The sequence below is a fragment of the Shewanella mangrovisoli genome, from assembly GCF_019457635.1.
GTDB classification, from domain to species: Bacteria; Pseudomonadota; Gammaproteobacteria; order Enterobacterales; family Shewanellaceae; genus Shewanella; species Shewanella mangrovisoli.
This window is the reverse complement of the sequence record NZ_CP080412.1, coordinates 1-57,671: the sequence shown is the minus strand read 5'-3', so window position 1 is coordinate 57,671 and position 57,671 is coordinate 1. Positions and strand designations below refer to the sequence as shown.

Here is a 57,671-nt window from a genome sequence, read left to right as displayed (position 1 = left end):
GCTTTGTTCGGGTAAGGATTTAACTATGTCTAACAGCTTCTTAGCTGGAACTGTAGTACGACCTTCTTCGATATCACCATGAATGACCGCCTGGCCCACTAACTCAACTTCGAGGTCGGTACCTGTCATTTTGAGTGAGTGCCCACTAACTTCTACAAGGAGATTTGCCAAAATAGGCAAGTTATGGCGTCTTTCTACCGCACCACAAACCAATTGAAGCGGCTTTAATAGGGCGTCCCTATCAATTGAAAATTTCATAGTGTCCAAATTCCTTGATTTTAAGAAGATAAGGTTCTAATCAAGTTAGCATAATCTTCTTTAATGTCGTGACTCTCTTCCCGTAGCTGAGCAATCTTACGACAGGCATGTAACACTGTGGTGTGATCTCGACCACCAAAGGCATCACCAATTTCCGGCAAGCTCTGGTTAGTTAATTCTTTGGATAACGCCATGGCCACTTGTCTAGGGCGCGCAACACTGCGCGAACGACGCTTAGACAACATATCAGCCATCTTGATTTTGTAGTATTCAGCTACGGTTTTCTGAATGTTGTCTATAGTGACTAATTTTTCCTGCAGTGCCAAGAGGTCACGCAGGGCTTCACGCACAAAATCAATCGTAATTGGGCGGCCAGTAAAGTTAGCGTTGGCGATAACGCGGTTTAACGCGCCTTCTAACTCGCGAACGTTTGAACGTAAGCGCTTAGCAATAAAGAAGGCGACTTCGTCGGGAAGATTGATGCCGCTCTCCTGGGCTTTACGCATCAAAATCGCCACACGGGTTTCAAGCTCAGGCGGTTCAATCGCAACCGTTAAGCCCCAACCAAAGCGAGATTTTAATCTGTCCTCGACCCCGTCGATCTCTTTGGGATAACGATCCGATGTCAGAATGATCTGATGATTACCTTCAAGCAGCGCGTTAAAGGTATGGAAAAATTCTTCCTGCGATCTGTCTTTATTGGCGAAGAATTGAATATCGTCGATAAACAGGGCATCGACACTGCGGTAGTAACGTTTGAATTCTTCGATCGCATTGTTTTGCAGCGCTTTAACCATGTCTTGCACAAAACGCTCGGAGTGCATGTACACGACTTTCGCATCGGGATTATTTTTGATGATGCCATTACCCACTGCATGTAATAAGTGGGTCTTACCTAAACCCGTACCACCATAAAGGAACAGTGGGTTATAGGCACCACCCGGATTTTCAGCAACCTGGAGTGCGGCGGCTTTACCGAGTTGGTTAGACTTACCCTCAACGAAGTTGTCGAATTGGTAAGTGGGATTGATATTGCTGCGATGATTAGCGTTAGCAACAGGCTCAGTGGTATTAAATGAAGTCCCTACTGAGGCTTTGGTTTGGGGATTAGGCACACGCACAGCCGCAACTGGGGCTGGCTCGGGCTTTTTCGCTGACGGACGGCTACCGATATCGAAGCGTAACTTAGGTGCATCATTACCCATTTGCTCAGTAAAAAACTGATTAATGATATTGATGTACTTATCCCTAACCCAATCGAGCACGAAGCGGTTAGGCGCATAAAGCACCAAAGTATCTCCATCCATTTCGGCTTGTAACGGTCTGATCCACATACTGAACTGCTGAGCAGAAAGCTCGTCTTGCAGTCTTCCGATACATTGTTGCCAAAGTGAAACCGCCACTAAGTTATCCCCAAAAGATCATCAAAAAGAGGTGTATTCTATAGCGAGATCTCAATGATCGCTATCCTTAAAAAATAATTATCCCCAACAAGATCATTCTATGGAGATATCCCAGATCATCAAAGATCAAATTCGATCCTTTTATTCAACAAATAGGGCAAATCCCGCTTTATTAAGCGATCCACATTGATCTATAATGGCGCCCCTTTGATCTCTTGATAGATCCCCTTCACTACTACATGTAGTGCCAATACACAGAGTTATCCACATCTTCTGGTGTGTGCGGGAAATTGATCAAAGGATACACGGGCAGAAATAAGCCACTTGCTGACTTTCGTTGTTGACGGGGACAGGTAAAGTGATTACAATTCGGCCTCTTTTTTACCCTTACCTCTGTCACCAGAGATAAGGATATGTTCACTTATAACAAAGACGGATTGCCATCATGAGTAAACGTACTTTTCAACCTAGCAACCTGAAGCGCAAGCGTTCTCACGGCTTCCGCGCTCGTATGGCTACTGCAGGCGGCCGTAAGGTGCTTGCACGTCGTCGTGCGAAAGGTCGCGCTCGTTTATCTGCTTAATAAGTTAAGTAGGTAACTAGTTGACTAGCTATACCTTTACGCGGGAGTTACGCTTGCTAACTCCCGCGCAATTTAAATCTGTATTCTCCAATCCCATCAAAGCTTCTTCTGCTGAAATCACTCTGCTTGCCATTCCTAATTCGGAACAACATCCGCGTTTGGGTCTTACTGTAGCTAAACGCTATGTAAAACGCGCCAATCAGCGTAATCGCATTAAGCGAGTTATCAGAGATAGTTTTCGCCTCAATCAACACGACATCCCTCACCTTGATATTGTTGTGCTGGTCAGAAACGGGGTGATGGAAATGGAAAATGCAGAGATCAACAAGTTGATAGAAAAGCTATGGCGCAAACTCAGTCGCCGCTACAATGGCTAGCAACCACGTTCATTCGTGGCTATCAAATCTTCATCAGCCCCCTCTTAGGGCCTCGATGTCGTTTCAATCCCACATGCTCGCATTACGCCATTGAGGCAATAAAAGTGCACGGAACCGCGAAAGGTTGTTGGTTTGCATTGAAACGCATATTAAAATGTCACCCTTTGCATCCCGGCGGTAGTGATCCCGTCCCCCCTAAAAATGACAGGTGTAATAAATAGGCTATGGAATCTCAACGCAATATATTGCTAATAGGACTACTGTTTGTCAGCTTTTTGCTGTGGCAACAGTGGCAAGCAGACAAAGCTCCAAAACCCGTTGCAACCGAATCGTCTGTAGTGGCGAATGCAACCACAAATCACAGTGCTGATGTTCCAGAAGCAGACACAGGTGTCCCAGCAGCCTTAACGGCAACGCAAAATCTGATCACAGTTAAAACCGATCAGCTCGATGTACAAATCAACCCTGTGGGTGGTGACATCGTTTTTGCAGCTCTGGTTTCACACAAACTGGAACAGGGTAAAGACCAGCCATTTGTTTTGCTTGAGCAAACCAAAGATTTCACCTATATCGCTCAGAGTGGCCTGATTGGCCGCGATGGTATCGATAGCAGTGCTAAAGGTCGCGCCGCATTTGCCGCCAGCAAAACTGAATTTACCTTAGCCGATGGCCAAGACACCTTAGAAGTACCACTGACCTATGTGGCTGATAACGGTGTGACTTACACCAAAGTGTTTGTTTTCCATCGTGGCAAGTTTAACGTTGATATCGATTACAAAATCAACAACACCTCAGCTGCTCCATTACAAGTTCAGATGTACGGTCAGATTAAACAGACCATCAAGCCATCTGAAAGCAGCATGATGATGCCAACTTACCGTGGCGCCGCGTTCTCGACTCAAGATGTACGTTACGAAAAGTACAAGTTTGAAGATATGAGCAAGAGCAACCTCAATCAACCGACTCTCGGTGGTTGGGCGGCGATGCTGCAACATTACTTCGTATCAGCTTGGATCCCACCAGCAACCGATAGCAACACTATTTTCTCGAGTGTCAGTGCTGGCGGTTTAGCTAACATTGGTTTCCGTGGCGCGGTATACGATATTGCACCTGGTGCGACTCAAGAAATTAGCTCACAGTTTTATGTAGGTCCTAAGGATCAAAAAGCGCTATCTGCGTTATCTGATACCTTAAACCTAGTTGTTGATTACGGTTTCCTTTGGTGGTTAGCCGTACCAATCCACTGGTTATTGATGTTCTATCAATCCTTTGTGGGTAACTGGGGTGTGGCAATTATCCTGATCACCTTAACCGTTCGTGGTTTACTGTTCCCGCTGACTAAAGCGCAGTACACCTCAATGGCGAAAATGCGTAATCTACAGCCAAAACTGCAGGATTTGAAAGAACGCTTCGGCGATGACCGTCAAAAGATGGGTCAAGCCATGATGGAACTGTACAAGAAGGAAAAAGTGAACCCTATGGGTGGCTGTTTACCTATCCTGTTACAGATGCCAATCTTCATTGCCTTGTACTGGGTATTGTTAGAAAGCTTCGAGCTGCGTCACGCGCCATTTATGTTATGGATCCATGACTTATCGGTACAAGATCCATACTACATTCTGCCGCTGCTGATGGGTGCGTCTATGTTTGTGATGCAAAAAATGCAACCCATCGCACCGACCATGGACCCAATGCAAGTGAAGATGATGCAATGGATGCCAATGATCTTTACCGTATTCTTCCTGTGGTTCCCATCGGGCCTAGTACTGTACTGGTTAGTGGGTAACATTGTTGCCATCATCCAGCAGAAGATTATTTATGCAGGTCTAGAGAAAAAAGGCTTAAAATAAGCCCAAGCGCTAGATAAGAGCTAACGGCTCAGCATATGCAAAAAGGCGGCTTAATGAGCCGCCTTTTCCTTTAGATGATTTGATCGATATTAATGGGTATTTCCGTGACAACTGACACTATCGTGGCACAGGCCACCGCGCCCGGACGGGGCGGCGTGGGTATCATTCGTATCTCTGGTGATAAGGCAACTGATGTGGCCATGGCCGTATTGGGTCATTTACCTAAACCCCGTTACGCCGATTACTGCGACTTTAAAAATGCCTCAGGCCAAGTGATAGACCAAGGTATCGCCCTGTTTTTTAAAGGCCCTAATTCCTTCACCGGTGAAGATGTATTAGAGCTGCAGGGCCACGGTGGTCAAATCGTCCTCGATATGCTGATCAAGCGCGTATTAGAAGTCGAAGGTATTCGCATCGCCAAACCAGGCGAGTTTAGCGAACAGGCCTTTATGAACGACAAGCTGGACTTAACCCAGGCCGAAGCCATTGCCGACCTTATCGATGCCACCAGTGAGCAAGCCGCCAAAAGCGCGCTGCAATCACTGCAAGGTGAGTTTTCGAAGGAAGTCCATGAGCTGGTGGATCAAGTCACCCATCTGCGTTTATACGTCGAAGCCGCGATTGATTTCCCCGATGAAGAAGTCGACTTTTTAAGTGACGGCAAAATTGCCAACGCGCTCTACAAAATCATCGACAAACTCAGCGCCGTCCAAGCCAGTGCCAAGCAAGGCTCGATTATCCGAGAAGGGATGAAAGTCGTGATTGCTGGTCGCCCCAATGCCGGAAAATCCAGTCTGCTAAATGCGCTCGCCGGTAAAGAGTCAGCGATTGTGACCGAAATAGCCGGCACCACCCGTGACGTATTACGCGAGCATATCCATTTAGATGGTATGCCACTGCATATTATCGACACCGCAGGCCTGCGCGACACCACAGATACGGTCGAGCAAATCGGTATCGAACGCGCGTGGAACGAAATCAATAGCGCCGATCGCGTGTTATTTATGGTCGATGGCACCACTACGGATGCGGTCGATCCCCATGATATTTGGCCCGATTTTATCAATCGCCTGCCCGCCAATTTAGGCGTGACCGTTGTCCGCAATAAGGCCGATCTCACTGGAGAGAACCTCGCGATGACCGAAGAAAAAGGTTACAGCGTGTATCGGATCTCAGCCAAAACCGGTCTAGGCGTCGAGGAATTAAAGCAACACCTTAAATCTTTGATGGGTTATCAGAGTAATCTAGAAGGTGGCTTTATCGCCCGTCGTCGTCACCTCGAAGCATTAGATGTTGCCGCAAGCCATCTGCAACTCGGTAAAGAACAATTAGAGATTTACCTCGCAGGTGAATTGTTAGCGGAAGAACTGAGAATGGCGCAATTAGCCCTGTCCGAAATCACTGGCCGCTTCACCTCAGACGATCTACTGGGCAAAATTTTCAGCTCATTCTGTATCGGTAAATAATTTCGCTTTAGCGGTTAGTTAAACACGCCATAAAAAAATCAGCCCACTAAGTTCGCTTAGGGGCTGATTTTTTTATTTAAAAGCGCTTTGTCTTAAATGGTTTATCTAGACTTGGCGATAATGGTCCTGCATTTGATAGGACCTAGCATAGAGCGCGAAGATGACCGCCGCCAAGATCGCAAATCCCGCGAAGAAGAACATTTGGAATGCCGTCACACTCATCCCGGTTTGGACGATTTGTTCCGTCACCGCAGGGCTTTTTACACTCACATTGGCGAGTAATACCCAAAGGTTACCGACGGTAACCGATAAGGTCCAAAAACTCATAATCGTGCCTTTCATAGCCTTAGGTGCTTGGCTGTAGGCAAATTCTAAACCCGTCGCCGAAACTAATACTTCACCAAAAGTCAGTAAGGCATAGGGTAAGATCTGCCAGAAGATAGACAGCGCCGAGCCACCGTCCATCATCAACTGAATCGTCCCAACCACAATCCAGCTCAAGCCAGTTATCGCGATCCCCGCCCCCATTTTACGCAGCGCCGTTAATTTCACGCCCATACGCTCAATAGCAGGATATAAAACGAAGTTATTGAATGGGATCAACAGCATCACTAACAGCGGGTTTAATGCCTGCATCATCGCAGGTTCAAACCACGAAGGTTTGACCATATCGTTAGCCTGCAAAATCCAGGTCGACGCCTTTTGATCGAATAAGGACCAAAATGGCGTCACTAAGGCGAACAACACCAAAATACGTAGCACTGAACGCACACCATCCACGGCCACATCAGGATGAATCCCTCGCGCGCGCTCAAGCTGTAATGACGCCCCAAGGCCAACAAATCCCATCAGCAGCACCATAGCGCTACACAAACCGGCCACAATCCCGAGCGTCTGAATATTCACCAGCGCATAAGCGGCTGAAACACCACCAATTAAGGCTAACACTAAACCTATATTGGCCTTGCCTTCGACCTTAGTGAGCAAAGCGCTACGGATCACGGGTAAAAATCCATGGGGATCCTTAGGCTCTGGCGGCATATGCACATAACGTTTGCGGCCTAACCAGAAAAATACCGTGGCGATAAACATCAACACACCAGGGATCCCGAAAGCCACTGCCGCGCCAAAGTTTTTGAGTAACAATGGCATAGATAAGGATGCGAAGAAGGAACCAAAGTTGATCGTAAAATAGAACATATCGAAGGCTTTTTGCGCCAAAGACTTGTTGCTCTGATCAAACTGATCGCCCATAAACGAAGAAACTAAAGGCTTAATCCCGCCCGAACCTAAGGCAATTAAAAATAAGCCGGTGTAAAAGCCTTGCACACTGTGCTCAAAAATAGCCAAGAACGCATGGCCCACACAGTAAAGTAAGCTTAACCACAGAATAGTGTTGTACTTACCAAAGAATCTATCTGCAATCCAACCACCGAGTAAGGGGAAAAAATACACCCCAATCACGAACGAGTGGAACACATCCTTGGCCACAGCTCCACGAAGATCTTCGGGAATAGAGAGCAAAAGTGCCGTCATCAAGAATGGTGTTAGAATGTTGCGCATGCCATAAAAACTGAAACGCTCACACGCTTCACTGGCAATAATATAGGGTATTTGGCGTGGCCACTTTGGCGCATCAGCAGGAGTAGTCATCAGTTATCCTATTATAATTGTTATAAAAACCTTACGGCCTATGTATAAAACTAGGATTGCAGCCAAGGATACTAGCAGACTGCAAATCAATAGTGAGTAAATTTATATAGCAAAACACTGTAAGTAGATGTAAGCCCCAAAAATGATAGAAATTAACGACCACAGAGAGCAGTAACAATGACCAAGATCGCGATATTAGTCGGAACCACCCTCGGCAGCAGTGAATATATAGCGGATGAAATGCAGGCCCAGCTCACTCCATTAGGCCATGAAGTCGATACCTTTTTGAGCCCAACTTTGGATGAATTGCAATCATATCCCCTTTGGATCATCGTTTCGTCGACCCATGGTGCCGGCGATCTGCCCGACAATTTACAACCATTTTGTAAAGAACTGCTGCTAAACACACCGGATCTGACCCAAGTTCAGTTCGCCTTGTGCGCGATTGGCGATTCGAGTTATGACACCTTTTGCCAAGGCCCTGAAAAGTTAGTTGAAGCGCTGGAATATAGCGGTGCAAAAGTTATTGTGGATAAGATCCAGATCGATGTTCAACAGGATCCAGTGCCAGAAGACCCAGCTTTAGCGTGGTTGGCACAATGGCAAGATCAAATTTAAGATCTTCTCTTGGAAAACATACCAAACCACCCACAGTTTAGATCTTATTTATCCACAAAAAACTACTTTAATGTATATTTTTGTGGATAAACTATTATTTAGATCTGATCAACCTCTGTGCTATTCACAACCTGATCTGCTTAAAGATCCCCCTTGTGGATAAATAGCCGATCTATCCCCACCTTTTCTGGCAGTAGATCTCGGCTAGATCACAAGAATAAAAGCTCGTTACTATTTGATATAAATAAGAAAATGAGCTTACCCACAGGAAAGTGCGATCCTAATAGTAAACATAATAAGAAGATCTATATAAAGATCTTAAGATCTATTAGTCCCGATCCTATGGATCCATTTTCTAAAAATGATCATTCACCTCATTCAAAGCAAATGCTAAAATGATCGGCTCACGTTGGGTCTCTTAAGTTACTAAAGGTAGGGTCATGCATTTTCATGAACGGTTTGATGTTATTGTTGTAGGTGGTGGTCATGCCGGAACTGAAGCCGCATTGGCTGCAGCAAGAATGGGCTCTAAGACATTATTGCTGACGCATAATCTTGATACTTTAGGCCAAATGTCATGTAACCCTGCGATCGGCGGTATTGGCAAAGGTCATCTGGTAAAAGAAATCGATGCCTTAGGCGGTGCAATGGCGATCGCAACCGACTATGCAGGGATCCAATTTAGAACCCTAAACTCGAGCAAAGGTCCAGCAGTAAGAGCGACTCGTGCTCAGGCTGATCGCGCTTTATATCGTCAGAAGATCCAAAATATTCTGCAAAACCAAGCCAACTTACGTATTTTCCAACAAGCCGTTGATGATCTGGTTGTTGAGAACGATCGCGTAGTCGGCGTAGTGACCCAAATGGGCTTAGCCTTCGAAGCACCAGCAGTGGTCTTAACCGCGGGTACTTTCCTCAGTGGTAAGATTCACATTGGTTTAGAAAACTACAGTGGCGGTCGTGCTGGCGATCCACCATCAATCGCACTCGCCCACCGTTTACGCGAGTTGCCAATCCGTGTTGGCCGTTTAAAAACCGGTACGCCACCGCGTATCGATGCCAACACCATCGATTTTAGCCAAATGACAGAGCAGAAAGGCGACACGCCATTACCTGTAATGTCGTTTATGGGCGATGTGAGCCATCACCCGAAACAAATTTCTTGTTGGATCACCCATACCAATGAAAAGACACACGATATTATTCGTGGTGGCTTAGATCGCAGCCCTATGTATTCAGGCGTGATCGAAGGGATTGGTCCACGTTACTGCCCTTCTATCGAAGATAAGATCCATCGTTTTTCAGATAAATCATCACACCAGATCTTTATCGAACCCGAAGGCTTAAACACCAACGAGATCTACCCTAACGGTATTTCCACCAGCTTGCCTTTCGATGTGCAGTTAAATCTGGTTCGTTCGATCCAAGGGATGGAAAATGCTGAGATTGTTCGCCCAGGTTATGCGATTGAATACGATTACTTCGATCCAAGGGATCTTAAAAACTCGTTAGAAACCAAAACCATCAATGGTTTGTTCTTCGCGGGCCAAATCAACGGTACCACGGGTTATGAAGAAGCTGGTGCCCAAGGTTTACTCGCGGGTATGAATGCTGCATTGCAGGTTCAGGGCAAAGAAGCTTGGTGTCCTCGCCGTGATGAAGCCTACATAGGTGTATTGGTTGACGATTTATCAACCTTAGGGACTAAAGAACCCTACCGCATGTTTACCAGCCGCGCCGAATACCGCCTATTACTGCGTGAAGACAACGCCGATCTGCGTTTAACCGCAAAAGGTCGTGAACTGGGGTTAGTGGATGATGCGCGTTGGGCCTCTTTCAGTGAAAAAATGGAATCGATCGAGTTAGAACTGCAACGTCTACGTAGCCAATGGATCCATCCAAACTCACCATTGGTACCAGTGTTAAATCCACATTTAAACACGCCGATCTCCCGTGAAGCGTCGTTTGAAGAGTTGCTGCGTCGTCCAGAAATGGATTACAGCAAGTTGATGCAGATTGAAGGCTTTGGGCCTGGACTTGCCGATCCACTCGCTGCCGAGCAAGTACAGATCCAAGTGAAGTACTCTGGCTATATCCAACGTCAGCAGGAAGAGATCAACAAAGCGGTACGCAATGAGAACACAGGTTTGCCATTGAATCTTGATTACAAAGAGGTTCCAGGGCTTTCAAATGAGGTGATTGCTAAGTTAAACAGCCATAAGCCTGAAACCATTGGCCAAGCATCGCGTATCTCAGGTATTACGCCAGCAGCGATTTCAATTCTGCTGGTGCATCTGAAAAAACGCGGTTTATTACGCAAGAGCGCGTAAAAGCTAGCTTAATCGCCAGTTTGGTCGCAGAAGGGAAGCATTCAGGCTTCCCTTCGACGTTTCAGGGCTTCATAATAGCCAGCGAGTTTATAATCGTATCTTTATTGAGGTTGTTCAGTGTTATCTGCCCAGTTAGAGGCCTATTTAGCCGAAATTAATCTGCCCGCCACGGCTGAGCAGAAAAAACAACTGCTTGATTTTGTTGGCATGCTCAACAAATGGAATAAAGCTTATAACTTAACCTCGGTCAGAGATCCTGAGGCGATGCTTGTCCGTCATATCATGGACAGCTTAGTGGTGTCGCCCCATTTGCAGGGCGAGCGCTTTATCGATGTAGGTACTGGCCCTGGGCTGCCCGGCATTCCCTTAGCGATTATGAATCCAGATAAAACCTTTGTGCTGCTCGATAGCTTAGGCAAGCGCATCCGTTTTCAAAAGCAAGTGGCCTTTGAACTCGGGATCCACAATATTAGTTCGATAGAGAGCCGAGTTGAGGCCTATCAACCCGAGCAAAAGTTCGATGGAGTGCTCAGCCGCGCCTTTGCCTCAATCCATGATATGTTGACATGGTGCCATCACTTGCCTGCCGAGCATGGGCAATTTTATGCGCTCAAGGGACAACTGAGTGATGAAGAGATGCAACAAATCCCCGCTGGATTTGTGGTGACCGAAACCATCGAACTCCAAGTGCCTAGACTCGATGAGCAAAGACATTTACTCAAAATAATCAAAGAATAACAGGCTTAAAGCTCCTCATTTCATATGGATTTTTAAGTAGGCAATAAACCAGAATTTACATACAGGGTGACATTGTGGGTAAAGTAATTGCCGTGGCCAACCAGAAAGGTGGCGTAGGGAAAACAACAACTTGTGTCAACTTAGCCGCCTCTTTAGCCGCGACTAAGCGTAAAGTGCTGCTGATCGATCTCGATCCTCAGGGCAATGCCACCATGGGCAGCGGTGTCGATAAATACGAAGTCGAAAACACGGCTTACGAATTGCTGGTTGAAGAAAAGCCCTTCGATGAGATCGTGGTCAAAGACACCTCGGGGAAATACGATCTAATTGCCAGTAATGGCGATGTGACCGCGGCAGAAATTAAACTCATGGAGTTTTTTGCCCGTGAAGTGCGGTTACGTAATGCGCTCGCACCGATAAAAGATCAATACGATTATATCTTTATCGATTGCCCGCCTTCGCTCAACATGTTGACTGTGAATGCCATGTCGGCAGCGGATTCCGTACTGGTGCCAATGCAGTGTGAGTACTTTGCATTGGAAGGCTTAACCGCCTTGATTGATACCATCACTAAATTAGCGGCGGTGGTGAATCCTGGTTTGGGGATTGAAGGGATTTTGCGAACCATGTATGACCCGCGTAATCGCCTGTCTAATGATGTGTCCGATCAGCTAAAACAGCATTTTGGTGATAAGGTTTATCGCACAGTGATCCCACGTAATGTGCGTTTGGCCGAGGCGCCGAGCTTTGGTGCACCCGCCATGTACTACGACAAATCGAGTGCGGGGGCTAAGGCATATTTAGCGTTAGCGGGCGAGATGATCCGCCGTTCCGAACAGAAAACTCAGGCTAAGCGAGCGTAAAGGATAACCATGACGTTAAAGAAAAGAGGGTTAGGCAAAGGCTTAGATGCTTTACTGAGTAACAGCCACGCCGCGAGTAAAAAACACACGGAAGAAGTGGTTGTTGTCGATAAAAAAGAAGAACTTATTCATCTGGATCTCGACCTATTACAACCGGGTAAATACCAACCTCGTAAGGACATGTCTCCCGAGGCGTTAGAAGAACTCGCCCATTCCATCCGCAATCAAGGCATTATTCAGCCGATTGTGGTGCGTCCTGTCAGCGATAGCCAATATGAAATCATCGCCGGTGAGCGCCGTTGGCGCGCTTCCCAATTGGCGGGTGTCGAAAAAATCCCTTGTATCGTTAAACCGGTTCCCGATGAAGCGGCGGTTGCCATTGCGTTGATTGAAAACATTCAACGTGAAGACTTAAATGCCATGGAAGAAGCCATTGCATTACAACGTTTGATGCAAGAATTTGAGCTGACTCACCAACAGGTTGCCGATGTTGTGGGAAAATCTCGCGCGAGTGTATCTAACTTGTTACGGTTAAACGGTTTAAATGAACCGGTTAAGCGTTTACTCGAGTATGGCGACATTGATATGGGCCATGCACGCGCTTTGCTCGCAATTGAGGGTGAAGAACAAACAAATCTGGCGAGATTAGTGGCTGCCAAGGAATTAACCGTTCGGGAAACTGAACGATTGATTAATCAAACCTTAAATCCGCCCAAACCCGTCGAAACTACGACTAAAGATCAAGATGTTTGTCGTTTAGAGCAGCAGTTAATTGAAAGATTAGGTGCCAAGGTTTCGATTGCTCATAGCAGTAAGGGTAAGGGTAAAATTGTAATTAACTATCAGAATCTGGCTGAATTAGACGGAATTCTTAGCAAAATTCGTTAATGTCTGTAGATTAACAGTTTTTAATGTAAATTTGTGACATATGTTAATTTTGGATTTTGACTGTTTTGGCGCTATATCACGTTAAAAGTGCTGTTTTTCCTTATCTCAAAGTTGCAATGAAGGCGTGAAAAGGTATACTTTCGCAAGCTTTTTGTGCATCGACAAAAATACGGATATTTGTCATCCGGTCATCGAAACAAAAAGTATGAATGCGGAGAGGATGAGTTGAGTAAGGTTTTAGCGCGTCGTGGCCGGTGGTCAGCCTATAAATTGGTGATGATGCAGGCGGCGGTGGCTGGGGGTGCTTCAATTCTCTTTTTCGTCGTGTGGGGAGTTCAGTTTGGCTATTCTGCGTTAGCAGGTGGTTCAATTGCTGTGCTCCCTAATTTTGTATTCGCGACCCTCGCTTTCTCTCATACGGGAGCAAGTTCAGCAGCAAAAGTGATTAAAACTTTTTACTGGGGGGAAGCGGTAAAGTTGCTGTTAACCATCGCAATGTTTTCATTGGTGTTTAGCAAGCTTGAGGTGGCATTTTTGCCGCTTTTTGTTTGTTATGTGCTGACGTTAATAGTGCATTGGACAGCTCCTTTATACTTCAAGCAAAGTTAAGTGGGATGAATCATGGCTGCACCTGGTGAAGCGTTAACACCGCAGGGCTATATCCAGCATCACCTTACCAACTTACATGTTGGTGAAGGTTTCTGGACATGGCACATTGATTCGTTGTTCTTTTCGGTTGGTCTTGGTGTTCTGTTCCTGTGGATTTTCCGTAGTGTTGGTAAAAAAGCGACTTCAGGGGTTCCCGGTAAGCTGCAATGCTTTATCGAGATGATCGTTGAGTTCGTTGATAACAGCGTGAAAGAAAGTTTTCATGGCCGCAATGCCCTGATCGCGCCTTTAGCTCTGACCATTTTTGTATGGGTATTCATGATGAACTTCATGGATATGCTTCCTGTGGACTGGTTGCCTACGGCAGCTAAACTCATGGGAATTGAGTACTTTAAAGTGGTTCCGACAACTGACGTAAACATCACCTTCAGCTTAGCTATTGGTGTGTTTGTGCTGATTATTTACTACAGCATTAAGGTCAAAGGCGTGTCTGGTTTTGTTAAAGAACTGACGCTACAGCCCTTTAACCATAAGGCAATGATACCCGTCAACCTCCTATTAGAGACTGTTACTTTAGTTGCTAAGCCAATCTCATTGGCATTGCGTCTATTCGGTAACTTGTACGCAGGTGAGTTGATCTTCATCCTTATTGCGCTGATGTATGGTACCAACTTGTTATTATCTTCCCTGGGTGTGACTCTGCAACTAGGTTGGTTAATTTTCCACATTTTGGTTATCACGCTGCAGGCGTTTATCTTCATGATGTTGACCATTGTTTACTTAAGCATGGCGCATGAAGATCATTAAGGATTGCTGAAGAAATTTTAAACTAAATCATCAACTAATTAGATTTAGATTTTAGATACTGGAGATACAGATGGAAACGATTTTAGGCATGACAGCTATCGCTGTTGCTCTGCTGATTGGTATGGGTGCTCTTGGTACTGCAATCGGTTTCGGCTTATTAGGTGGCAAGTTCCTGGAAGGCGCTGCGCGTCAACCAGAAATGGCTCCTATGCTGCAAGTTAAAATGTTCATCGTAGCGGGTCTGTTAGACGCCGTAACAATGATCGGTGTTGGTATCGCATTATTCATGCTGTTCACCAACCCACTGGGTGCAATGCTGTAAGAAAACGCTTCTGTCTTAACTCTAAATAGGAGGCTGTTGTGAATTTCAACGCTACCCTAATCGGTCAGACGGTCGCCTTTATCATCTTCGTGTGGTTCTGCATGAAGTTTGTATGGCCCCCTTTGATGAATGCCATCGAAGCGCGCCAAAAAAGGATTGCTGACGGTCTAGCTGATGCTGATCGTGCGGTAAAAGACCTAGAGTTGGCTCAAGCGAAAGCGACTGACCAACTAAAAGAAGCCAAGGTGACTGCTAACGAAATTATTGAGCAAGCTAACAAGCGTAAAGCTCAAATAGTTGAAGAAGCTAAAGCCGAAGCAGACGCTGAGCGTGCAAAAATCATCGCTCAGGGTAAAGCAGAAATTGAAGCTGAACGTAATCGCGTGAAAGAGGATCTGCGTAAGCAGGTTGCTACTCTTGCCATCATGGGTGCTGAGAAGATCCTTGAGCGTTCTATTGATCCAGCCGCCCACAGTGACATAGTTAATAAACTAGTCGCTGAAATTTGATAAGGGAGTTTGAGTTATGGCTGAATTAACCACCATCGCTCGCCCTTACGCAAAGGCAGCTTTTGACGTTGCTGTTGAACACAATGCAGTGGATACCTGGGCAGAAATGCTTACGTTCGCCGCACTGGTTAGTGAAAACGAAACCATGCAGCCACTGCTAACTGGTTCTTTAGCCAGTACTAAACTTGCTGCACTCTTTATTAGTGTGTGTGGTGAGCAAATCAATGAGCAAGGTCAGAACTTGATAAAGGTAATGGCTGAAAACGGTCGCTTAAAGGTACTACCTGCTGTATCTGAGCTTTTTGCTCAATACCGTAATGAGTGGGCAAAAGAAGTGGAAGCCGATGTGGTTTCTGCAGCTGAGCTCAGCTCTGAACAACAGCAGCAGATCAGTAATTCTTTAGAGAAACGTCTCGCACGCAAAGTTAAGCTGAATTGCAGCACTGACGCCGCGCTCATCGCCGGTGTAATTATTAAGGCAGGTGACTTAGTCATTGATGGCTCTGTCCGCGGTAAGTTATCGCGTCTGTCTGAAAAGCTGCAGTCGTAATTGGGAGTTTGAGCATGCAACTGAATTCCACTGAAATCAGCGATCTGATTAAGCAGCGGATCGAGCAGTTCGAAGTCGTTAGCGAATCTCGTAACGAAGGTACTATCGTTGCGGTAAGTGACGGCATTATCCGCATCCACGGCCTGGCCGATGTGATGCAAGGTGAAATGATCGAACTGCCTGGTAGCCGTTTTGCAATCGCGTTGAACCTTGAACGTGATTCTGTCGGTGCCGTAGTAATGGGTCCTTATGCTGATTTAGCAGAGGGCGTAAAAGTTAAAACTACTGGCCGTATTCTGGAAGTTCCAGTCGGTCGCGGCCTGTTAGGCCGTGTAGTTAACACTCTGGGTGAGCCAATTGACGGAAAAGGCGCTATCGATAACGATGGTTTCTCTCCTGTTGAAGTGATCGCACCAGGTGTTATCGAGCGTAAGTCAGTAGATCAACCAGTTCAAACTGGTTATAAAGCCGTTGACGCTATGATCCCAATCGGTCGTGGCCAACGTGAATTGATCATTGGCGACCGTCAAACTGGTAAAACAGCGATGGCGATCGACGCAATCATCAACCAGCGCGATTCTGGCATCAAATGTGTGTACGTAGCAGTAGGCCAAAAGGCTTCTACTATCGCTAACGTAGTACGCAAGCTAGAAGAGCACGGTGCATTAGCTAACACTATCGTTGTAGTAGCAACAGCTTCTGAAGCTGCAGCACTGCAATACTTAGCACCATACTCTGGTTGTGCTATGGGTGAATACTTCCGCGACCGCGGTGAAGATGCTCTGATCGTATACGATGACCTGTCTAAGCAAGCTGTTGCTTACCGTCAGATCTCGTTACTGCTGAAGCGTCCACCAGGCCGTGAAGCTTATCCTGGTGACGTATTCTATCTACACTCTCGTTTATTAGAGCGTGCTTCACGCGTAAACGAAGAATATGTAGAGAAGTTCACTAAGGGTGCTGTAACAGGTCAAACCGGTTCTTTAACCGCGCTGCCTATTATTGAAACTCAGGCGGGTGACGTATCTGCATTCGTACCGACTAACGTAATTTCTATTACTGACGGTCAGATCTTCCTTGAGACCGATCTGTTTAACTCTGGCTTACGTCCAGCGGTTAACCCAGGTATTTCTGTTTCTCGTGTTGGTGGTGCGGCTCAGACTAAGATCATCAAGAAACTGTCTGGTGGTATTCGTACCGCTCTTGCACAGTATCGTGAACTTGCTGCGTTCTCACAGTTTGCATCTGACTTAGACGATGCAACTCGTGCTCAACTTGAGCATGGTGTGCGTGTTACCGAACTGATGAAGCAAAAACAATATGCTCCTATGAGCGTAGCCGCTCAAGCTGTGTCAATTTTCGCAGCTGAAAAAGGTTACCTGAAGGGCGTTGAGCTGAAAAAAGTTGGTGATTTCGAAGCCGCTCTGCTCTCGTACATGAACAGCGAGCATGCTGCTTTAATCAAGCTTATCAACGAGACTGGCGATTATAACGCCGATATCGAAGCTGAATTAAAAGCTGGCCTCGACAAGTTCGTAGCAACCCAAACCTGGTAACAATGATAGAGGTGTCTTAAGGCACCTCAGGTCCAGATTGGAGAGTAGAGATGGCCGGCGCTAAAGAGATTAAAACCAAGATCGCGAGTGTGAAAAACACTCAGAAGATCACGTCCGCCATGGAAATGGTGGCAGCCAGCAAAATGCGCAGAGCGCAGGAACGCATGGCTGCAAGCCGTCCATACGCGGAAAGCATGCGTAAGGTGATCGGTCACGTAGCGCAAGGTTCTCTCGAGTATAAACACCCCTACTTAGAGGTGAGAGAGGCCAAGCGGGTTGGTTACATTGTTGTAGCAACCGACCGTGGCCTTTGTGGTGGTTTGAACGTCAACCTCTTTAAAAAGGTTGTTTCAGACGTGAAAAGCTGGAAAGAGCAAGGTGCAGAATTTGAATTCTGCCCAATCGGTGCTCGTAGTGTTCAGTTTTTCAAAAGCTTTGGCGGTCAAGTATCTGCCCATGCTTCAGGTTTAGGCGATGCGCCAAAGCTCGCTGACCTGATCGGGACAGTACGTGTAATGCTAGATGCTTACAACGAAGGCAAACTGGATCGTCTGTACGTAGTGTTCAACAAGTTTGTAAACACTATGACGCAGACTCCTGTGATCGAGCAGCTGCTACCTTTGCCTAAATCGGAAGATGATGAGGTTGCTCATCGTTGGGACTACATCTACGAGCCAGATCCAAAAGCCCTTTTGGATACCTTATTGGTTCGTTATGTAGAATCTCAGGTTTACCAAGGTGTTGTTGAAAACATTGCTTCTGAACAGGCTGCCCGTATGGTGGCGATGAAGGCGGCAACAGACAACGCGGGTACACTGATTGACGATTTGCAATTGGTCTATAACAAGGCTCGTCAGGCTGCGATTACGCAGGAACTGTCGGAAATTGTTTCTGGTGCCTCTGCGGTTTAGGTTAGGTAACGAATACAAGTTTTAGAGGATTAATCATGAGCACAGGTACTGTTGTCCAAGTGATTGGCGCGGTTGTGGACGTAGAGTTTCCACAAGATGCCGTACCTCAGGTATATGACGCTCTGACGATCACAGGTGAAGGCTCCTGTAATGGTTTGGTGCTGGAAGTTCAGCAACAACTAGGTGGTGGTGTAGTTCGTACCATCGCTATGGGTACTTCTGATGGTCTGCGTCGTGGTCTTGAGGTAGTAAACTCAGGTTCACCTATTTCTGTTCCTGTTGGTACTGCCACTCTTGGCCGTATCATGAACGTATTAGGCGACCCTATTGATGAAGCTGGCGCAATTGGCGAAGAAGAACGTTATGTGATTCACCGCAGCGCTCCTTCATACGAAGAGCAATCAAACACGACTGAACTGTTAGAGACTGGTATCAAGGTTATCGACCTTGTATGTCCATTCGCTAAGGGTGGTAAAGTAGGTCTGTTCGGTGGTGCGGGTGTTGGTAAGACAGTTAATATGATGGAACTGATTAACAACATCGCTAAAGCTCACTCAGGTCTTTCTGTATTCGCCGGTGTAGGTGAGCGTACTCGTGAGGGTAACGACTTCTACTACGAGATGAAGGATTCTGGCGTTCTCGACAAAGTAGCCATGGTTTATGGTCAAATGAACGAGCCACCAGGAAACCGTCTGCGTGTAGCACTGACCGGTCTGACTATGGCTGAGAAATTCCGTGACGAAGGTCGTGACGTTCTGTTGTTCGTTGACAACATCTACCGTTACACCCTAGCCGGTACTGAAGTATCAGCACTGTTAGGTCGTATGCCTTCTGCAGTAGGTTACCAACCCACTCTGGCTGAAGAAATGGGCGTTCTGCAAGAGCGTATTACTTCAACTAAGACTGGTTCTATTACCTCTGTTCAAGCGGTATACGTTCCTGCGGACGACTTGACTGACCCGTCACCAGCAACAACCTTCGCTCACTTAGATGCGACTGTTGTATTGTCACGTCAAATCGCTTCTCTGGGTATCTACCCAGCGGTTGACCCACTGGATTCGACTTCTCGTCAATTAGATCCATTAGTGGTTGGTCAAGAGCACTATGACGTAGCTAACGGTGTACAAACTGTTCTGCAACGCTACAAAGAGCTGAAAGACATCATTGCGATTCTCGGTATGGACGAACTGTCAGACGAAGATAAGATGACCGTTTCCCGTGCACGTAAGATTGAGCGTTTCTTGTCTCAGCCTTTCCACGTAGCAGAAGTCTTTACTGGTTCTCCTGGTAAGTACGTATCTCTGAAAGACACTATCCGTGGCTTCAAGGGAATTCTGAGTGGCGAGTTCGACCACATTCCAGAACAAGCGTTCTACATGGTTGGTTCTATCGACGAAGCTGTCGAGAAAGCTAACAAAAAGAAATAACTAAGTAGTCATACTTAGTTTTTTAAGGAGAACGGGATGGCAGCCATGACAGTACAGCTTGATATAGTAAGCGCAGAGAGCAGCATCTTCTCAGGTCGCGTAGCTAGCCTACAAGTGACCGGTTCTGAAGGTGAGTTGGGCATCATGCATGGCCACGCTCCACTGTTAAGCTATATCAAACCTGGCATGGCGCGCATCGTCAAACAAGACGGCAGCGAAGAAGTGTTTTATCTTTCTGGTGGTTTACTGGAAGTACAACCTTCTTCTGTTTCTGTGTTGGCTGATGTGGTTATGCGTGCCAAAGATATTGATGAGCAGGCAGCATTAGAAGCCAAGCGTCGTGCAGAAGCCCATATGGCGACTGCGGGTGCGGACTTCAATTATGACGCCGCTATGGTTGAGTTAGCGAAAGCAATGGCTCAATTACGTGTTGTTGAAACCATCAAGAAAAACATTGCCAGATAAAGGTTATTGTTTGTGATAAAAGGCGGTTATCGAAAGATACCCGCCTTTTTTGTTGGTTTTTCGCTGCGTTTTGATATCAGCCTTTCGCTTTGCTATGCCTTTCCGTTAAAATTGCGCCATTAAATCGAGCTCAGTTTATCCCTTTGGGATGTTAATCAAGGATATGGCAATGGCATTAAATGTAGTGATCTTAGCGGCAGGAAAAGGAACTCGCATGCGCTCGGATCTTCCCAAGGTATTACATCCTATCGCCCACAAGAGCATGGTGCAGCATGTTATCGATACCGCCCACAGTATCGGCAGCAATGCCATTCAATTGGTGTACGGCTATGGCGCCGACAAACTAAAATCGGCTTTGGGTGAGCAGCAACTCAATTGGATGTTGCAAGCCGAGCAGTTAGGCACTGGCCATGCGGTCGCTCAGGCGATTCCCAATATTGATGATAATGACACTGTGCTGATCCTTTACGGTGATGTTCCCTTGATCCAAGCCTCTACGCTTGAAGCTTTGCTTGCTGCGCGTCCCGATAATGGCGTGGCAATTTTAACCGTCAATCTAACCAATCCAACTGGCTATGGCCGCATCGTGCGTGAGCACGGCAAGGTTGTCGGCATCGTCGAGCAAAAGGATGCCAATGCTGAGCAGTTAGCCATCAATGAAATCAACACTGGCATTATGGCGGTGCCGGGCAAGGCGTTAAAAACCTGGCTTGGTCGCTTATCGAATAACAATGCTCAGGGGGAATACTACCTGACCGATATTATCGCCATGGCCCACGCCGACGGGGTTGAGATTAATACCGCTCAGCCACAGTCTGCTATTGAAGTGGAAGGTGCTAATAACCGCGTGCAGCTTGCACAACTTGAGCGCGCCTATCAGGCCCGCGAAGCCGAAAAGCTGATGATTGCTGGCGCAAACCTACGTGACCCAAGCCGTATCGATATCCGTGGTGAAGTGACGGTCGGTATGGATGTGATGGTCGATGTGAACGTGATTTTCGAAGGCAAAGTGGTGATTGGCAATAACGTTAGCATCGGCGCTGGCGCAATTCTTATCGATTGTGAAATTGCCGATAATGCCGAGATCAAACCTTACTCTATTATCGAAGGCGCTAAGCTGGGCGTTGCGGCCAGTGCGGGGCCTTTTGCCCGTTTACGCACAGGTGCTGAGCTAATGCAAGATGCCCATATCGGCAACTTTGTTGAGATGAAAAAAGCCGTTTTAGGTGTGGGTTCTAAGGCGGGCCATTTAGCCTATTTAGGCGATGCGCAAATTGGTGCGGGCGTGAATATTGGTGCGGGTACTATTACCTGTAATTACGATGGTGCCAATAAACACTTAACCGTAATCGAAGACAATGTGTTTGTGGGAAGTGATACTCAGCTGGTGGCGCCAGTGACCATTGGTAAAGGCGCGACGCTCGGTGCAGGGTCAACAATTACCCGTGATGTGGGGGAGGATGAGCTGGTGATCACCCGTGTTAAGCAAAAACATCTGACTGGCTGGCAACGTCCGGTAAAGATTAAGAAATAACGGCACTGTACTCAGTCAATATAAAGCGGCTTATTGCCGCTTTATGTTTTTTGTCAAAGCTAAAAATCCTCACTAAACAAAAATTAGCTAAATTAATGTTGAATTAAGACTGTGGTGTTATGGCTAATTTGTTGTTTTTATTGAAAGTTGATCTAAGTCACGCTGAATTGTAAATTCGTGTAAAGATGATTAAATAAAAACAATTCTTATTTATATTGCCTGCGATTCTAAGACGAAAGGTCTACTTGAGGTGTTGGCAATGGTATTTAAATATTCAGTGGTTGGTTTGGCCGTAGGGTCTGCATTAATGGCGATGCCTGTTATGGCCGAAGCGCCAAATGATGAAAATATTGAGCGCATTAATGTAACTGGCCGTACGTTTAACGACTATAAAGTCGGCAGTGCATCTGGTGCTATGCGTGGTGATATCGATTTAATGGATACACCACAATCTGTGAATGTTATCCCCGACTTTGTTACCGATGAGCAATTAGCGACTAACCTTGCGGAAGTCTTAGTAAACGATTCAAGTGTGACAGCGGGAACTACCCGTTGGAACCGCCAAGTCTTCAGTATTCGTGGTTTTGAATTAGATTCAGGCAACGGTTATCTGATCAACGGCCACCAGCAATGGTCCCATTACGTCCAACCTATTGAAACCCTGCAGCAAGTCGAAGTGCTGAAAGGTCCTTCGAGTATGTTGTATGGCCAATCTGGCCCCGGCGGTTTGGTGAATATGGTCACCAAGAAGCCCACCTATGATTCTATGCTCAACTTAGGGTTTGATACCGACGGTTACGGCTCTACCCGCGCACAGTTAGACGCTGGTGGCAGCTTAAACGAGGCTCAAAGCATTCGTTACCGCGGTGTGTTAGTCAAACAAGACACTAAATACTGGCGTGAATATTCAACGACCGATGAAAACCAAGAGCGTGATCGTTGGTTAGGTTATTTGAACCTAGAATTCGATATCAGTGATGATCTGTTATTGTCGTTGAAATACGACCATACCCAAGATAAAACCGGTATCGATGCTGGCGGTTGGTTAGATAAACAAGGCAATGTTGTTGGTCAACGTAAAACCATCTGGGATGCGCCTTGGGCCTTTACCGATAACACGGTTTCAAATTTAGGTGCCGATTTAACTTGGCATATGAGTGACGATTGGAAAGTTAAACTGGGTTATAACGATCAACAGTTTAATCGCCAGCGTTTCGATTCTGCGCCGCAATATAATGAAGACCCATTCACCTCGGGATACAGCATTAGACCATTCGATCGTTACGATGATTGGCAGCATAAAACCGCCTATGTCGATTTTACAGGCGAGTTTGCATTAGCGGGTATGGAGCATCAGTTGCTGATTGGCGCTAACTATCTCGATTACTTCTACCAGCAACAAATTGCCCGTGGCGCAGCGCAAACCGTTATTCCTGGTCAGCCAGTGATTCAACCGGATCTTGATTACCATACAGGTAAGAAAGGCACTCCAAATGAATACAAATACTACGGTTTCTATCTGCAAGATTTAATGACCATCAACGAACAATGGAAATTGCTCGCTGGGGTACGTTATGACGAGCAGAAAAAAGATGGATTTGGTGAAAATAGCTATGCCGTATCGCCTAAATTTGGGGTGATCTATTCACCAATGACCAATGGCAGCATATACGTTAACTACTCTAAGAGCTTTACACCGCAAGGTGGTATTACCGACCCTCTAAATGTTAATCATGACACTAACCTCAAACCTGAATATGGCATTCAATATGAAGTGGGGACTAAGTGGGAACTGTTTGACGATAGCTTGTTATTAACGGCTGCGGTATTTGATGTCACGCTTGAGAATATCTCTATCAATGAGGTGCTGACAGCAAGTGACCCACGAAGTGAAGATGGAAAATACACTTCAATCACCACCCAAGGTGGTGAGCAAAAACACCGCGGCTTTGAAGTCGGTGCCCAAGGTAAGCTAGGCGATAGCTGGTTTGTTACTTCATCTATGATGTACCTCGATGCTGAGTATCAAACGGGTGATGAGCGCGAAGGTAAAACGCCTATCGATGCCCCTGAATGGTCGGCCAATATCTGGACTCGTTATGAAGTGACCGATAACTTTGCAATGAACTTCGGTGCTATCTACGTAGGTGAGCGTTTTGCCGATGTGAATAACACTATCAGTAAAGACGGTTATGTCCGTTTCGATATCGGTGCTGCCTACACTATGGATATTATGGGTAAAGATGTAAGCATCCGCGCGAACGTGAGAAACCTGTTTGATACCGATTATATCGATGGCGGCCAATACAATATGGTGACCCTAGGCCAAGATCGTAACTTCAGTGTGGCACTTGAAGCTAAGTTCTAACTTCACTTTCTATGCTTAAGTTTTAGCTCGCTCAAAGCAGTTCATCGATAGGTGAACTGCTTTTTTATTGCTTTTCATTAGGTTAATTTTAAATGCTCACCTATTACATCACTCTTACGCTAAAAACACCTTTCGAATACTAGCAAAAATGTTTCGTTTCTCTATAATGTAGCTTTCGAATCGAAAGCTAACTGAAAGGTTTTATGAATAAACGAAACACACAACAACGACGTCACAGTATTATCAGCATTCTGAATGAACAGGGTGAAGTGAGTGTCGATGAGTTGTCATTACGTTTCGAAACCTCAGAAGTGACTATTCGTAAAGACTTGGCTGAACTTGAAAAAACCGGACTGTTGTTACGGCGCTACGGTGGTGCTGTGGCTATTCCCGATGAAGTGACGCAACAGTTTTCTGCCAAGATTGCCCCTAACAAGTTATCCATCGCTAAAGCCGCTGCGCAGCTGATTAAAGATCATAATCGCATCATCATCGACAGTGGTACCACTACTTCAGGTTTGATTGCTGAACTTAACCACAAGCGAGGGCTGGTGGTCATGACCAATGCCTTGCATTTGGCTAATGCGATTCATGAGCTTGAAAATGAGCCGACCCTATTGATGACTGGCGGAACCTGGGATCCCCATTCTGAGTCGTTCCAGGGGCAAGTGGCCGAGCAAGTATTACGCTCCTATAACTTCGACCAACTGTTTATCGGTGCCGACGGTATCGATTTAGCGCGCGGCACCACCACCTTTAATGAGCTGACAGGTTTAAGCAAGGTGATGGCTGAGGTTTCGCGCGAAGTGATCGTTATGGTGGATTCGGACAAAATTGGTAAGCGGATCCCTAATTTAGAACTACCTTGGTCGCAAATCAGTGTGCTAGTCACCGATGCTCGCATCGAAGAGAGCGCCCTTAACCAAATTACCGAGCAAGGCGTGAAAGTCATCTTAGCGCCCTACTCGCCTTAGGCATTTGCCCGTGATAAGCCAAAGCAAATGTCTCAAACAACTTCATTTTTATTTTCATTTTATAGGTAAAAACTATGTGCGGAATCGTTGGCGCCGTGGCGCAAAGGGATGTGGCCGAAATTCTGGTCGAAGGTTTACGTCGTTTAGAATATCGTGGATATGACTCCGCAGGTGTTGCCGTGATCCACAATGGCGAACTTAATCGCACGCGCCGCGTGGGTAAAGTGCAGGAGCTCTCTGCCGCACTCGAAACCGACCCGTTAGCGGGCGGCACTGGGATTGCTCATACTCGTTGGGCGACCCATGGTGAGCCAAGCGAGCGCAATGCTCACCCACATTTATCTGAAGGCGATATTGCCGTGGTGCACAATGGCATTATCGAAAACCATCATAAACTGCGCGAAATGCTTAAAGAGTTGGGTTATCACTTTAGCTCAGATACCGACACCGAAGTGATTTGCCACTTAGTTCACCATGAATTGAAATCTAACGACACTTTACTGGCAGCGGTGCAAGCCACGGTGAAACAACTCGAAGGCGCTTATGGCACTGTGGTGATTGACCGCCGCGATAGCGAGCGCATGGTTGTGGCACGTTCAGGCAGTCCACTGGTGATTGGTTTTGGTTTAGGTGAAAACTTTGTCGCGTCTGATCAACTGGCGCTATTGCCTGTGACCCGTTCTTTCGCGTTTTTAGAAGAAGGTGACGTGGCTGAAGTGACTCGTCGCACCGTGAGCATTTTCGATGTGCATGGCAATAAAGTTGAGCGCGAAGTTAAAGAATCAGAAATCACCCACGATGCCGGTGACAAAGGTGAATATCGCCACTATATGCTCAAAGAGATTTATGAGCAGCCATTGGCGCTGACACGCACTATCGAAGGTCGCATCGCTAACAAGCAAGTGCTCGACACGGCTTTTGGTGATAATGCTGCTGAGTTTTTAAAAGATATCAAGCACGTGCAAATCATTGCCTGTGGTACTAGTTACCATGCGGGTATGGCGGCGCGTTATTGGTTAGAGGATTGGGCCGGCGTTTCTTGTAATGTCGAAATCGCCTCCGAATTCCGCTACCGTAAGTCGCATTTATTCCCGAACAGCCTGTTGGTGACCATTTCTCAATCGGGCGAGACTGCCGATACGCTGGCGGCGATGCGCCTCGCTAAAGAAATGGGTTATAAGGCGACGCTGACTATCTGTAACGCTCCAGGCTCTTCCTTAGTTCGTGAGTCTGACATGGCGTACATGATGAAAGCGGGCGCTGAGATTGGCGTTGCTTCAACTAAAGCCTTTACCGTGCAATTAGCGGGTTTATTAATGCTGACGGCGGTGATCGGTCGCCATAATGGTATGTCGGAGCAAATGCAGGCGGAGATCACTCAAAGCCTACAGTCTATGCCCGCCAAAGTGGAACAAGCCCTAGGTTTAGATGATGCGATTGCTGAATTGGCGGAAGACTTTGCCGACAAACACCATGCCTTATTCCTTGGTCGTGGCGATCAGTACCCGATTGCGATGGAAGGTGCGCTAAAACTTAAAGAAATCTCCTACATCCATGCTGAGGCATATGCCTCTGGCGAGCTGAAACATGGCCCACTGGCGTTGATTGATGCCGACATGCCCGTCATCGTGGTGGCACCAAACAACGAACTGTTAGAAAAGCTGAAATCTAACGTTGAAGAAGTGCGTGCCCGTGGCGGCTTAATGTATGTCTTCGCCGATGTGGATGCTGAGTTTGAATCTGACGAAACCATGAAGGTTATCCCAGTTCCACACTGCGATATCTTTATGGCGCCGCTGATTTACACTATCCCATTACAGTTGCTCTCGTATCACGTTGCTTTAATTAAGGGCACCGATGTGGATCAACCACGTAACCTCGCTAAATCGGTGACGGTGGAATAAATCGGAAGCAATAAAAAACCGCCTGTATGGCGGTTTTTTATTGGGGCTTTATTAGAGTATGTGCTGGTGGCTGAGTGTATTAAGCCGTTATTGCATTAAGTGCGTTCTGCTTTTTTGCCTCGAAACGTTTCCATACTTTATCGTGGAAATAAAACACTACAGTGTTTATCGCTGGCTCAACTAAGGCGACGGCACCACCGACCAAAACACTACCAGTTAATAAATAGGTAACGGTGAAGGCAACGCTGAAATGTAATACGGCAAAAGTTAATGTCTTGGTCATGATCTTATCCTCTAATGTTAGCCCCAATTGGGAATGATTAGATGATAACAATTCTCATTAAAATTTAAACCCGTATTTTGAGATTAGTTTAAACGGTTTTTTCTATCTATAAGCGCTAAAAAATATAAAGCCCTCAAATGAGGGCTTTATATGGCAATCAACTTCGATTAGTAATGCCAAGGAAACGCGGAAAAGTCCTGGTCACGTTTCTCGAGGAAAGCATCGCGCCCTTCTTGAGCTTCTGCGCTGGCATAGGCTAAACGCGTCGCTTCACCCGCAAACAGTTGCTGGCCGACCATACCGTCGTCGGTCATGTTAAAGCCGTACTTCAACATACGCATTGCTGTCGGCGATTTGGAGTTAATCTCTTTGGCCCATCTTAATGCTTCAACTTCGAGTTCGGCATGGGGAACCGATTTATTCACCATTCCCATGGCAAACGCTTCATCGGCACTGTAGTTAAAGCCACAGAAGAAAATTTCTCGCGCACGCTTTTGGCCAATCATCTTGGCAAGATAAGCACTGCCGTAGCCTGAGTCGAAACTCGCGACATCGGGATCGGTTTGTTTGAAGACTGCGTGTTCCTTCGAGGCTAAGGTTAAGTCGCAGACAACGTGTAAACTATGGCCGCCACCCACCGCCCAACCCGGCACGACGGCGATCACCACTTTAGGCATAAAGCGGATCAATCGTTGGACTTCGAGGATATGTAAACGCCCCATTCTGGCTAAATCGGCTTTGCCTTCTTCTGCGCCTTCATATTTATAACCATCTTTGCCGCGAATACGTTGATCGCCACCGGAGGAAAACGAATATTGTCCTTTGGCCGAGGGGCCATTGCCTGTGAGTAACACACAACCTACATCGGACCATTGGCGAGCGTGATCGAGGGCGATATACAACTCGTCGACCGTCTTTGGGCGGAAGGCATTGAGGCAATCTGGACGGTTGATGGCGATACGCACTGTGCCGTGGGCTTTGGCTCTATGGTAAGTGATATCGTCAAAGTTAAATCCGCTGACTTCATCCCACAGTGCGGGATCAAAAATATCTGATACTGGTTTAGTCATGATACAAGGCCTATGTAATTGAAGTTCAAAGGCTAGGCGGAATCATGTCTTTGGTCAATCGCTTAAGCGCCATGCTTAGTGATGGGTTGCAAAATTCCGTTTGCCTGTAAGTTGGATTAGAGGTTATCGCAGATATAAAACAGGTTATCTCGGCTAAAGATTGGGTGCTCGGGCGCCTTAGTGCCGCAGTAGCTGTCTTGAAAATCGGCAATGCCGTCTTCGGTAAGTGGGATTTTATTAAACTCTTCGACTTCAGGAGCCGATAGTCGCTCCAAAATGGCTGTTCGAGCCTTAGTGCGTTTCTGATCGATCTTAATAATTTGGGTGCCCGTCATCGAGCCCATTTTGTTTTCTATCTTCTGAACCATTTCCTCTGTTTTAGCTATAGGTGCATCTAGTTTGTCTGTTTCGGTGTATAAGTAATATAATGCACCACACAGGAGCGCTAATATGATCCAACCTTTCATCTTTTAGTCCAACATAAGTGAATAACCATTAATAATATGGGTATAATAAGCCAGTTTTCGTCCAATATTAAAGCAGTAAAAGGCTGTCACGATGAACGCAGAATCTAATAACAAGGACTATTCGAAAACCAATCGAATTAAGATTCACCAGCCAGATGCAGATAAGGCTGATCGCTTTAACCCCCGCAACCGGATTTATGTCCGGGCCATCGATGGATTATGGAGTAGCGTACGCCGCCGTATGGGCTGGGTCGCAATGCTCTTCTTCCTTATTTTACCTTGGATCCCTTGGGGAGACCGTCAAGCCGTTTGGTTCAATCTGGCTGAGCAGAAGTTCCACGTCTTTGGTTTAACTATTTGGCCACAGGATCTGACCTTGCTTGCCGCTCTCTTTATGATAGCCGCCTTTGCGTTATTTTTCGTGACAACCTACCTCGGCCGAGTCTGGTGTGGTTACACCTGCCCGCAAACCGTATGGACGTTTATGTTCATCTGGTTCGAAGAAAAACTCGAAGGGGCCCGTAATAAACGCATTAAGTTAGATCAAATGCCATGGGGTTTTGACAAAATCTGGCGCAAAACGGCAAAACATACCGCATGGATTGTGCTTTCGCTCATCACGGCCATGACCTTTGTATCCTATTTTGTGCCGAGCCGTGAAGTCTATGTCGATGTATTTACCCTTAATGCATCGGGTGCTATCTACTTCTGGGTTATCTTTTTTACCTTAGCGACCTACGGTAATGCGGGTTGGATGCGTGAAATCATGTGTATCCATATGTGCCCGTACGCGCGTTTCCAATCGGCTATGTTTGATAAAAACACCTATATCGTTGGTTACGATGCCAAACGCGGTGAGACCCGAGGCCCGCGTTCACGTAAAGCCGACCCCAAAGAAATGGGCTTAGGCGACTGTATCGACTGCGACCTCTGTGTCCAAGTTTGTCCAACGGGTATCGATATTCGTAACGGCTTGCAATACGAATGTATTAACTGCGGCGCCTGTATCGACGCTTGTGACCAAACCATGGAGCGCATGGGATATCCTCTTGGGCTGATTAGCTATACCACCGAAAATAAACTCGAAGGTATTAAAGAGAAGGTATTACGTCCTAAGCTGGTGGGCTATGGCGTGGTGTTGGCCGCCATGATCCTGATCTTTATCTACGCGAGCGCGACGATTGCACCCGTGCGTATGGATATCATCCGCGACCGTAACCAACTTTACAGAGAAAACAATCAAGGGCTGATTGAAAACACCTTCACCCTGAAAATTCTCAACAAGACAGAACAAGCCCATGAATACACCATGAGTGTTGAAGGCCTCAACAACTATAAATGGTATGGACCAACCTCAGTGACGATTGCGGGTGGAGAGGTGTTAACTCTACCTATCAGTGTTGGGGTCGATCCGGTCGAACTTTCGCGTTCAGTGACTAACATTGAGATAAAAGTGAAAACCCATATCGATGGCGAAGAAGTCGAAGTCGAGCAAGAATCGCGATTCTTCAGTCCATAGTTACTGTTTCGTTAACCAAATGAATAAAAAAGGGGCTGTTTAGCCCCTTTTTTATTCATGTTGCTGGATATCTAGGCGTCTAGATGATTAATCGTAATTTTCTGACAAAAAGCCCTTGCACAAAAAGTTCTGCTGCCTATAATGCGCATCCACTGACACGGCAGACAGCGAAAGCAACTGCGGTTACAGTGCGAATCGAATGCAAAATGTGCAGTTGATTCGAAAGCGCCAAGAAGTTTGCAAAAACGCCTTGACGCGACTCGGGAAATGCGTAGAATACGCAGCCCTGACCCGCTGAGCGGTAACGTGAAGTGAATGGTCAAATGCTCTTTAACAATCTAAACAAGAAATCTGTGTGGACACTCACAGGTGTTGAGTTAATCGAAATTACTCTGCCGTTTGGCGAGTAATCAAAATTTAAATCAATGAATGAGTGTTCATAGCAATATGTACAACGACTTATTAAGTTAAGTCGATTCAGAATTCATTGAGCCGAACCTTCGGGTTCACAAAACTTTTAATTGAAGAGTTTGATCATGGCTCAGATTGAACGCTGGCGGCAGGCCTAACACATGCAAGTCGAGCGGCAGCACAAGGGAGTTTACTCCTGAGGTGGCGAGCGGCGGACGGGTGAGTAATGCCTAGGGATCTGCCCAGTCGTGGGGGATAACAGTTGGAAACGACTGCTAATACCGCATACGCCCTACGGGGGAAAGGAGGGGACCTTCGGGCCTTCCGCGATTGGATGAACCTAGGTGGGATTAGCTAGTTGGTGAGGTAATGGCTCACCAAGGCGACGATCCCTAGCTGTTCTGAGAGGATGATCAGCCACACTGGGACTGAGACACGGCCCAGACTCCTACGGGAGGCAGCAGTGGGGAATATTGCACAATGGGGGAAACCCTGATGCAGCCATGCCGCGTGTGTGAAGAAGGCCTTCGGGTTGTAAAGCACTTTCAGTAGGGAGGAAAGGTTGTAAGTTAATACCTTGCAGCTGTGACGTTACCTACAGAAGAAGGACCGGCTAACTCCGTGCCAGCAGCCGCGGTAATACGGAGGGTCCAAGCGTTAATCGGAATTACTGGGCGTAAAGCGTGCGCAGGCGGTTTGTTAAGCGAGATGTGAAAGCCCCGGGCTCAACCTGGGAATTGCATTTCGAACTGGCAAACTAGAGTCTTGTAGAGGGGGGTAGAATTCCAGGTGTAGCGGTGAAATGCGTAGAGATCTGGAGGAATACCGGTGGCGAAGGCGGCCCCCTGGACAAAGACTGACGCTCAGGCACGAAAGCGTGGGGAGCAAACAGGATTAGATACCCTGGTAGTCCACGCCGTAAACGATGTCTACTCGGAGTTTGGTGTCTTGAACACTGGGCTCTCAAGCTAACGCATTAAGTAGACCGCCTGGGGAGTACGGCCGCAAGGTTAAAACTCAAATGAATTGACGGGGGCCCGCACAAGCGGTGGAGCATGTGGTTTAATTCGATGCAACGCGAAGAACCTTACCTACTCTTGACATCCAGAGAATTCGCTAGAGATAGCTTAGTGCCTTCGGGAACTCTGAGACAGGTGCTGCATGGCTGTCGTCAGCTCGTGTTGTGAAATGTTGGGTTAAGTCCCGCAACGAGCGCAACCCCTATCCTTATTTGCCAGCGCGTAATGGCGGGAACTCTAGGGAGACTGCCGGTGATAAACCGGAGGAAGGTGGGGACGACGTCAAGTCATCATGGCCCTTACGAGTAGGGCTACACACGTGCTACAATGGCGAGTACAGAGGGTTGCAAAGCCGCGAGGTGGAGCTAATCTCACAAAGCTCGTCGTAGTCCGGATTGGAGTCTGCAACTCGACTCCATGAAGTCGGAATCGCTAGTAATCGTGGATCAGAATGCCACGGTGAATACGTTCCCGGGCCTTGTACACACCGCCCGTCACACCATGGGAGTGGGCTGCAAAAGAAGTGGGTAGCTTAACCTTCGGGAGGGCGCTCACCACTTTGTGGTTCATGACTGGGGTGAAGTCGTAACAAGGTAGCCCTAGGGGAACCTGGGGCTGGATCACCTCCTTACCTATACGACTAACTCGATGTTTGTTGAGTGTTCACACAGATGGCTTGTTGAACTTCTCGAAAGGGAAGGGAGAGCGAAATGCACCGCTTGCCGGTAAGCATTGTTCTTTAACAATTTGGAAAGCTGATAGTAATTAATACAATGATGTCTGTCGTTGTGTTAATACGAAAAATTGAGTTCTTAAAACACTTTTTAAGTGTCTTGAATATTCAAGTCTAAGGCGAGTCCATCTTCTTGGTCGAAGATGAGACAAGTAAAACCAGCTGGTCGCAACGGCTCAAGTGATGTGAAACTCATTTGGGTTGTATGGTTAAGCGACTAAGCGTATACGGTGGATGCCTTGGCAGTCAGAGGCGATGAAGGACGTAGTAACTTGCGAAAAGCGTTGGCGAGCTAGTAACAAGCATTTGAGCTAACGATGTCCGAATGGGGGAACCCGGCCGCATAAGCGGTCATCGTAACGTGAATACATAGCGTTGCGAGGCAAACGAGGGGAACTGAAACATCTAAGTACCCTTAGGAAAAGAAATCAACCGAGATTCCCCTAGTAGCGGCGAGCGAACGGGGATTAGCCCTTAAGTCAGAGGGGTGTTAGTGGAATGGTCTGGAAAGTCCAGCGGCACAGGGTGATAGCCCCGTACACGAAAACTAACCTTTGATGAAAACGAGTAAGGCGGGACACGTGATATCCTGTTTGAATATGGGGGGACCATCCTCCAAGGCTAAATACTCCTGACTGACCGATAGTGAACCAGTACCGTGAGGGAAAGGCGAAAAGAACCCCTGTGAGGGGAGTGAAATAGAACCTGAAACCGTATACGTACAAGCAGTGGGAGCGGTTCTTGAGACCGTGACTGCGTACCTTTTGTATAATGGGTCAGCGACTTACGTTTTGTAGCGAGGTTAAGCGAATAGCGGAGCCGTAGGGAAACCGAGTGTTAACTGCGCGTTTAGTTGCAAGGCGTAGACCCGAAACCCGGTGATCTAGCCATGGGCAGGTTGAAGGTTGAGTAACATCAACTGGAGGACCGAACCGACTAATGTTGAAAAATTAGCGGATGACTTGTGGCTGGGGGTGAAAGGCCAATCAAACCGGGAGATATCTGGTTCTCCTCGAAAGCTATTTAGGTAGCGCCTCGGACGAACACCTTTGGGGGTAGAGCACTGTTAAGGCTAGGGGGTCATCCCGACTTACCAACCCTTTGCAAACTCCGAATACCAAAGAGTGCTATCCGGGAGACAGACGGCGGGTGCTAACGTCCGTCGTCAAAAGGGAAACAACCCAGACCGTCAGCTAAGGTCCCAAAGTGTATGTTAAGTGGGAAACGATGTGGGAAGGCTTAGACAGCTAGGATGTTGGCTTAGAAGCAGCCATCATTTAAAGAAAGCGTAATAGCTCACTAGTCGAGTCGGCCTGCGCGGAAGATGTAACGGGGCTAAACATACCACCGAAGCTACGGGTGCAATCCATTAGGGTTGCGCGGTAGAGGAGCGTTCTGTAAGCCGTTGAAGGTGAAGGGGTAACCCACACTGGAGGTATCAGAAGTGCGAATGCTGACATGAGTAACGATAAAGGGGGTGAAAAACCCCTCGCCGAAAGACCAAGGGTTCCTGTCCAACGTTAATCGGGGCAGGGTGAGTCGACCCCTAAGGCGAGGCCGAAAGGCGTAGTCGATGGGAAACAGATTAATATTTCTGTACTTCCGCTAACTGCGATGGAGAGACGGAGAAGGCTAGGCTAGCGCGGCGTTGGTAGTCCGCGTTTAAGGTGGTAGGTGGGTGACTTAGGCAAATCCGGGTCACTATACACTGAGAGCTGATGACGAGTCCCCAAGGGGATGAAGTAGTTGATGCCATGCTTCCAGGAAAATCTTCTAAGCTTCAGGTTAGCGGGAATCGTACCCCAAACCGACACAGGTGGTCGGGTAGAGAATACCAAGGCGCTTGAGAGAACTCGGCTGAAGGAACTAGGCAAAATGGTACCGTAACTTCGGGAGAAGGTACGCTGCTGTTGGTGATGGGACTTGCTCCCTAAGCTGACGGCAGTCGCAGATACCAGGTGGCTGCAACTGTTTATCAAAAACACAGCACTGTGCAAAATCGCAAGATGACGTATACGGTGTGACGCCTGCCCGGTGCCGGAAGGTTAATTGATTGGGTTATCGCAAGAGAAGCTCATGATCGAAGCCCCGGTAAACGGCGGCCGTAACTATAACGGTCCTAAGGTAGCGAAATTCCTTGTCGGGTAAGTTCCGACCTGCACGAATGGCGTAATGATGGCCACGCTGTCTCCAGCCGAGACTCAGTGAAGTTGAAATTGCGGTGAAGATGCCGTATACCCGCGGCTAGACGGAAAGACCCCGTGAACCTTTACTATAGCTTGGCACTGAACATTGACCCTACATGTGTAGGATAGGTGGGAGACTTTGAAGCGGGAACGCTAGTTCTCGTGGAGTCGTCCTTGAAATACCACCCTTGTAGTGTTGATGTTCTAACTTGGGCCCCTAATCGGGGTTAAGGACAGTGCCTGGTGGGTAGTTTGACTGGGGCGGTCTCCTCCCAAAGAGTAACGGAGGAGCACGAAGGTTGGCTAAGTACGGTCGGACATCGTACGGTTAGTGCAATGGCATAAGCCAGCTTAACTGCGAGACAGACACGTCGAGCAGGTACGAAAGTAGGTCATAGTGATCCGGTGGTTCTGAATGGAAGGGCCATCGCTCAACGGATAAAAGGTACTCCGGGGATAACAGGCTGATACCGCCCAAGAGTTCATATCGACGGCGGTGTTTGGCACCTCGATGTCGGCTCATCACATCCTGGGGCTGAAGTCGGTCCCAAGGGTATGGCTGTTCGCCATTTAAAGTGGTACGCGAGCTGGGTTCAGAACGTCGTGAGACAGTTCGGTCCCTATCTGCCGTGGGCGTTGGATGATTGAGGGGAGTTGCTCCTAGTACGAGAGGACCGGAGTGAACGAACCGCTGGTGTTCGGGTTGTCATGCCAATGGCATTGCCCGGTAGCTATGTTCGGAATCGATAACCGCTGAAAGCATCTAAGCGGGAAGCGAGCCCCAAGATGAGTCATCCCTTGGACTTTAAGTCCACTAAAGAGCCGTTCGAGACTAGGACGTTGATAGGTCAGGTGTGTAAGCGTTGTGAGGCGTTGAGCTAACTGATACTAATGACTCGAGAGGCTTAACCATACAACCCAGATGGGTTTTACAAGTACTTAGATAGAATATGAACACTTAAGAAGTGTAACTCAAAGCAGCTTTCCGAATTTAATTTACTGCCTGCGAAACAATAAGACGGGTAGTAAATAATAAATTTGCTTGGTGACAATAGCATTGTGGTCCCACCTGATCCCATCCCGAACTCAGAAGTGAAACGCAATCGCGCCGATGGTAGTGTGGGGTCTCCCCATGTGAGAGTAGGTCATCGCCAAGCGCCTAATATTCTCGATAAGAGAGCATGAAGCCAGCTTAATGAGCTGGCTTTTTTGTTTTTGTTGTTTTCTGTTTTATTAACTTATTTTCTATTCTTCACTTTATCGTCTCGTTCGCTAGCGGTTCTTTCAATCGATTAGCGTATTTAGTCTAAAATAACTCCACTTATGTTAAGTCTTTTTGCTTAGTAACGGGTTTCCCGTTAGCATACTGGGCGTCCATCTTTTTATTAAAGACATTTGGCTACCCATGCTTCGCAAACTCTCGCTCGCAGTATTGATTCCTGTCTGCATGCTGGCACTTTATTTAGTGTTGGTTACGGCTGAGTATTTCTATGAGAGCGAGCTGGTACGTAATGAACTGGCCGATCGCCAGGTGAGCCAGATAAAGCAGCAACTTTTACGTATGCAAGCGATAGTGCAGTCGGCGCAAGCGTTACAAGATGTTGAACGTATCGAGCAGGAAGTCTCTCTGGCAACCTTAGATATGAATGTCATGGTTTATATCTTGCTGGATGCGAATAGCCGCATTCGCTTTGCGAATCATACTGTTTGGCGTGATAGCAATGCCATTGAAGTGATTGATGGTTACGATGTGGTTCGGCATCATGCCGTGGTGCAATCTGGACAGGCGAGTGTTTCAATTAATCCAGACCGATTATCGATTCAAGCCTATTATCCCGTTGATGCTCAATATCCTGGAGCGACAGAGCTTATCTATCTTGAGTCTGATCTCGCGCCGTTAGTGGCTAAAGCTTCAACCGAATTACAACAACGATTTATGCGCGTATGGGGGCTCGGGGCGCTGCTGTTAATCGGTTTTACCTTCGTTCTATATTACCTCTTGATTCGTCCTTTCAAGATGTTAAGCGAATCGGCGAAGCATGTAGGCACTCCCGAGTTTTCGACTCAAGTGTCTTGGAGTGCCTCCGAGGTCTTGTCTCTACAAACGACACTGCAGCAGGTTCATGAACATTCAGGGCGTGCAGTTAAGCAGCTTAACGATAGTGAGCAACGTTGGTTGTTTGCGGTTGAAGGTTCACGCAATGGGATCTGGGATTGGAATATTCGTTCTGGCGAAGTGTTTTTGTCCGATCGTTGGAAGGAAATGATTGGCTATCAACCCGACGAGCTAGAGGAAGTGTTCCAGACCTGGGAAACGCGTTTGCATCCCGATGATAAGCAAGCCGTGTTGGACTGCCTGCAAGAGTATGTCAGCGGCAAGACTAAAGAATTTGAGAGTGTCCATCGCTTGCAACATAGAGATGGGCATTATGTTTGGGTATTTGACCGTGGCATGTTAGTCGACTGGGATCAACTTGGTAGACCGACTCGAATGATCGGCATTCATGTCGATGTCTCGGAGAGTGAGCGAAACCATGCTGCGATTGCCGAATTAGTGAAGCAATCTGTGGCAGGGCCGAAGATGCTCCCTGAAACCTTTATGGCGCAGTTATCCCAATACCTTAATCAACGAACCAGTGCGGGACATTGGGGGGCTTTGTTATTACTCAATGTCGAAACCCTTGGGGCGAATGACACTCTCACATCCCATGAGCTTGAGCGATTGTTGTCGCAATTAAGTGCAAGGCTATCGAGTTATTTTGCTGAAAATATTGTCGTTGCTCATCTCGAGTTGGGCCGGTTCGCCTTGTTAGCTAAGGAGTTGGCTGCCGATGCGAATATAGCCGGGCGTCGAGCATTGGCGTTGGCTACTGAGCTTAAACAAATCGCCACTCGTCCCTTCCATTATGGTGAACATGATTTTCGTTTAAATGCGAATATTGGGATTTGCTTATTAGATTCTGTGGATACGCTGGCGTCAGAACTCGCCGTGCGACGTGCAGAGCTCGCGATGCAGCATGCTCAGTCTAGTGAACACGCAGGTTGTGCTTTCTATCACCCAGATTTAGAACGCTCGCAGGATCCTGAGTCGTCTTTGTTGAACAGATTAGAGCGTGCAATTGCCGAAAATCAGTTGTCGTTAATGTTCCAGCCAGTGGTGGATATGCAAGGCAAGATAGTGTCGGCCGAGGTTTTATCCCGCTGGCATTTAGCGGATGGTGAAATTGTCCCGGTCGCTAAATTTATTGATTTAGCCGAGCGCCATGGTTTGATTGCATCGCTCGATTTAAATGTGGCTACGCGCGTTTGCCAGTTGATTAAGCAATTTAAACAGCAGGGTATTAACCTGCCACGTTTAACTTTGAATATTAGTACCTTATCTTTCTGCCAAGCTGAATTTGTCGAGCAATTGGTTGCGTTAACCCGTCGCTACGAGCTGGATGACAATCAGCTGGGAATTGAGTTAACCGAGAGTGCATTACTAACATCAGCCTCCTTTATTCAGCCGAGGATCCGTCTGCTCGCAGAAGCTGGGGTGGTAATAACCCTAGATAACTTTGGTGCGGGACAGGGCGCCTTGAGTTGCTTGCGTCACTATCCCTTGAATGAGGTAAAACTCGATTTACATTGTGCCGCCAATTTAACGAATGATGCGAGCTGGAGCCAAGCGCTGATTCAGTCGGTACAATCCTTTAACTTGCCTATCGTGGCCAAAGGTGTCGAATCACCACAGCAACAACAGCTATTTAGCCGCTTAGGCTGTACTCACTTCCAAGGCTACAATATTGCCCGCGCCTTAAGTGTTAATGACTTTAAACAGCTTGTTTGTCCACGTCCCTTGTTGCGTAGCGTTTAAAAAAGTCGAGTGCGTAATTCAGCGCTTGATTACGGTAGCTATCTTTCTCCATAAAAATCTCATGGGCAGCCCCTGCAATCACTTTTAATTGGCAATTTGAGCTTACCGCCAGATTTTGGGCGGCATTGTCGACAATCTTATCCTCACTGGCTTGCAGGATCAGAATGGGCGTACGGATATGTGCCGTGGCCAAGACACAGGCATCGGCCGCATCTAAGGATTCAGTCAACCAGCGGTTAGTCGGTGAGCCTAATTGCAGCTTCGGCGCCGCATCGTACAACTCTCGGTAGGCTTGATAACGACTCTGACAATGGGTGAGATCATTTCCCTTAAAAGGAGCGGCCTTATAGTTTTGCCCGCTGAGCACGTAGTTAGGTTCTCCGCCGTTGAGGCTGGCATCGAGCTTACTCGCAAGCCAACGGACAAATCCTTTGGGCATAGGTAACTTAATGCCATACATGGGAGCTGAAAATGCTGCCGCCGTAAACACATCCGGATGTTGTTTGAGAAACAAGGTGCCGATGGCGCCGCCCATAGAATGCCCGAGCAAGAACAGTGGCGAAGTGGCATGTTTGAGTACAACGGTTTGCATAAACAGGGCAAAGTCGTCGATATAGTCATTGAACCGCCGCACATGGCCTTGATGGGGATTGGCCGTCATGCGGCTCGATAACCCTTGGCCGCGGTGATCGATAGCAAACACCGAATAGCCTTGCTGATACAGGTCAAATACCAATTCTTGATACTTTAAGTAGGACTCAACCCGGCCGCTGCTGATGACTATGCTGGCATGGGCCTTGGGATGCTTGACCATCATATAGGCCAAAGTTAATCCATCGGGCGTTTTGAGTGTGTCTTGGACAACGGTTTGCCAAAAGGCTTGCTGTTCAGAAGTATTTAAATCGTGTTCCGTTGAAAAAGCTACTTTGGAAAACTCTTCCCTTGGAAAGTTTAGGGGCGTTTGGCTCATACTCTGTCGCACATCTCGGGCAAAAAGGTTTGCTAGAGTGTATCAGAGAACTGGGGCGGGCAGGAAAGGGAGCAGGAAAATACCCGCTCCCTTGGGATGAGCTTAAATCGCGGTTTTTTGCGCTTCGATAAAGTCGTTTATCTGCTGCTCCAGCACCGACATAGGTACAGAACCATTCTCTAATACGGCGTCGTGGAAGGCGCGAATATCAAATTTATCGCCTAAGGCTTGCTCGGCTTTAGCGCGTAGGCGTTTAATGGTGAGCTCACCAATCTTGTAGGAGAGCGCTTGCCCTGGCCAGGTAATGTAACGGTCAATTTCAGTCGTCACATTGTGGAGCGATAACGCCGTGTTGCTCGCCATAAACTCGATGGCTTGTTCTCGACTCCAACCTTGGGCGTGCATCCCCGTATCGACAACGAGGCGAGCGGCGCGCCACATCTCATAGGTTAGACGGCCAAAGTTACTGTATGGGTCTTGATAGAATCCCGCTTCTAAGCCTAAGTATTCGCTATACAATCCCCAACCTTCACCAAAGGCCGAAATATAGCTGTAGCGACGAAAATCGGGCAACGAGCTCAGTTCGGAGTTCAGTGAAATCTGCAGATGATGCCCGGGTACGGCTTCGTGCAGCGTCAGCGCTTCGAGTTCATAGAGTGGGCGTTTATCTAAGGCGTAGGTATTGACCCAGTAGTAACCCGGCTCGTCGTCACGATTAGAGCCTGAATAACGGCCTGAGGTGTATTTGGGGGCGATTTCGGCCGGCACTGGTGCGATACCATAGGGTTTGCGTGGCAATTTACCAAAATATTTGGGCAACATGGCATCGGCTTTTTTGGCAATAAATGCCGCTTCTTTCAGGAGCTGATCCGCACTAGTGGTGTAAAACTGGGGGTCGGTTCTCAAGAAATGCAAAAAGTCGGCAAAGCTGCCTTTAAAGCCAACAGACTTAATGACTTGCTCCATTTCCTGGCGGATACGTTTTACTTCCTTTAAACCGAGTTCATGCACTTCGGCCGAGGTCATATTTAAGGTCGTGTAGTAGCGAACGCGGTTCTCATAGAAGGCGTCACCATCGGGTAAGCTGTTGGCGGCAATATTTTCCCGAGTGTTGGGCATATACTCCTGAGTCATAAAATCATAAAAAGCCTGATAGGTCGGGAGCACATTCTGCTCGACCGATGCGCGGCCTTCTTGGGTGAGTTGCGCTTTTTGCGCCTCGGTGAAGTGGCTTGGGTATTGAGTAAAAGGCTTGAAATAACTGCTTTTCTCTACCGGTAAGATGTAAGCACTAATGCTGTTTTCAAATCCCTTGAGCGTGGCTTTAGGCGGTGTAATACCTTCCTTTAGTCCTTGTTTTAACCAATGGGTTTGCTGGGCAAAATAGGTCGGTAGCGCCTTGAGCTTACCTAGGTAGTTTTGGTAATCCTCTAGGGTATTGAACCGCCCTTGCGCAATGGAAGATATATAGGCGTGGAAGCCACTCTCTGCGGTGATCGGCAGGTAGTAATCCTTGTATTTATACAGGTCGACCTCGTTTTGGATCTGATCTTCGAGGATTTGGGCGTTGATTTTATCCTCTTTACTCAGTTTGCTGCGATCCAGTGCTTTCAATTGGGCGAGAATGGCCATTTGTCCCTGATTGAGCTTAGCTAAGGCTTCTGGAGACAGATCTTGCAGTTTACCTGCAGCACTCTTATCCCCCATTCCATAGGCCATTTCAGGGCTGGCACTGAGTTGGAGTTGCCAACTTTGATCCACAATCGCTTGCAGTGCTGGGGCCATAGTCTTGGCCGTGGACTGCGCAACGGCTACCGTTGTTTGTTTGGTGGATTCGATTGGGGGCTGAACCGCACTACAGGCACTCAGGGCGCAAATCAGTAAGCTTGGGGTAAAGAGTTTATGCATGATTTATCTCGGATATTTTCGTTGTTATTGAAGTCATTATGCCTGAGGTTTACCCCAGATTGTTGTACGCATATTAAGCAGAATTGTGACTGAATGTGAATTTAAATCCCGCCCTTAGCTGAGTGCCACCAAAGAATGCGTGTTAAACTTAGGGTCCGCCCTAGACCAAATAACAAAAGCATTGGCTGGGTAGTTCACATAGGGGTTAATTATGATCAATACATCCATTCCATTGGTGGATTTGCATCGTCACTTAGATGGTAACGTGCGAGTGAACACCATTTGGGAACTCGGACACCAACACGGCATTGCTTTGCCTGCCGATTCTTTAGAGACTCTCGCGCCATTTGTACAAATTCAGGGGAAAGAAACCAGCTTAGTCGCCTTCTTGAAGAAGCTTGACTGGATGGTGGCAGTTCTCGCTGATTTAGATGCGGTAAAACGTGTCGCCTATGAAAACGTGGCGGATGCGGCGTTATCTGGCCTCGATTATGCGGAGCTGCGTTTTAGTCCATATTACATGGCGATGAACCATAAGCTACCGATTGAAGGTGTGGTTGAAGCGGTTATCGATGGGGTGAAAGCGGGCCTGAAAGATTACCAAGTTAAAATCAATCTTATCGGGATTATGTCGCGCTCATTCGGCCAAGCTGCTTGTACTCAGGAGCTCGAAGGCTTACTCGCCCATAAACAACATTTAGTCGCGATGGATTTAGCCGGCGATGAGCTTGGCTTCCCTGGCGAATTGTTTAACGAGCACTTTAAGCGAGTGCGAGACGCGGGCTTAGCCATTACCGCCCATGCGGGGGAAGCGGCGGGTTCACAAAGTATGTGGCAAGCGATTCAGGAGCTGGGGGCGACACGTATCGGCCATGGTGTGAATGCGATTCACGATCCTAAGCTGATGGAATATCTCGCTAAACACCGTATCGGTATCGAATCTTGCCCAACCAGCAACCTGCACACATCGACCGTGTCTTCCTATGCGGAACATCCCTTCAGAACCTTTATGGATGCCGGTGTGTTGATAAGCCTTAACACCGATGATCCAGGCGTGAGTGCGATTGATATCAAGCACGAATACCACATTGCTAAGTCTGAACTAGGGCTAAGTGATGCTGAGCTGGCTCAGGTGCAACGCAATGGAGTGGAAATGGCGTTTTTATCCGAGAGTGAGCGCAAGGCGCTGTATGCGGCTAAAGCTTAAGTAAGTAGCTCTGTTTCCCAATAAAAAATCCGACATTTGAGTCGGATTTTTTTATTGGAGAGGCGTCTGTGTTAGATCACACGGGAGAACTGTTGTTGACGCGCTTTTTGACGATAGTAAAGGTCGAAGCACATACAGATATTGCGGATCAGCAGGCGGCCTGTGGGGCTGATGGTGATCTTTCTGTCGGTGACGTCGACTAACTTATCGTCGATAAAGGTTTGCAGCAGTTTTAAGTCTTCGGCGAAGTATTCCTCAAACTTAATACCTAGTTTCTCGTCCATTTTTGCCATATCTAAATCGAAGTGGCAGATCAGTTGTTTGATCACTACGCGGCGGATTTCGTCGTCACGGTTCAGGCTACAGCCTTTCCACAGTGCATGTCCGTCTTTGTCGATGGCTTCGTAGTAAGGACGAATATCCTTCTGGTTTTGCGCATAACAATCGCCTATTTGGCTGATTGAAGACACGCCCAGACCGAGTAGGTCGCATTCTTCTTGGGTGGTATAACCCTGGAAGTTGCGGTGCAGTTTGCCTTCGCGTTGCAGCTTAGCCAACTCATCGTCAGGCTTAGCGAAGTGGTCCATGCCAATGTACTGATAACCCGCGCCGGTTAAGGTCTCGATTGTTTGATGCAACATCTCGAGTTTTTGTTTCGGCGATGGTAAATGTTCATCTTTGATCTTACGCTGCGCGGCAAAACGCGCGGGTAAGTGGGCATAGTTGAACACAGATAGACGATCGGGCGACAGGTCTAACACGCGCTGCATGGTGGCGGCGAATGTTTCGGGTGTCTGATGCGGTAGACCGTAAATTAAATCGATATTGGTTGAGACAAATCCCATGGCCTTGGCTTTGGCCATTAAATCGAAAATAAATTGCTCGTCCTGCTCACGGTTAACCGCGACTTGTACTTCTTTATTGAAGTCCTGCACCCCGATAGAAATGCGGTTAAAGCCCGCTTCTTTTAAGGTATCGAGCATTGAAAGCTCAATCTCACGCGGGTCAACTTCGATAGAGAACTCACCCTCAGCGGCAAAGTTGAAGTTAGCCTTGATTAAGTCGGTTAACTTCAGAATTTGCTCAGGATTTAAGAAGGTTGGCGTGCCGCCGCCCCAGTGCATTTGGGTGACTGTGTAGTGCTTAAACAGCGGAGCGCGCTTAATAATTTCGTGGCTCAAATACTCGATATATTGATCGGCCTTGTGGGCGTGGCGAGTGATAACTTTATTACAGCCACAGTAGTAGCAAAGTTTGGCGCAGAAGGGGATGTGAATATACAGCGACAGTTTGTCACTCTTACTGTTTTCAATCGCCGTTAACAGGTTTTGTTCAGTGAATGAATCATCGAACTCCAGCGCCGTTGGGTAAGAAGTGTAACGGGGACCGCTGTAGTTATATTTTTCGATCATCGACTGATCCCAGCTTATCTGAGTGGGCTGCTTCAAGGCGTGTCCTCCGAGGGTAAATTAGCAACAAGCGAAGTATGCAAGGTTCTTAGCTAAATAACCTTGATCTAGGTTGTAAAAATGATGTCTGTCCTTTTAGAAGTTACGCAATATCTATGAAAAAGGAGCCAATGTCTGTTGTTTTTTGGAGGTTTTGTGCACAGGCTCACGGGAAGCTGTACTCTGTGTGGGAAAAGAAATGCGGGAGCTATTGTGCCTCAAAGCCAAGGCTTTGGCCTTGAGGTTAATGTGGTCAGCTTAATGCGGGGCTTTTAACTGATAACTGGAGAGCTTTTTGGCGTCGGCGGTAATGCCTTCGGCCAGTTCAGCTTCAGATTTCATGCGGACAAAATCGAGCTTCATACGTTCTTGCTTCGGCAGGGCTTGGCGAGCTTCCATAATCGGGTGATCTTTAATCAGCTCAAAGTGTTGGAAGAATGCCGGGAACTCAGGCGCAACCCGCTCGCTTAAGGATAAAATTTCAAATAAACGGCCAATTCTCACCACGCCTTCAGAGATTTCGCAGCGGTCATCAATCATGGCGGTGGCGATATAACGAATATCTTCTAGTACTTGGGCGCGTTTCGCGTTAGCCGCCGCTTCACGCTCGGCAGTGAGCGCCTGTTGGCGTTGTTTCTGTTGCTTGAGTTTGAGGAGTAAGAAGGTGGCGTAGCTACTGAGGGCAACAATGATGATAAAACCAAGCAGGATAAGAGTGGTAGACACGTAAACTCCTTGTTTAGACTGCATAAAAACAAAGGCTGAGCGCTTTGTTTTTATGCATATTCTAAGATTTAAAACTTATCTTGATAATCTTTTAGCAGTTCGGCACCGGATTCAAAGCGATCGAACAGGTCATCATCTGAATCGGCTTTAGATTTCGCTGGCGCTTCATCTTCTAGCTCATCGCTGATACCCAGCTTGATCATCAGGGCTTCAATCTTGTTCAGCTGCTGATCTAACCACTGTTGGTCGTCATTGCTTAGGTTACGGCCTTCTTCCAGCATATCGAGCAACTGGTTCAGTCTTGGATCTTCTTCCAGTTTCAGCAGTTTTTGCTCGTCGGTTAGCTTAGGTTGCTTAACCTTTGGTGTGGCAGGCTTTTCTGTTGCAGTTGGTAAAGCCAATGCCACAGGCTTTTTGCTGCCATGGCGAGGATCTTTGCTCTGCGCAGCCTTTTTCTGTGGTGCTTGAGCATTGATCATTGCTTCATTATGACGACTGCCAGACTTATTGCCCTTTTCGGCGCGCTTGCCAGTGACTTCTGCACGATCCTGCTTTTTCACTCTTGGCTGTAATTTAGGGCTATTCTCGCCGCCCTTGCGTGTTTTCTTGCTACGAGACATGATTTTCTCAATTGTTTACAACGTGTGGCCTAGCCGATACGGGATCGACTCGGTACTAAATTCGGTCGGCTGTTATACCAGATTATGATGTTTTTTGCATCAAAACGAGGTCTTTCGCGGCAAATAATAGTTCAAAATCGCTATTACTCGCTAGGTATTCAAAGGTTTGTCTTTGGTAAAAACTCACGTGAGTGAGATTGTTTTTATAATGCCATTTAGCAAAGCCTTCTAAATCAATTAATAAGGGTGTGCTAATCGCTAACCAGCCACCCGATTTGAGTAAACGGGTCAGTAGACTCCATTCTCTGCTGGGATGCTGAAAATGCTCAAAAACTCGGTAGCAGCAAATAAAATCATACTCTTGCTTAAGCGTTTCGTGGTCTGGCGCGAAGAAAGGATCATACTGCTTGAAAGTGTGTCCCGCCGATTCAATGGTCGCCAGACTGGTTTGATCTAACACGCGGCCAAAATTTAAGCCCGTGAGGCTACCCTTTTGCTGCAATTGTATTTGTGTCAGTAGCGGTAAAATAAATTGCGACAGTTGGCGCTGCTTGGCGGCAATCCGCGAACGGCCATAACGCTGCTTTTCTGCCGCGGGAGGAAGATGGCTATTTGCGTCAGCAAAGGTGAGTCCGCATGTCTGGCAAACATAAAAACACCGTTTCTTGTCCTGAAGGAGCAACAGTGTTTGCGTGCTATGACAAAGGGGACATCTGCGCATTGAGTCAACTAGAAAAGTATTAAGGTCTTGATTGTAACAATTATATTGCGGAAGTGCACTTTCGGAGCTGGATGTATGCCGGTGGATTATCACAAAGAAAAACAAAGAAAAAAGGCGGCAGTTAGACTGCCGCCTTACAAACGGTGCATTTTGCACCCTATTCTGATTCCAAGTATCCTTACTTGCTATGCGACTTTCCCGGTCGGTATCCTTCTTTTTTTTACTGCTTTCCCTGCATCATTTTAGTTATCGGTCTTCCAGACACTTAATTAGTTTCTGTCGCCATCCAGACCACAGTTTCCGTAGATGGTCTCAAGACACATCTTTATTACAGCGTCATCAATGACGTTAAGTTAACCATCCATGTTGCTTGAAGTACCTTCCAGTGATAACAAGCTTCCAGCCAGTGCATCCAAAGCTATTAGCTTCCTTTGCTACAGTTTGAATCATTCAAACTGTGTCCTGATGGGGCAAGTTACCCTGAGTGTAAGGCGATTTGCTTATCGCAAATTGGCGTTATCGGCCATCCCTTACAAAAATGTACTGACCGGGATTTCAAGGCGAAATCACTGCTCTTATTATTATTAGAGAGTGGTCTTAGTTATATTATTGTTATTGAGAGTCTTTATTCTTATATCTTGAATGTTAATTATACCGAAATCTGCAAGTTATTATTAATTTATTTGTACAAACAGATGGGTTTATCTCGGTACGGGGCTTATTAAACCCAAATCTGTGATCTATGTCAAGCACGAATCTTCATCAGTTTACGTTAACGTAAACTTTGTGGTGGTAAAAAAGGGTGACTATGCACCCTTTTTCATCGCTAAAACCTATTTCAGGCTAGCAATATATTTAGATAATGCTTCGATATCACTGTCGCTTAACTTTTTCGCGACATCTTGCATCATGCCGTTGAGATCATTGTGGCGACCCGCATCACGGAACTTAGTCAGTTGGATCTTGATGTAGTTTGCGTGTTGACCGGCTAATGCTGGGAAACCTGCTGACTCAGCACCTTTACCATCTGGACCGTGACATGCCATACAAGCTGTGATGCCGCGTGATACATCGCCACCTTTGTAAAGTTTTGAACCTAGCTCAGGAACATCTTTCGCCTCAGCAACTTGGATTGCTTGGCTAGAGAAATAAGCGCTGATATCAAGAATATCTTGATCGCTTAGAGGCATTGCCATACCACTCATGATAGGATCCATACGACCATCTTTACCGCCAGATTGCGCCGCACTACGGAAATCATGTAGTTGCTTTTGGAGGTATGTGGCGTGTTGGCCCGCAAGCTTAGGGTACATATCGATCATACTGTTACCGTCCATGCCGTGACAGGCAGAACAAACGATAACTTTAGTTTTTCCCGCTTCAGCATTACCTTCAGCAATCGCAGGTGAAGATATGGCGGCAACTACAACAGACAGCGCAAGAGCTAACTTTTTCATGGCGTTCCAACTTCTGGTTAAGATTATTATCCTGAGCTTACTAGGGTGACCCGCAAGCGTGGTAAAATATGTTTAATGTGATCGGGGTAATATTTTACACGAAAACGTGGAAAAGTAAGCAATTCTTCATAAATTATGGTATTGCGCAGTAAATATATTGGAGTAAATAGTGACTGAATCTCATATAGATTTTCGCAGGGCGAAGTTTTTAATCAGTGCACCTGACATTGCACATTTGGATCAATATCTGCCCGGCGACGTTGGTGTTGAGATTGCTTTTGCTGGTCGCTCCAATGCCGGAAAATCAAGTGCACTCAATGCATTAACTGAGCAGAAAAACTTAGCGCGTACCAGTAAAACGCCAGGTCGCACTCAGCTGATCAACGTATTTGAACTCGATGCGCAGCGCCGATTAGTCGATTTACCGGGTTATGGTTTTGCTCAAGTGCCTTTGGCGATGAAATTAAAATGGCAACAATCCCTCGGCGAATATTTGCAGAAGCGTGCATGCTTAAGTGGCGTTGTGGTATTGATGGATATTCGTCATCCGTTGAAAGATCTGGATATGCAGATGATCGAATGGGCGGTTGCGAGTGAAATTCCGGTACTCGCATTACTGACTAAGTCCGATAAATTGGCGCAAAGCGCGAAGATGAAAACCGTAAACGAAGTGCGTAAAGCGTTGGTTGAATTTGGTGATTGGGTACAGGTTGAGCCTTTTTCTGCGCTCAAGGGCACGGGCAAACCTAAAGTGCTGAGTATCTTAAATGAATGGTGCCATCCGCAATGGTTGGCTGATGAGTTAGAAAACCAAGGCGACGCCGAGTAAGTCTTTTGCTTTATGGCCGGATGCCTTGAGTGCATTCGGCCATCTTCCCCTGCGATATCCCGTTATATTCCCTTATAAAACATCGATTTCACCCCACAAGTTTTGTGGCAAAAAAATAGCCGATAACATTAGTCACCGGCCAAAATTTTAGCTCTTTTGGGGAGAAGCTAAATTCAACAAGACTCAAGCACCATCAAATTACCTTCAATGGTTCTCAATGAAGACAGCATACATCGAATTTACCTTTTATTAAAGTAAATACTCTAAAATTTACTCGCCTTTGTTGAAATCATCCCTGGGCCGAAAAAAGAGCAAAAAAAAGCCCCAGCAAACAAGTTGCTGGGGCGCCAGAATTTGGCTCGTCACTATAAGTGAAATAAAGGTCTGAAAGATAGAACATCTTAACCTCTGTACCCTACGCAGAGAATAATACGCTATTTATCTCTAAATGGAAAACAGTTTTTTTGAAAAAGTGATAATTATGTGCGGTAGATCTCAAGTTTTAGGTGAAAAAAACAGCTGTGTTTGATCTAATATTTTCACAAAAAGCATTTAAGCCACTGACATAGCAAAATTTACCGTACTTTTAGTACAGAATTGATCAATTTTTCAGATTTAATGTTTTTACTCTATTTTGGTGATTGTTCTTGGTTGTATCCATCAGCGAACGATTGTTTAGGCTTGCGTGGATTGTCACGCGGATAGAAGGTTGTAGTTATGGCGGCGTTGAAGCATCGAGAATTGAGGTGGAGGATTGCATTTGGTGACTGAGAGCATTGTACGGAGAGTCAAATGCTGTTTCCCGCTCTTGAGGCGGCTTAGCCATTAAGGTTTTCGCCTGCGTAAGCAACTTCTCGTTATGTTGTTCTTTGCAACGTCGAGTTTAGCGGTGCCTAAAAGTCGAACCAAATATAAAGGCTCATCCGATAACGGACGAGCCTTGTTTGGGTAAAACTCAATGTTAGAAGCTAAAGTCTAGAGTTTGAATGCTAGTGGGCTTGATCCCAGTTATCACCAATACCGGCTTCCGCCAGAAGTTCCACGTCCAGATTGGCCGCTTTGGCCATGAGCTCACACACCTTGAGCTTGAGAGTTTCGGCTTTATCGGCATCGACTTCGAACACTAATTCGTCGTGGACTTGCATGATCATGGCGATTTCACCTTGGGTATCGGTTTTAATCCAATTGGCAATGCTGATCATGGCTTTTTTAATGATATCCGCGGCGGTGCCTTGCATTGGGGCGTTAATCGCGGCCCTTTCTGCTGCTTGGCGTCGCATTGCATTACGGTCGCGAATTTCGGGTAAATACAAACGGCGACCAAATAGCGTTGAGACATAGCCTAGCTCTGCTGCACTGGCTCGCGTTTCTTCCATATACCTTAATACGCCTGGATAGCGGGCGAAGTAAGTGTCGATATAGGTTTGCGCTTCATTACGGGGAATGTCGAGCTGACGCGCCAATCCAAAGGCGGACATACCGTAGATAAGGCCAAAGTTAACGGCTTTGGCGCGGCGACGCTGCTCCGAGGTTACGCTGTCAAAGTCGGTGCCAAATACTTCGGCGGCGGTGGCTCTGTGAATGTCTTTACCTTCGGCGAAGGCTTTGAGTAAGCCTGCATCTTGGGATAAATGCGCCATGATCCTTAGTTCAATCTGCGAATAGTCGGCGGCTAAAATCTTACGTCCCTGCGGTGCAATAAAGGCTTGGCGAATACGGCGGCCTTCCTCGGTGCGGATAGGAATATTCTGTAGGTTAGGTTCGCTCGAGGACAAACGCCCTGTTGCGGCGTTGGCCTGATGGTAGCTTGTATGTACCCGGCCGGTTTTCGCGTTCACCATTAAGGGGAGTTTATCGGTGTAAGTACTCTTTAGCTTGGTCAGGCTTCTATGTTCAAGGATTACTTTGGGCAGAGGGAAATCCAGTGCCAACTCGACCAGTACTTCTTCCGCGGTAGACGGTGCGCCCTTAGGGGTTTTTTTGATGACCGGATAACCCAGCTTTTCAAAAAACAGCACTTGCAGTTGCTTTGGTGAACTTAAATTGAATTTTTCACCAGCAATATCATAAGCTTTTGTTTCTAACTCATCGATTTTACGCGCCAGTTCATCACTCTGTTGGCCGAGCAACATACTATCGATAAACACGCCTTGGCGCTCAATATCGGACAGAATTTGGATCAGCGGCAGTTCAATATCGGTAAAGACCGAGGCTAATTCGGTTTCTTTTTCGAGTCTTGCCTACAAATGTTGATGAAGACGCAGGGTAATATCGGCATCTTCCGCCGCATAGGGCGCTGCTGTTTCGAGTGGAATTTGGTTGAAAGTCAGCTGTTTAGCGCCTTTACCTGCGATATCTTCGAAGGCGATATTTTTATGGCCTAGGTATTTAAGCGCCAGCCCATCCATATCATGGCGTGATGCGACCGAGTTAAATACATAGGATTCGAGCATAGTATCGAATACCACGCCTTGGAGTGTGATGCCGGCGTTGGCCAATACGCTGATATCATATTTCAGGTTTTGACCGACTTTTTTGATCTTGGCATCTTCGAGTAGCGGGCGCAGCTTTTCGAGGGCAGTCTGCTTATCTAATTGCGCAGGCGCGCCAACATAATCGTGGGCTAAGGGCAGATAGGCGGCTTTACCGGCTTCAACGGCAAAGGACAGGCCAACCAATTCCGCAACCATATAGTCGAGGCTGGTGGTCTCGGTATCAACGGCCATTAATGGCGCCTGTATGAGTTTGGCAATCCACTCATCGAGTTGAGCTTCGGTCAGAATCGTATCATATTGGGTTTCAATCGTGACGCTGGGCGTTGATTCTTCTTGGGTTTCGGCCGTTTCGACTTTTGCAGTGACCGTCGTTGGCGCCTTATTGTCTAAGACTTCGGCAAGCCAGCGTTTAAATTCCATTTCGCCATAGCATTTGATCAGCTCATCCCTGTCTGCGGGTTTGGCTTCGAGTTCATGCCAATCTTGTTCGAGCTCAACATCGGTTTTAATGGTGGCCAGCTCATAGGACAGTTTTAGCATGTCGGCATTGTCGATGATTTTCGCCGCCATGGTTTTTGCGCCCCGAAAGCCTAATTCGGTGACTTTTTCGGGCTCTGCAAGCAAATTGGCGACACTGCCCGCCCCTGTGAGCATGGCTAATGCGGTTTTTTCGCCTACACCGGGTAAACCGGGAATGTTATCTGCCTTATCACCCATCAGTGCCAAGAAATCGATAATTCTGTCTGGGCCAACACCATATTTAGCCGCAACCTCTTCTGGGCCCATGATGGTATCTGTCATGGTATTGATCAGCGTAATATTTTCATCAACCAGCTGCGCCATATCTTTATCGCCAGTGCTGATGAGTACAGCGCGGTTTTCGCGGCTCGCTTGGCGAGCGATAGTGCCGATAACATCGTCCGCTTCAACACCCGGAATGGAGATTAAGGGCAAGCCTAAGGCGCGGATAATACGGTGTAGTGGTTCAATTTGTGAACGCAGGTCATCCGGCATAGGTGGGCGATGTGCTTTGTATTCTTCATATAAGTCATTGCGGAAGGTTTTGCCCTTAGCGTCGAACACCACAGCAATATGGCTAGGTTGATAACGGCTTAATAAGCTGCGGAGCATATTCACTACGCCATAAACAGCACCAGTAGCTTCGCCCTTTGAGTTTGTCAGGTGAGGAGGCGCATAATAGGCGCGATATAAATAAGAAGATCCATCCACAAGGACAAGTGGGTTATTGGCTATGGTCGGCATAAGTAATTTTCGTTTATCGATGACTTAGATGGCGGTAAGCATGCCACAGATACGGTATTTCAGCCACGGCAAATTGACTCACGGCCTGTGGATAACTCTGTGAGTGAAAAAGTCAACTGTGAATAATGGCGATGTTTACGGCTTGGTGCGATATTTTTAAGTTGTTGATTTTTATGTTTTTAAAATATTTGTGTGAGTTCAATACTGTTTCTTGAAAAATCTTCCTGATTTGTGGATTTCTTCTTGACTCCGTAAAATACCTAAAAGCTGGCTTAAATTTCACCGGCCCTTAGATTCGACGAACTAAGTTAGCACGATTTTTAAGCAGATCAACCATTTTGTTTACAGTTTGTTAAAACCAAATGACATAAGAAGGATATTTATAATGAAAAAAATCGCAGTATTGCTCAGTGGGTGCGGTGTTTTCGATGGAACAGAGATCCATGAATCGGTTTTAACGTTATTATCTCTGTCGAAAGCGGGGGCTCAATATCAGTGTTTTGCTCCTAATATCAATCAGATGCATGTTGTTAATCACTTCACTGGTGAGGTAGACAAGACCGCGACACGTAATGTGCTGGTTGAATCGGCACGCATCGCCCGTGGCGAAGTAAAAGCAACCACCGAACTCGATATTACCGATTTCGATGCACTGGTTATCCCTGGCGGGTTTGGGGCGGCGAAAAATCTGTGTAACTTCGCCACCAATGGCAGTGAGTGTGAAGTGAATCCACTCGTGACTGATTTTATTAATGAATTTATTCTGGCGAAAAAGCCCGTCGGCTTTATTTGTATCGCGCCTATGATGATCCCGCGCTTATATGGACACGGCGCTAAGGGCACTATCGGTAATGATGTGGATACAGTCGCAGCCTTTAATCTGATGGGCGGCCATCATCAGGCGGCGACTGTGCATGATATCGTGGTGGATGAGGCGAATAAGATTGTCAGCACGCCCGCTTATATGCTGGCGGGGAACATTGCCGAGGCGCACTCCGGTATCGAGAAGCTGGTCGCCAAAGTGTTAGATCTGGCCAAGTAACGGCGCCTAAATGCGGCAGGGTAAATCTTTGGGCTTACCCTGCTTTTTAATCGAGCGTGGAAGAAAGCGCGTTGGATTAGCGACTGGCTTTACTGCGACTATCGAACCAGCCTTGGGCTAGACCTATCAGTAATCCGCCAATATGGGCGCCATTCGCCACTGACACACCTAAGAAATCCGTAAAGCCCAACACTAACCAAATCAACATAAATCCCATGTAGGAGGGCGGTAAACCTATCCCTGCCGCGGGTTTGCGGATCCCCATGACCCATGTGTAACCTGCGACGGCATATACTACGCCCGACAGCCCGCCAAAGTTGGGGCCGCTAACATAGTATTGGACGACATTGGGTAAAGTACCTGCGACCAGACCAGCAGGATTAACAGTGGGCCAGGCTCATGCGAGTCTCGATTTTGCCACCCAAATACCACCACCAGAGTAAGTTGAAGATGATATGCATGGCCGAAAAATGCATCAGGCTCGGGGTAAACACACGCCAGAATTGACTGAAACTGGTGTCAGGCACCGCACCGAAATAGGAGAGAGTTTCATAGACCGGGCCGCCGAAGCCTAAATTCATCGCGGCATAAATCAGTACACAGAGGCCGAAGATGATAAGAGTGACTGGGCCAGCACCTGTGATAAATTGCGCAAAAAGCTGTAAAGAAGGGGCGCCATAGTCGAGCTTAGTATGAGTATCACCATGCTCCCATGAGGCTTGTAAGTATTTGTTATCGTAAGGATGAGCGATAAAATGGGCGAACTCTTTACGGGCTTGCTCGGCATCTTGATCGCGGATAACCAGAATAGCGACTCCCTGTGGCAATGGCTGAATTTGGCAGTCTATCTGTTCACCTTTAAGGTAATCGACAAAGGCCTGCGCGGCTCTGCTGTTGGGGAGTCTGCCAATTTCTATCATGCATTGGCCTCATGCCAAGCGCTAAAGCCACCATCTTATTATAGATGATCATCAAAGCTCAGCCACAGGTATTGCGCGCATTTTGGCTGATGATGCCATGGTAGCAAACCACCACTAAAGGACTGTCCATATCCGCTTGGCCGATAAAGTGCGCCAGATTCTCGTTATTCAAATTAAATGCGCCATCAATGTGGCCGTTGTTAAAGCTGTGACCATCGCGAATATCGACGATTTGCACTGACTTTGACTCGGTCATTTGCACTAATTGATTCACGCTGAGGTGTTTAAAGAAGACATAACATAATAAAACCTGAAATAACAGAAAAGGGATAAGCGATGGATAGATGTGCAACATGGGGCCGTATGCGTACAGCCCCGTGATTGGCATAGCTAAGAGAATTAATCCCAGCTGAGGATGACTTTACCGGATTGGCCCGAGCCCATAGCGTCGAAGCCTTTTTGGAAATCATCAATCTTGTAGTGGTGCGTGATGATAGGCGAAATGTCTAAGCCAGATTGGATCAAGCTTGCCATCTTGTACCAGGTTTCGAACATTTCACGGCCGTAAATGCCTTTGATGACCAGACCCTTGAAGATCACTTTGCTCCAATCAATCGCCATTTCGCCACCCGGGATACCGAGCATCGCGATTTTGCCACCGTGGTTCATGGTATCTAACATGGCGTGGAAGGCCGAAGGTACGCCTGACATTTCCAGACCCACGTCGAAGCCTTCGGTCATGCCGAGTTCTTTCATCACGTCTTTCAGACTTTCCTGAGCCACGTTAACGGCGCGAGTGGCGCCCATTTTACGCGCCAGCTCTAAGCGGTATTCGTTAACGTCGGTAATGACCACATGGCGAGCACCAACGTGGCGACACACGGCCGCAGCCATAATACCGATTGGGCCAGCGCCAGTGATTAACACGTCTTCGCCCACTAAATCGAATGACAGCGCAGTGTGTACTGCGTTACCGAATGGGTCGAAGATTGAGGCTAAATCATCGCTGATATCATCGGGAATTTTGAAGGCGTTAAAGGCTGGGATCACTAAGTATTCGGCAAATGAACCTTCACGGTTTACACCCACACCCGAGGTGTTACGGCATAAATGGGTGCGACCCGCGCGGCAGTTACGGCAGTGGCCACAGGTGATATGGCCTTCGCCAGAAACGCGGTCACCAATTTTAAAGCCACGCACTTCTTGACCGATATCAACCACTTCACCCACATACTCGTGACCTACCACCATAGGCACAGGAATGGTTTTTTGTGACCATTCGTCCCAGTTGTAGATGTGCATGTCGGTGCCACAAATGGCGGTCTTTTTAATCTTGATCAGCAGATCGTTGTGGCCCATTTCAGGCTTAGGCGCATCGACTAACCAAATGCCTTTTTCGGCTTTTAACTTGCTTAGTGCTTTCATTTTGTAGGGTCCTAAATAATCGCCATTTCTTTAGCGATACGGGTAAAGGCTTCAATCGCTTTGTCGAGTTGCTCACGGGTGTGGGCCGCCGACATTTGAGTACGAATACGGGCTTGTCCCTTAGGCACCACAGGGAATGAGAAGCCGATAACGTAAATATGTTCTGCTAATAAACGGTTAGCGAAATCGCTCGCCAGTTTGGCATCGCCAATCATCACAGGGATAATCGCATGGTCTGCACCGCCTAAGGTAAAGCCTGCCGCTGACATTTTTTCGCGGAAGTAACGGCTGTTTTCCCATACCGCTTCACGCAGTGCTTGGCCCGATTTGAGCATCTCTAATACATGGATAGAGGCAGTTACAATTGAAGGCGCCAATGAGTTAGAGAATAGGTAAGGGCGAGAGGCGTTGACGTAACCAGTCGATGACTTCTTTTTTGCCTGAAGTGAAACCGCCCGATGCGCCACCTAAGGCCTTGCCTAGGGTGCCGGTGATAATATCGACACGGCCCATCACGCCACAGTGTTCGTGTGAACCACGGCCGTTTAGGCCGACAAAGCCCACGGCATGTGAGTCGTCAACCATGACTGCGCCGTATTTATCGGCTAAATCACACACGCCTTGCAGGTTGGCGATGACGCCATCCATTGAGAATACGCCGTCGGTGGCGATCAGAATATTGCGCGCGCCAGCTGCTTTTGCGGCGATCAATTGCGTCTCTAAATCCGCCATATCGTTGTTGGCGTAACGGAAACGTTTAGCCTTACATAAACGCACGCCATCGATAATAGAGGCATGGTTTAAGGCGTCGGAGATAATCGCATCTTCGGCATCTAACAGGGTTTCGAATAGACCTGCGTTGGCGTCGAAGCAAGAAGAATACAGAATCGTGTCCTCCATGCCGAGGAACTCACTCAGGCTGGCTTCGAGTTGTTTGTGGATGTCTTGGGTGCCACAAATAAAACGGACCGACGCCATACCAAAGCCGTGGCTGTCTAAGCCTTGCTGTGCGGCTTTGATCAGTTCTGGGTGGTTAGCTAGGCCTAAGTAGTTGTTGGCGCAAAAGTTAACAACTTCTTGGTGATTAACTTGAATGGCAGTCTGTTGCGGTGAGGCAATAACACGCTCGCTTTTATATAAACCTTCGGCTTTAACATCGGCAAGCTGTTGATTAATCTGTGCGTAGAATGAGGTAGAGGCCACCTGATATCTCCTTAGTTAACTTTATTCTGATTCTGGGAGTTGCGGCATTCTAACGCTAAACCCTATCGGCCTACAGCCTTTTTTTCATGCAGGTTAGCTAGATAAATTAGTTTAGGGCTAAAGGGGCTGTTACATTATAAAAACTAATGTGCAACATGTTCGGCCTGTCGGTAGCATCACCGCCGAGGGCATAAATTGAGCCCGCATTTAGCACCTTTAACCTGTTGAGTTTAGTGCTAAATGCGACGGTAAGTTGGTTAGAGTGAATCTTGGGTCGCTAGCTCGTGATAATGTTGCTCTAAACGGCTAAAAGTTGCTTGAGAGGTTGGTGTGGCGTAGGCCTTAAAAATCATCAATACCCGCAGTACACCTTCGTACAAAATGCCTTTCGTGATGGTCGAAGTGCTGGACTGAGTGAGTTGATAACCAATCCAGAAACTCACAATCATCTTAATGGTGTCGGCAAGTTGGGTGATTTTGTCATTGTCGATATTTAAAAAACCATCTTGCTTGAGTTTATCCAGCACGTGGCTCGAGCGCGTTAATACTTGCTGCTGCGCCTGCAATTAACGGCTTTTTAATTCTTCATCGCGGGCGAGAATATCGGCCAGATTGGCGTACATAAAACGGAATTGCCACAGGGTATAAAACATCGCATCGAAATAGCCGATCAATTGTTCCACATTGACTTGCTCGCCTTCATAGGGCTGGAATCCCGATTCGAGGTGCGCCTCGTAGAGACTGAAGATGAATCGAATAATGTCTTCCTTATTACGGAAGTGATAATAAAGATTCCCGGGACTCATATTCAGGTGAGCGGCAATATGATTGGTGGTGATATTTCGTTCGCCGTGCTCATTGAATAGCTCAAGGCTGGCATGAATGATTTTGTCGCGGGTTTTTCATATATTTTCCAGAGTGGCTAGTGAG

General features: G+C 47.1%; 42 protein-coding genes, 3 rRNA genes and 5 pseudogenes (1 of these 50 running past the window's edge). 31 read left to right on the top strand and 19 right to left on the bottom strand.

The window, feature by feature from the left end; translation table 11 throughout:
• Together dnaN and dnaA are read right to left on the bottom strand one after the other, a co-directional pair.
• Positions 1-258, bottom strand: partial view of a DNA polymerase III subunit beta gene (gene dnaN, locus K0H60_RS00250; RefSeq protein WP_220056907.1) — the start only. It extends 843 nt beyond the left edge of the window; only the first 258 of its 1,101 coding nucleotides appear in the window; the start codon lies at positions 256-258; the stop codon falls past the left edge of the window.
• 20 nt (positions 259-278) lie between these two features.
• Positions 279-1,661, bottom strand: coding sequence for a chromosomal replication initiator protein DnaA (dnaA, locus tag K0H60_RS00245; RefSeq protein ID WP_011715304.1), 1,383 nt, complete (start codon positions 1,659-1,661; stop codon positions 279-281).
• 445 nt (positions 1,662-2,106) lie between these two features.
• On the opposite strand from dnaA, the gene rpmH reads away from it, so the two are divergent.
• The 5 genes from rpmH (at position 2,107) to mnmE (ending at position 5,937) form a co-directional block, all read left to right on the top strand.
• Complete coding sequence (gene rpmH, locus K0H60_RS00240) at positions 2,107-2,244, top strand: 50S ribosomal protein L34 (protein ID WP_011070423.1); 138 nt, start codon at positions 2,107-2,109, stop codon at positions 2,242-2,244.
• Between the two features lie 20 nt (positions 2,245-2,264).
• Complete coding sequence (gene rnpA / locus K0H60_RS00235) at positions 2,265-2,621, top strand: ribonuclease P protein component (protein ID WP_007652336.1); 357 nt, start codon at positions 2,265-2,267, stop codon at positions 2,619-2,621.
• Positions 2,588-2,842 (top strand): membrane protein insertion efficiency factor YidD, encoded by a 255-nt coding sequence (yidD, locus tag K0H60_RS00230; protein ID WP_011624661.1) that lies wholly within the window; start codon positions 2,588-2,590, stop codon positions 2,840-2,842. Before rnpA ends, yidD begins: the two co-directional genes overlap by 34 nt.
• Positions 2,843-2,845: 3 nt before the next feature.
• On the top strand, positions 2,846-4,471 hold the full coding sequence (gene yidC, locus K0H60_RS00225; protein WP_023266048.1) for a membrane protein insertase YidC: 1,626 nt from the start codon (positions 2,846-2,848) through the stop codon (positions 4,469-4,471).
• A 104-nt stretch (positions 4,472-4,575) separates the two neighbouring features.
• Complete coding sequence (gene mnmE / locus K0H60_RS00220; protein ID WP_088212876.1) at positions 4,576-5,937, top strand: tRNA uridine-5-carboxymethylaminomethyl(34) synthesis GTPase MnmE; 1,362 nt, start codon at positions 4,576-4,578, stop codon at positions 5,935-5,937.
• A gap of 105 nt (positions 5,938-6,042) precedes the next feature.
• Here the strand turns inward: mnmE and K0H60_RS00215 are convergent, their stop codons facing one another.
• Positions 6,043-7,590 carry a POT family MFS transporter gene (locus K0H60_RS00215; protein ID WP_220056906.1) on the bottom strand — a complete coding sequence of 516 codons (1,548 nt, stop codon included), beginning with the start codon at positions 7,588-7,590 and terminating at the stop codon, positions 6,043-6,045.
• Between the two features lie 177 nt (positions 7,591-7,767).
• Here K0H60_RS00215 and mioC point away from each other — a divergent pair, with 177 nt between their 5' ends.
• The 18 genes from mioC (at position 7,768) to glmS (ending at position 26,963) form a co-directional block, all read left to right on the top strand.
• Positions 7,768-8,208, top strand: coding sequence for an FMN-binding protein MioC (gene mioC / locus K0H60_RS00210; protein ID WP_109287712.1), 441 nt, complete (start codon positions 7,768-7,770; stop codon positions 8,206-8,208).
• 440 nt (positions 8,209-8,648) lie between these two features.
• The gene (gene mnmG, locus K0H60_RS00205; protein WP_220056905.1) at positions 8,649-10,538 is read left to right on the top strand and encodes a tRNA uridine-5-carboxymethylaminomethyl(34) synthesis enzyme MnmG; all 1,890 of its coding nucleotides are present in this window, start codon (positions 8,649-8,651) and stop codon (positions 10,536-10,538) included.
• A gap of 117 nt (positions 10,539-10,655) precedes the next feature.
• Positions 10,656-11,276 carry a 16S rRNA (guanine(527)-N(7))-methyltransferase RsmG gene (gene rsmG, locus K0H60_RS00200; RefSeq protein ID WP_023266056.1) on the top strand — a complete coding sequence of 207 codons (621 nt, stop codon included), beginning with the start codon at positions 10,656-10,658 and terminating at the stop codon, positions 11,274-11,276.
• Between the two features lie 74 nt (positions 11,277-11,350).
• Entirely contained in the window at positions 11,351-12,139 is a 789-nt protein-coding gene (locus tag K0H60_RS00195) for a ParA family protein (protein ID WP_220056904.1), read from the top strand.
• Between the two features lie 9 nt (positions 12,140-12,148).
• Entirely contained in the window at positions 12,149-13,027 is an 879-nt protein-coding gene (locus K0H60_RS00190; RefSeq protein ID WP_011718839.1) for a ParB/RepB/Spo0J family partition protein, read from the top strand.
• A 225-nt stretch (positions 13,028-13,252) separates the two neighbouring features.
• Positions 13,253-13,636: an ATP synthase subunit I gene (locus K0H60_RS00185; RefSeq protein WP_011718838.1), complete on the top strand. Its 384-nt coding sequence runs from the start codon at positions 13,253-13,255 to the stop codon at positions 13,634-13,636.
• 12 nt (positions 13,637-13,648) lie between these two features.
• Positions 13,649-14,443, top strand: a complete 795-nt coding sequence (gene atpB, locus K0H60_RS00180; RefSeq protein ID WP_220056903.1) for a F0F1 ATP synthase subunit A — start codon at positions 13,649-13,651, stop codon at positions 14,441-14,443.
• A 70-nt stretch (positions 14,444-14,513) separates the two neighbouring features.
• Positions 14,514-14,765, top strand: coding sequence for a F0F1 ATP synthase subunit C (atpE, locus tag K0H60_RS00175; protein WP_006083840.1), 252 nt, complete (start codon positions 14,514-14,516; stop codon positions 14,763-14,765).
• Between the two features lie 38 nt (positions 14,766-14,803).
• The gene (gene atpF, locus K0H60_RS00170; protein WP_011624650.1) at positions 14,804-15,274 is read left to right on the top strand and encodes a F0F1 ATP synthase subunit B; all 471 of its coding nucleotides are present in this window, start codon (positions 14,804-14,806) and stop codon (positions 15,272-15,274) included.
• A 16-nt stretch (positions 15,275-15,290) separates the two neighbouring features.
• A complete protein-coding gene (atpH, locus tag K0H60_RS00165) occupies positions 15,291-15,824 on the top strand; it encodes a F0F1 ATP synthase subunit delta (RefSeq protein ID WP_011718835.1) in 534 nt (177 codons plus the stop codon).
• 14 nt (positions 15,825-15,838) lie between these two features.
• Positions 15,839-17,380 carry a F0F1 ATP synthase subunit alpha gene (gene atpA / locus K0H60_RS00160; protein WP_011718834.1) on the top strand — a complete coding sequence of 514 codons (1,542 nt, stop codon included), beginning with the start codon at positions 15,839-15,841 and terminating at the stop codon, positions 17,378-17,380.
• A 50-nt stretch (positions 17,381-17,430) separates the two neighbouring features.
• Positions 17,431-18,291, top strand: a complete 861-nt coding sequence (atpG, locus tag K0H60_RS00155; protein ID WP_011718833.1) for a F0F1 ATP synthase subunit gamma — start codon at positions 17,431-17,433, stop codon at positions 18,289-18,291.
• Positions 18,292-18,326: 35 nt separating this feature from the next.
• Complete coding sequence (gene atpD / locus K0H60_RS00150) at positions 18,327-19,718, top strand: F0F1 ATP synthase subunit beta (protein ID WP_220056902.1); 1,392 nt, start codon at positions 18,327-18,329, stop codon at positions 19,716-19,718.
• A 36-nt stretch (positions 19,719-19,754) separates the two neighbouring features.
• Positions 19,755-20,183 carry a F0F1 ATP synthase subunit epsilon gene (locus K0H60_RS00145; protein WP_011624645.1) on the top strand — a complete coding sequence of 143 codons (429 nt, stop codon included), beginning with the start codon at positions 19,755-19,757 and terminating at the stop codon, positions 20,181-20,183.
• A gap of 169 nt (positions 20,184-20,352) precedes the next feature.
• Entirely contained in the window at positions 20,353-21,717 is a 1,365-nt protein-coding gene (gene glmU, locus K0H60_RS00140) for a bifunctional UDP-N-acetylglucosamine diphosphorylase/glucosamine-1-phosphate N-acetyltransferase GlmU (RefSeq protein ID WP_220056901.1), read from the top strand.
• Positions 21,718-21,976: 259 nt separating this feature from the next.
• Positions 21,977-24,085, top strand: coding sequence for a TonB-dependent receptor (locus K0H60_RS00135; RefSeq protein WP_220056900.1), 2,109 nt, complete (start codon positions 21,977-21,979; stop codon positions 24,083-24,085).
• A 203-nt stretch (positions 24,086-24,288) separates the two neighbouring features.
• Complete coding sequence (locus K0H60_RS00130) at positions 24,289-25,059, top strand: DeoR/GlpR family DNA-binding transcription regulator (RefSeq protein WP_011627710.1); 771 nt, start codon at positions 24,289-24,291, stop codon at positions 25,057-25,059.
• A 74-nt stretch (positions 25,060-25,133) separates the two neighbouring features.
• On the top strand, positions 25,134-26,963 hold the full coding sequence (glmS, locus tag K0H60_RS00125; protein ID WP_220056899.1) for a glutamine--fructose-6-phosphate transaminase (isomerizing): 1,830 nt from the start codon (positions 25,134-25,136) through the stop codon (positions 26,961-26,963).
• 79 nt (positions 26,964-27,042) lie between these two features.
• Here glmS and K0H60_RS00120 read toward each other — a convergent pair whose 3' ends face one another.
• The 3 genes from K0H60_RS00120 to K0H60_RS00110 all read right to left on the bottom strand — a co-directional run bounded on the left by K0H60_RS00120 (position 27,043) and on the right by K0H60_RS00110 (position 28,783).
• Complete coding sequence (locus K0H60_RS00120; RefSeq protein ID WP_169548704.1) at positions 27,043-27,246, bottom strand: DUF2061 domain-containing protein; 204 nt, start codon at positions 27,244-27,246, stop codon at positions 27,043-27,045.
• Positions 27,247-27,413: 167 nt separating this feature from the next.
• Positions 27,414-28,316 (bottom strand): 1,4-dihydroxy-2-naphthoyl-CoA synthase, encoded by a 903-nt coding sequence (locus tag K0H60_RS00115; RefSeq protein WP_011627707.1) that lies wholly within the window; start codon positions 28,314-28,316, stop codon positions 27,414-27,416.
• Positions 28,317-28,432: 116 nt separating this feature from the next.
• A complete protein-coding gene (locus tag K0H60_RS00110; RefSeq protein ID WP_220056898.1) occupies positions 28,433-28,783 on the bottom strand; it encodes a hypothetical protein in 351 nt (116 codons plus the stop codon).
• 91 nt (positions 28,784-28,874) lie between these two features.
• Between K0H60_RS00110 and ccoG the strand changes: the two genes are divergently transcribed.
• From ccoG to K0H60_RS00085, 5 genes are all read left to right on the top strand, one after another.
• Complete coding sequence (gene ccoG / locus K0H60_RS00105; RefSeq protein WP_011718825.1) at positions 28,875-30,302, top strand: cytochrome c oxidase accessory protein CcoG; 1,428 nt, start codon at positions 28,875-28,877, stop codon at positions 30,300-30,302.
• Between the two features lie 518 nt (positions 30,303-30,820).
• Positions 30,821-32,363: ribosomal RNA gene (locus K0H60_RS00100) — 16S ribosomal RNA — on the top strand.
• A 309-nt stretch (positions 32,364-32,672) separates the two neighbouring features.
• Positions 32,673-35,564 (top strand): 23S ribosomal RNA (locus tag K0H60_RS00095).
• Positions 35,565-35,692: 128 nt separating this feature from the next.
• A 5S ribosomal RNA gene (gene rrf / locus K0H60_RS00090) occupies positions 35,693-35,808 on the top strand.
• Together the 16S, 23S and 5S rRNA genes form the textbook arrangement of a ribosomal RNA operon.
• Positions 35,809-36,056: 248 nt before the next feature.
• Positions 36,057-38,507 (top strand): EAL domain-containing protein, encoded by a 2,451-nt coding sequence (locus K0H60_RS00085; protein ID WP_220056897.1) that lies wholly within the window; start codon positions 36,057-36,059, stop codon positions 38,505-38,507.
• Here the strand turns inward: K0H60_RS00085 and K0H60_RS00080 are convergent.
• Both K0H60_RS00080 and K0H60_RS00075 read right to left on the bottom strand, forming a co-directional pair.
• The gene (locus tag K0H60_RS00080; protein ID WP_220056896.1) at positions 38,464-39,477 is read right to left on the bottom strand and encodes an alpha/beta fold hydrolase; all 1,014 of its coding nucleotides are present in this window, start codon (positions 39,475-39,477) and stop codon (positions 38,464-38,466) included. The two genes, K0H60_RS00085 and K0H60_RS00080, sit on opposite strands and share 44 nt — an antisense overlap.
• 102 nt (positions 39,478-39,579) lie before the next feature.
• Positions 39,580-41,385: a DUF885 domain-containing protein gene (locus K0H60_RS00075; protein ID WP_220056895.1), complete on the bottom strand. Its 1,806-nt coding sequence runs from the start codon at positions 41,383-41,385 to the stop codon at positions 39,580-39,582.
• Between the two features lie 211 nt (positions 41,386-41,596).
• Here K0H60_RS00075 and add point away from each other — a divergent pair, with 211 nt between their 5' ends.
• The gene (gene add / locus K0H60_RS00070; RefSeq protein WP_220056894.1) at positions 41,597-42,592 is read left to right on the top strand and encodes an adenosine deaminase; all 996 of its coding nucleotides are present in this window, start codon (positions 41,597-41,599) and stop codon (positions 42,590-42,592) included.
• Positions 42,593-42,663: 71 nt separating this feature from the next.
• Here add and hemN read toward each other — a convergent pair whose 3' ends face one another.
• The 5 genes from hemN to K0H60_RS00045 form a co-directional block, all read right to left on the bottom strand.
• A complete protein-coding gene (gene hemN / locus K0H60_RS00065; RefSeq protein ID WP_084796735.1) occupies positions 42,664-44,040 on the bottom strand; it encodes an oxygen-independent coproporphyrinogen III oxidase in 1,377 nt (458 codons plus the stop codon).
• Positions 44,041-44,298: 258 nt separating this feature from the next.
• On the bottom strand, positions 44,299-44,766 hold the full coding sequence (locus K0H60_RS00060; RefSeq protein ID WP_220056893.1) for a DUF2489 domain-containing protein: 468 nt from the start codon (positions 44,764-44,766) through the stop codon (positions 44,299-44,301).
• Positions 44,767-44,834: 68 nt separating this feature from the next.
• Positions 44,835-45,386 carry a Der GTPase-activating protein YihI gene (gene yihI / locus K0H60_RS00055; protein ID WP_220056892.1) on the bottom strand — a complete coding sequence of 184 codons (552 nt, stop codon included), beginning with the start codon at positions 45,384-45,386 and terminating at the stop codon, positions 44,835-44,837.
• Positions 45,387-45,468: 82 nt separating this feature from the next.
• Positions 45,469-46,107, bottom strand: a complete 639-nt coding sequence (locus tag K0H60_RS00050) for a class I SAM-dependent methyltransferase (protein ID WP_039977643.1) — start codon at positions 46,105-46,107, stop codon at positions 45,469-45,471.
• 833 nt (positions 46,108-46,940) lie between these two features.
• A complete protein-coding gene (locus K0H60_RS00045; protein ID WP_088212757.1) occupies positions 46,941-47,564 on the bottom strand; it encodes a c-type cytochrome in 624 nt (207 codons plus the stop codon).
• A gap of 169 nt (positions 47,565-47,733) precedes the next feature.
• On the opposite strand from K0H60_RS00045, the gene yihA reads away from it, so the two are divergent.
• Positions 47,734-48,393, top strand: a complete 660-nt coding sequence (gene yihA / locus K0H60_RS00040) for a ribosome biogenesis GTP-binding protein YihA/YsxC (protein WP_220056891.1) — start codon at positions 47,734-47,736, stop codon at positions 48,391-48,393.
• A gap of 989 nt (positions 48,394-49,382) precedes the next feature.
• Here the strand turns inward: yihA and polA are convergent.
• Positions 49,383-52,151 (bottom strand): annotated as a pseudogene (gene polA, locus K0H60_RS00035) (DNA polymerase I).
• Positions 52,152-52,536: 385 nt separating this feature from the next.
• Here polA and elbB point away from each other — a divergent pair.
• The gene (gene elbB / locus K0H60_RS00030; RefSeq protein WP_220056890.1) at positions 52,537-53,193 is read left to right on the top strand and encodes an isoprenoid biosynthesis glyoxalase ElbB; all 657 of its coding nucleotides are present in this window, start codon (positions 52,537-52,539) and stop codon (positions 53,191-53,193) included.
• 76 nt (positions 53,194-53,269) lie between these two features.
• Here elbB and glpG read toward each other — a convergent pair.
• The 5 genes and pseudogenes from glpG to K0H60_RS00005 all read right to left on the bottom strand — a co-directional run bounded on the left by glpG (position 53,270) and on the right by K0H60_RS00005 (position 57,628).
• A pseudogene (gene glpG, locus K0H60_RS00025) lies at positions 53,270-54,113 on the bottom strand (rhomboid family intramembrane serine protease GlpG).
• Positions 54,110-54,369 (bottom strand): annotated as a pseudogene (locus tag K0H60_RS00020) (rhodanese-like domain-containing protein). Before K0H60_RS00020 ends, glpG begins: the two co-directional pseudogenes overlap by 4 nt.
• Positions 54,370-54,512: 143 nt before the next feature.
• Positions 54,513-55,538: an L-threonine 3-dehydrogenase gene (gene tdh, locus K0H60_RS00015; protein ID WP_011624622.1), complete on the bottom strand. Its 1,026-nt coding sequence runs from the start codon at positions 55,536-55,538 to the stop codon at positions 54,513-54,515.
• Positions 55,539-55,549: 11 nt separating this feature from the next.
• Positions 55,550-56,741: pseudogene (locus K0H60_RS00010) on the bottom strand (glycine C-acetyltransferase).
• A gap of 257 nt (positions 56,742-56,998) precedes the next feature.
• Positions 56,999-57,628 (bottom strand): annotated as a pseudogene (locus K0H60_RS00005) (TetR/AcrR family transcriptional regulator).
• Between the last annotated feature and the right edge of the window lie 43 nt (positions 57,629-57,671).

Bases quoted from the DNA above. Each gene is read 5' to 3' on its own strand.
- rpmH (WP_011070423.1), top strand. From the start codon at position 2,107: ATGAGTAAACGTACTTTTCAACCTAGCAACCTGAAGCGCAAGCGTTCT.
- yidD (WP_011624661.1), top strand. From the start codon at position 2,588: ATGGCGCAAACTCAGTCGCCGCTACAATGGCTAGCAACCACGTTCATT.
- yidC (WP_023266048.1), top strand. From the start codon at position 2,846: ATGGAATCTCAACGCAATATATTGCTAATAGGACTACTGTTTGTCAGC.
- K0H60_RS00215 (WP_220056906.1), bottom strand. From the start codon at position 7,590: ATGACTACTCCTGCTGATGCGCCAAAGTGGCCACGCCAAATACCCTAT.
- mioC (WP_109287712.1), top strand. From the start codon at position 7,768: ATGACCAAGATCGCGATATTAGTCGGAACCACCCTCGGCAGCAGTGAA.
- mnmG (WP_220056905.1), top strand. From the start codon at position 8,649: ATGCATTTTCATGAACGGTTTGATGTTATTGTTGTAGGTGGTGGTCAT.
- K0H60_RS00190 (WP_011718839.1), top strand. From the start codon at position 12,149: ATGACGTTAAAGAAAAGAGGGTTAGGCAAAGGCTTAGATGCTTTACTG.
- atpB (WP_220056903.1), top strand. From the start codon at position 13,649: ATGGCTGCACCTGGTGAAGCGTTAACACCGCAGGGCTATATCCAGCAT.
- atpE (WP_006083840.1), top strand. From the start codon at position 14,514: ATGGAAACGATTTTAGGCATGACAGCTATCGCTGTTGCTCTGCTGATT.
- atpH (WP_011718835.1), top strand. From the start codon at position 15,291: ATGGCTGAATTAACCACCATCGCTCGCCCTTACGCAAAGGCAGCTTTT.
- atpA (WP_011718834.1), top strand. From the start codon at position 15,839: ATGCAACTGAATTCCACTGAAATCAGCGATCTGATTAAGCAGCGGATC.
- atpG (WP_011718833.1), top strand. From the start codon at position 17,431: ATGGCCGGCGCTAAAGAGATTAAAACCAAGATCGCGAGTGTGAAAAAC.
- atpD (WP_220056902.1), top strand. From the start codon at position 18,327: ATGAGCACAGGTACTGTTGTCCAAGTGATTGGCGCGGTTGTGGACGTA.
- K0H60_RS00145 (WP_011624645.1), top strand. From the start codon at position 19,755: ATGGCAGCCATGACAGTACAGCTTGATATAGTAAGCGCAGAGAGCAGC.
- glmU (WP_220056901.1), top strand. From the start codon at position 20,353: ATGGCATTAAATGTAGTGATCTTAGCGGCAGGAAAAGGAACTCGCATG.
- K0H60_RS00135 (WP_220056900.1), top strand. From the start codon at position 21,977: ATGGTATTTAAATATTCAGTGGTTGGTTTGGCCGTAGGGTCTGCATTA.
- K0H60_RS00130 (WP_011627710.1), top strand. From the start codon at position 24,289: ATGAATAAACGAAACACACAACAACGACGTCACAGTATTATCAGCATT.
- glmS (WP_220056899.1), top strand. From the start codon at position 25,134: ATGTGCGGAATCGTTGGCGCCGTGGCGCAAAGGGATGTGGCCGAAATT.
- K0H60_RS00120 (WP_169548704.1), bottom strand. From the start codon at position 27,246: ATGACCAAGACATTAACTTTTGCCGTATTACATTTCAGCGTTGCCTTC.
- K0H60_RS00115 (WP_011627707.1), bottom strand. From the start codon at position 28,316: ATGACTAAACCAGTATCAGATATTTTTGATCCCGCACTGTGGGATGAA.
- K0H60_RS00110 (WP_220056898.1), bottom strand. From the start codon at position 28,783: ATGAAAGGTTGGATCATATTAGCGCTCCTGTGTGGTGCATTATATTAC.
- ccoG (WP_011718825.1), top strand. From the start codon at position 28,875: ATGAACGCAGAATCTAATAACAAGGACTATTCGAAAACCAATCGAATT.
- K0H60_RS00085 (WP_220056897.1), top strand. From the start codon at position 36,057: ATGCTTCGCAAACTCTCGCTCGCAGTATTGATTCCTGTCTGCATGCTG.
- K0H60_RS00080 (WP_220056896.1), bottom strand. From the start codon at position 39,477: ATGAGCCAAACGCCCCTAAACTTTCCAAGGGAAGAGTTTTCCAAAGTA.
- K0H60_RS00075 (WP_220056895.1), bottom strand. From the start codon at position 41,385: ATGCATAAACTCTTTACCCCAAGCTTACTGATTTGCGCCCTGAGTGCC.
- add (WP_220056894.1), top strand. From the start codon at position 41,597: ATGATCAATACATCCATTCCATTGGTGGATTTGCATCGTCACTTAGAT.
- yihI (WP_220056892.1), bottom strand. From the start codon at position 45,386: ATGTCTCGTAGCAAGAAAACACGCAAGGGCGGCGAGAATAGCCCTAAA.
- K0H60_RS00050 (WP_039977643.1), bottom strand. From the start codon at position 46,107: ATGCGCAGATGTCCCCTTTGTCATAGCACGCAAACACTGTTGCTCCTT.
- K0H60_RS00045 (WP_088212757.1), bottom strand. From the start codon at position 47,564: ATGAAAAAGTTAGCTCTTGCGCTGTCTGTTGTAGTTGCCGCCATATCT.
- elbB (WP_220056890.1), top strand. From the start codon at position 52,537: ATGAAAAAAATCGCAGTATTGCTCAGTGGGTGCGGTGTTTTCGATGGA.
- tdh (WP_011624622.1), bottom strand. From the start codon at position 55,538: ATGAAAGCACTAAGCAAGTTAAAAGCCGAAAAAGGCATTTGGTTAGTC.